The following is a 56,862-nucleotide window of genomic DNA, read 5'->3' as shown; positions in this document are numbered from 1 at the left end:
GCTCCGTGGTGTAGTCCCGGATCCAGAGGTCGGAGTCGCCGATCTTGATGCCGCCCACCTTCGGGAAGCCGGCGGGGCCGTCGGTGCCCTCGCCGGCCTGGTTGACCGCCCACCGGTGCGACCAGATGGCCGACTCCGGCGCGCCGGCCTCCTCGCCCTCGCCGGCGTGGATCGCCTGGAAGTGGTCGATGTAGCCGTCGGCCTCGTCGAAGACGCCGTCGCCGTCCAGGTCGTAGCGGTCCCAGACGTCGAACGACTGCAGGTACTCGGTGATCTCCTCCGCCGTCTTGCCCTGGGCGACCTGGTCCGCGTACCAGGCGTCGGCGGAGTCCTGGATGAACCGCGTCATGTCCTTCTGGGACTCGCCCAGGTCCTCGCCCGTCTCCGGGTCCTTCGCGTTGGAGCCGTAGCTCGCCCCGTTGTGGGGCACCGTCACCCAGTCGGACACGTCGCCCTGCAGGTCGAACCTGCCGGAGGACATCTCGTCGTAGACGCCGGCGAACGACTCGCCGTTCTGGTCCTCCAGCCCGGTGAAGAACATCTCCTCGAAGTGCCGCTGGGAGAAGTCCTCCTCCCAGTACGTGGAGTTGTCGCTGCGCGTGGGCTCCGGGATCTCGTTGTGCACCGGCCCGTCGGGCGCGTCGGGGTAGCGGGTGTCCGGCTCGTCGCCGAACTCGACCAGGAACGTCAGCAGCTGCGCCGTCTGCTCGGTCTCGTACTCGACCCACTGGTTCTTGCCGACCTTGACGGACTTCGACGTGTTGTCGCCGGTGCCCCGGGTCGTGACCTGCGCGTCGCCCATGGCGACGCGGTCGACGGCCTCCTGCTTCAGCGCGGTGCGCTTCTCAGCCAGCGGGTCCGGGCGCAGGTCCTCCTTGACGTGCGCCGCGGGGTCGTTCGGTGGGGCGTCGGCCGCGGGCGCCGAGGACGCCGAGGCGGCGATGCCGGGCGCGAGGACGGCAGCGGTCAACAGTGCTCCCGCTACGCCGAACGCGCTGGTAGTGCGTGCTCTCACGGTTTTTCCTCCAGGGGTGTCGGAGCGACCCGGCCCTCGTGGCCGGGCACCGTCGTGCCCGGTGCGCGTCGGTGCGTCCGGGCAAACTGTGGCGGGGCACACATAACCACTTCCAGGTTTCACCCGCGCGACGAACAGGCGACGCGCCGGGTGCCGGGAGGCGCGGCTCAGCCCGCGGCGTCGTACGCCTCCCGCACCCAGGCGGCGACCTGGTCGTCCAGCTCGTCCGGGTCGTGCACCTCGACGTGGTGCGTCCACGCGCTCGACGTCGGGTGCGCGACCTGCTTCACGCGGGGGGAGCGGTCCTCCCGGTCGAGGACGAACGAGACGACGGCGGGCACGTCGACGTGGTCGCGCAGGCCCGCCCACGGGGGCCAGACGAACGCGAACCCGCGGCGACGGCGGAACGCGACCTGCGTCTTCGTGGTGCGCGTCTCGACGTCGTCCCCCGTGACCTCGGCGACGAGGTCCGCGAACGCCCGGCAGACCGCCAGGCCCGCGGGGGAGTGGGCGAACAGCTCCTCGGGGGTGGAGGGCGTGGCGGGGGTCGGCACGGGCGTTCTCCTCTCGGGGCGGTCAGCGCACGAAGAACGGGGAGCCGGAGCCGGCGGCCAGCCAGCCGAGGGCGTGGCCGACGCGCTCGGCCGAGGACGGCGCCAGGTCGGGCGGCACGTCGTCGGGCGCGAACCACGCGACGTCGGTGGACTCGTCGTCGGCGACGTGCGCCCTCGCGGCGGACTCCGGGCTCGCGGCCCGGCACAGGAAGCACAGGTCGAGGTACTGCGACCGGTCCCCGTTCGGGTACTCGACGGGCGAGGTGACGGTCACGGCCACGAGCGCGTCGACGACGACGTCGACGCCCGTCTCCTCGAGCACCTCGCGCGCCAGCCCGACGGCGGGGTCCTCGCCCGGTTCGAGGATGCCGGACACCACCGCCCACAAGCCGTTGTCGGCGCGGCGGCCGAGCAGCAGGCGGCCGTCGTCGTCGAGCACGACGGCGGACACACCCGGCAGCCACAGCAGGTCGTGGCCGACGTGGGAGCGCAGGGCGGCGACGAAGCCGGGGACGGGCATGCGTCGACACTACGAGGGTCCGCCCGATGCCGCCGGACCGGATGCTGGACGGGAGTGGACGGATGCGGGGAGCGGGACGTACCGTCGTGGCCGTGAACATCCGTTGGTATTGGCGCTTTACGCCGGCTCCGGTAGGAGCTCGGCGGGCTGACGCCTGACCGACACCCACTCCGGAGCCAGCACAGGGCCTGGGACGCTGCATGCGTCCGGGCCCTTCGTCGTCAGACGGGCCGCTCCGGTCGGGCATGGACCACGGTTCGACGACGACGCCGAGCCTCCACCCGACCGCCCCGCCGCCGACACCCTCCAGGAGCCACCGATGACCACCGCCGCCACCCCCCGTACCGCGCCGTCCGAACCCGCCCGGCCGCATACTGACCTGATGGCAGAGACCTCCGACCTGCGCGTCCGTGCGCTCGACCCGTTGCCCGCCCCCGGCGCGATGCGGGCCGAGCTGCCGCTCGGCACCCCGCGCAGCGACCTCGTCACGACCTCCCGCCGCGAGGTGCGCGACGTCTTGCGCGGCGAGGACGACCGCCTGCTCGTCATCGTCGGCCCCTGCTCGGTGCACGACCCGGCGGCCGCGCTCGACTACGCCCGCCGCCTGGCCCCGGTCGCGCGGGAGCTGTCGGACGACCTGGTCGTCGTGATGCGGGTGTACTTCGAGAAGCCGCGCACCACGGTGGGCTGGAAGGGTCTCATCAACGACCCGCACCTGGACGGCTCGCACGACGTGCACCACGGGCTCCGCCTGGCCCGCGAGGTGCTGCTGGGCGTGCTCGACGCGGGCGTGCCCGCCGCGTGCGAGTTCCTCGAGCCCACCAGCCCGCAGTACATCGCCGACGCCGTGACCTGGGGCGCGATCGGCGCGCGCAACGCGGAGTCGCAGGTGCACCGGCAGCTCGCGTCCGGCCTGTCCATGCCCGTGGGCTTCAAGAACGCGACCGACGGCGACATCCAGATCGCGGTCGACGGCTGCATCACCGCGGCGAGCGAGCACACCTTCTTCGGGGCGGACGCCGAGGGGCGCGCGGCCGCCGTCGAGACGACCGGCAACCCGGACTGCCACGTCATCCTGCGCGGCGGGCGTGGTGGCCCGAACTACTCCGAGAAGGACGTGGCGGACGCCCTGGCGGTGGCGCGCACGTCCGGGCTCGGCGGGGCCGTGGAGGCGGGCGTCGTGGTGGACGCGTCGCACGGCAACTCCGGCAAGGACCATGTGCGCCAGGCCGAGGTGGTGCGCGAGCTCGCCGCGCGCCTGGCCGACGGCGACCGGGACGTCACCGGGCTGATGATGGAGAGCTTCCTCGTCGCCGGGGCGCAGAAGCCCGGCCCGCTCGACGGGCTCGTCTACGGGCAGTCCGTCACCGACAAGTGCCTCGACTGGGACACCACGGCCGACCTCCTCGGCACCCTCGCCGCCGCCGTCCGCGCCCGCCGCGAGGCCTGAAGCCCGCGAGCGTCGTACTTCGTCGTCCTCCCGGCTCCGGAAGGCGACGAAGTACGACGCTCGTCAAGCCAACCGGAAGACGGCGCCGGGCGGCAGCGGGTTCGGCCGCCAGCCGGCGGCGCGGAGCAGGTCGGCCACCTCGAGCCCGACACGACCGAGCCACGCGTCGCGCCCGGTGAACCGGCGGACGACCGTGCGGCGGGTGACGATCCGGTTCTGCCGGTCCCTGTCGCCGTAGACCGCGGTGGGGGTCGAGTGCACGTCCCTGCCGTCGACCTCGACCAGCAGGGCAGCGCCGTCGGGCAGGCGCCACGCCAGGTCGACGCGGGCGAACGCTCGGCCGTCGCGGCCGGCCACCGCGAGCTGCAGCGTGTCGGGCGGGAAGCCGACGGCGGTGCACGACAGGCGCGCCCAGGTCTCGGCCGGCGACTCGGACCGGCCGTCGGCCTCGGCCCACCAGTCGTGAGTGCGATCGACGCCACGGTGCGTGCGGGCCCGGTCGTGGGCCTCGGAGAGCTCGTCGAGGCCGAGGTCGCGCCGGTGGAGCGCCGAGTCCATGAGCGCGACGGCATGACGGCGGTCGAGTCCGGGCACCGCCTGGGCGAGCGCGTCCGGGACGGTCGCGCACGCGAGCCCGTCGACGTCGACCCACCGCTCGAGGGGGGTCCGTCTCAGTCGGACGGGTGGGTTGTCCCTCCTCGACGTCCCGTCGGGGAACGTGACTTCCGGCCGCACGACCTGCGGTGCCCCCTGGACGCCGTGCAGCACGAGGGCGCACGTCCCGGTGGCGACCGCGCCAGGGTGGGCGAGCAGTCCGAGGACGGCGGCGCGGCGCCGCCGGTGGTCGAGAGGATGACGGCCCGTCGACAGCTGACCCGTGTCGTAGACGGCGCGGGCCACCCTCTCCCAGTCCTTCCGCCGGACGTGGATCGCGACCTGCGCGGGGGTGACGCCGTGCTCCCGGCACTGGCTCGCCGACACGAGCCCCTCTTGTCGTGCGGCGGCATGCAGCAGCCCCGCGGGGACGGGAGGGGGCAGCCGGGGCACCGTCCGAGCCCACCAGACGGACGGGAGGGAACTGCGCCGTCATCCACAGGCGCCGGTGCGCCCGACCGCGGTGCGCGCTCGAGCGATGCACCTGGTCGTTCTCCCGCCGCCGGAAGACGATGGACTCCATCGTTCGCGGGGAGTGACGGGCGGCACACGCGCCGCGCCCATCCGGACCGGCTCCCGCGTCGAACCCTTGTCGTCCCGGACCGTCCGGGACCGGACACGCGAGGAGCCGATGGCGATCGATCCGGCCGGGCCCATACGGCAGACTGACCGGGTGCCGCCCGCCATGCCGACCCCGGGGTCCGCCGACTCGGCCCTCGTGGCGTGCGTCGGCGCGGACCCCTCGGTCTTCGGGCCGGTCTACGACGCGCTCGCCCCTGTCGCGTACGGGACGTCGCTCGGCGTGCTCCGGGACCCGGACCATGCCGCGGAGGTGACCCAGGAGGTGATGGTCGAGGTGTGGCAGACCGCAGCCCGGTTCGACCCGGCGCGCGCCTCCGCGCGCACCTGGGTCGCGACGCTCGCCCGCCGGCGGGCGGTGGACCGCGTCCGCGCGGAGCAGTCCCGGCGGGACCGGGACCAGCGCGACCTCGACGCCTCGACCGGAGGCCCCGCCCACGACGTCGTCGCCGAGGACGTCGAGCGGCGGCTCGAGGGCGCGGCCGTGCGCCGCTGCCTCGACTCGCTCACGACGACCCAGCGCGAGGCGGTGGTCGAGGCGTACTACGGCGGCCGCACCTACCGCGAGGTCGCGGAGCGTCTCGGCGCGGCGCTGCCTACCGTCAAGAGCCGGATCCGGGACGGCCTCGGCCGCCTGCGCGACTGCCTGGGGGTGGCCCGTGGCTGACGACGACATGACGCGCGACGCCTGGGACCTGCTCCCCGCCTACGCGCTCGACGCGGTCGACGACCTCGAGCGCCGGGCGGTGGAACGGCTCCTCGCGTCCGACGCCGACGCCCGGCGCGCCCTCGACGAGTACCGGGACGTCGTGGCGGCGTTCGCGGTGGAGGCGGACCCGCCCGCGCAGATGCGCGACGCCGTGCTGGCCCGCCTGGCCGGCACGCCGCAGCTCGCGCCACCTCCGCAGGCTGCCCGGCAGACCGGGGGTGCCCCCGCGCCGGCACCGTCGGCGGACCGGCCGCGCCGGCGCCGATGGGGGCTGGTCGCCGCCGCGGCGGCCGCGGTGGTCGCGGTCGCCGTGCCGACCACGATCGCCGTCCAGGAGCACCGCGAGGCGGTCCGGTGGGAGGCGCAGGCGGACCGCGTGGCCCAGATGCTCGCCGACCCGGAGGCGCGCCTCGTCACGGCGCCGGTCGAGGGTGGCGGCGAGGCGACCGCCCTGGTCTCGGGCGACGACGTCCTGGTGTCCGCGGAGGGGATGCCCGATGCCGGGGAGGGGCACGACTGGCAGCTGTGGGTCGTGGCCGACGACGCTCCCGTGTCGGCCGGTCTGATGCCGGCGGCGACCGGCGGCGTGTCGCGCGCGCTCGTCGAGGGCGGCGCCGGGCACGTCGTGGCGGTGACGCTGGAGCCGGCGGGCGGCTCGGATCAGCCGACCACCGATCCCGTGCTGGCGATCGAGTCCTGACCCGGCGCGCCGGCCCGTCTCGACGTCCACCGCACGCCGATCCGCGCACGCCGAGGGCCGCCGCACCCCCTGCGTGCGGCGGCCCTACGAGCTCCGTGGGCGGACGACCGGTTCCCCGGTGCGTCGTCACATCGGCGGCATCAGCACCGAGTCGACGAGGTAGACGGTCGCGTTCTGCGTCATGACGCCACCGCAGACGACGTTCGCGTCGTTGACCTTCATCTCGTCGCCCTCGCCGGTCACCTCGACGGTGTCGCCCTGGACGGTCTCGTGCTCGCCGGCGATGTCCTCCGGCAGGATCTGGCCCGGCACCACGTGGTACGTGAGCACCGTGGTCAGCAGGTCGGCGTCGGTGGAGAGGGTGTCGAGCGTCTCCTTGTCCACCTTGCCGAACGCGTCGTCGACCGGGGCGAAGACGGTGAACTCGTCGCCGTTGAGCGTGTCGACCAGGTTGACGTCGGGGTTGAGCTCGCCGCTCACGGCCTGCGTGAGGGTCGTCAGCATCGGGTTGTTCGAGGCGGCCACGGCGACAGGGTCGGTCGACATGCCGGTGATGGAGCCGGCGCCGTCGGGCACCTGCTCGGCGTAGTCCTCGCAGCCCGGGCCGACGAGGTTCGCGGCCGGGTCGGCGGACATGTCGTCGCTCATGTCGTCCGACGGCTCGTCGGTCGCCATGGGCGACTCCTCCGTCATCGTCTCCTCGGAGGAGGACCCGGCGTCGGAACCGGAGTCGGACGAACAGGCGGCGAGCCCCAGCAGGGCCAGGGTGGCGAAGCCGGCGGCGGCGGTGCGGGTGCGGGTGCGGACGTTCATCGGTCTCTCTCCTTGCGTCGTCGCCCCTCCGGTCCCGGGGCGCTCGACCAGGGTTCGGAGTGGGCGCCCCACCGGATGGGTGTCGGGCGAGATCCCATCCGGCGGGCTCTCCGTTCCGAACGACGGGCATGGAGACTCTGGTCCTGATCGGCCTGCTCGGTGGCCTCATCACCGGCATCTCGCCGTGCATCCTGCCCATGCTGCCGGTGATCTTCTTCGCCGGCGGGGTGCAGGGCGCGCGCGACCCGGTGCTGCGGTTCGACGGGCCGACGGCGGTGCGCACGGGTGCGGGCGGGCAGGTCGAGAAGGGCGTCGCGCCGGTGGCCGGGGGAGCCGCCGTCGACCTGGCGGACCGTCCCGCCGGCCGCCGCGCGCGGTCGTGGCGCCCCTACCTCGTGATCGCCGGGCTGGTGCTGAGCTTCAGCGTCATGACGTTGCTGGGCTCGCTCGTCCTGGGCGCGCTGGGGCTGCCGCAGGACCTGCTGCGCTGGGTCGGGATCGTGCTGCTCGCGGCCCTCGGCGTCGGCATGGTCGTGCCGCGGTTCGAGGAGGTGCTGGAGCGGCCGTTCCTCCGGCTGGCCTCGCTCGGCTCCCGCCGGACCAAGGGCCGGGACAGGGGCGCGTTCCTGCTGGGCCTGGGGCTCGGGGTGCTCTACGTGCCGTGCGCGGGGCCCGTCCTGGCGGCGATCACCGTCGCCGGCGCGACGGGCGAGATCGGGCCGGGGACGGTCGTCCTCACGGTGTCGTTCGCCGTCGGGGCGGCCGTCCCGCTGCTCGTCTTCGCGCTCGCGGGCCGCCGGGTCGCCGAGCGGGTCGCGGCCTTCAGGCGCCACCAGCGCGGGATCCGCGTGACCGGGGGCGTCGTCGTCATCCTGCTCGCGGCGGCGCTGGCGCTGAACCTGCCCCAGCAGCTGCAGCGAGCCCTGCCCGACTACACGGGCGCGCTGCAGCAGCAGGTCGACGAGAACGCGTCGGTGCAGGACGCGCTCGACCTGGGCGGGATCGTCACCGACGCCAACCGGGAGCTGTCGAACTGCGCCAACGGGTCGACCGAGCTGGCCGACTGCGGCACCGCTCCGCCGCTCACCGGCATCACCCGGTGGCTCAACACCCCGGACGGCAGCGCCCTGGACCTCGCTGACCTGCGCGGCAAGGTCGTGCTGATCGACTTCTGGACGTACTCCTGCATCAACTGCCAGCGCGCCCTCCCGCACGTCACGGCCTGGTACGACGCGTACGAGGACGCCGGGCTCGAGGTGATCGGCGTGCACACGCCGGAGTTCGCGTTCGAGCGGGAGACCCGCAACGTCGTCGCCGGGGCGCGCGACCTCGGTGTGGACTACCCGATCGCGCAGGACAACTCCTACTCCACGTGGACGACGTACCGGAACCGCTACTGGCCGGCCGAGTACCTGATCGACGCGGAGGGGACCGTCCGGTACATCAAGCACGGCGAGGGCGGCTACGACGTCACCGAGCAGCACGTCCGCGACCTGCTGCGCGCCGCCGACCCCGCCGTCGAGCTCCCGCCTCCCACGGACGTCGTCGACACGACGCCGGGCGGGGAGACGACGCCCGAGACCTACCTCGCGCTGAACAAGGTGTTCAACTACTCCGGCACCCCGGAGTACGGGTCGGGCCGGGAGGCGTACGCGCACCCGGGGCGGCAGCCGCGGGACACGTTCTCGCTCGGCGGGGTCTGGGACGCCGACTTCCAGGGGGCGACGGCGGCCTCCGACGACGCCACGGTGCGGCTGGCGTACCGGTCGACCGACGTCTTCGCGGTGCTCGGGGGAGAGGGCACCGTGACCGCGCGGGTGCTCGCCCCCGACGGCGGCGTGCGCGAGGAGCACGAGGTCGACGTCAGCGGGAACCCGACCCTGTACGACGTGCTGCGCGGGGACGGTCCGACGGACGGCACCGTGGAGCTCGAGGTGCCGCAGGGCGTCTCGGTCTACACGTTCACCTTCGGCTGACGGTCGGCAGCGCGCGCGAGCGTCTCCGTCGGTCGGGAATCACCCGCGGAACCCTGACCGACAGGGACGCTCACGGCGTGCTGGGGGCCTATGCTCGCCGCGTGCGCGACGACGGGCGTCCTGGGGAGTGGCGGGTTCGACGCTCGAGCGTGCTGATCGCCGGGGTCCTGGTCCTCCTGGCCGCCGCCCTTGCCGGGTGGTGGGGGTTGTCGGCGAGCGCCGAGGTGCAGTCGGGCTCGTTCCAGTCGGGAAGCACGGGCCACCCGGACGAGTGCGCGTTCCCCGACGACGACTTCTGGGCGCTCTTCGCCCGGGACGAGGAGGTCGTCGCCATGCTGACGGTCCGCAGCGACTCCCGGTGGCCGGTCGAGGTGACGAGCCTGCGGCCGGAGGCCTTCCGGTTCGACCGTCGCGTCGTCGGGCCCGAGGACGGCTTCACGTTCCACGACCCGTCCGACGGGCCGCCGCCCGAGGCGGAGACCGCGGAGCGGGTCGTCATCCCGCCCGGGAGCGAGGCCGCGCTGTGGATCGTCTCGCCGCTGGACGACGTCCTTGCCGGGGCGGACGGCCGCGTCGGCGTGAGCCAGGCGCCGGTGCGGATCCGGTCGCTCGGGATCGCGCGAGACACGACGATCGACTTCGACCGGAGCCTCTGGATCAGCGGGCTCGACAGCGACTCCGCCGAGTTCCAGCACCAGGTCGAGGGGCTCTGCGCGAGCTGACGGTGCGGGCCGCCCTCACGACCAGCCCTCGGCCCTCTGCACCCACGGGCCGACGCGCACCTCGGCGCCGTCGAGCACGTCCAGCCCGGCGGTGTCGCCGGTGTCCGGGGACGTCGGTGTCAGCGGCACGGGGTCCGCGCCGGGGACCGGGACGACGGCGACGGTGGTCGTGACGTCCGGGTCGTTCGTGGTCGACATGGCCCGCCACTGCACGGTGGCCAGCGACCGCTCGCCGGCGGGCACGACGACGCGGCCCGGCACGACGCCGGGTGCCGACGGCTCGAGGGTCACGTCGGGCTGCGCCTCGCCGTCCGCGTTCCGGAACTCGAGCCCGGGCACCCCCTCGAGCGCGCACGGCCCCCCGGACACGTTCTCGGCCTGCACGGCCAGGTACCGGCTGCCGGCCGCGGCGTCCGGCGTGCCGAGCGACAGGCGCAGGTCGTCGCCCGTGCACGCGGGGGCGTCGTCGTCGGGCCAGGGTGCGACGTCGGCCGGCAGGGGCACGGTGTGCTCCTGCGGCGCGGGCGGCTCGGACCCCGCCACCCAGCCGGCGAGGCTCGTGGCGTAGCCGGGCTCCCACAGGGTGTAGGCGAGGGGCACGTCGTCGGCCGTCCGCCGGGGGTCGTCCAGCCAGCGGGTCAGGGCGTCCGTCTCGGGCGACGTCGAGGGCACGGCCAGGTGGACCTGGAGGGCCAGGACCACGCCGCCGGACACGACCACGCCCTCCGGGACCTGCGCACCCACGGACACGGACGCGACGCCCGGCCGGGCTGCCGCCTCGACCGCGAGCTGCGCCACCGGCGCGTCGGGCACCCGCCCGGACGTGTCGTACTGCACGGTGCCGTCGGCCGTGCGCAGCGACGCGGCGATCTCCTGCTCGGCGGCGGTCTGCGCGAGCCGGACGAGCCCGTCCCTGTCGGGCGCGTCGGCGCTGGGGCCGCTGACCCGCGTCGCGCCCGCCCGCCACAGCACGAAGGCGTCGGCGACGGCGGTCGCGTCACCGTCCTCGGTCACCGAGGCCGTCAGGGGGTACACCTCGACGCCGTGCACGGTCCGCGGGGCGCCGGCGTGGACCGTCGTGGTGCGGGACAGCGTGCGCACCCCGTCGACCTGCGCCGCCGCGAGAGCGTCGTCCGCCTGGGCGGCGGCTGCGCTCGCGGCCTCGGGGACGAGACCGTCGTCGAGCTCGACGCCGACGCTCGCGCGCGCGACGTCGCCGTCCTTCGCGTCGCGCAGCGTCACCTCGTAGCCCGTCACCTCCGCGGAGACGACGCCGGGGACGTCGGAGGCCTGCCGGACGGCCGCCCGCAGCTCGTCCGGGACGGGGTCCCACGGGCGCCAGAGGACGACGAGAGCCGTGAGCGCCGCCGCCACGGTCAGTGCGGCCACCAGCGCGAACGCGCGTCGTCGGGTCACGACGGGAGCGTGCCAGACGCGCGGAGGGGGCGAGCGGCGGACCTGGGCGTGCTCTGTGCAGATGCTGCGCCCTTCCGGATGAGAACCCCCTCATGGTCGCCTCATCCGTGACTCAGGCAACCTCCGCAGGGTTGCCAGGGTGCGACAGATATCAGCAGTCGAACCCGATCGTCCGGCCCCGCGCCGGGTCGCGTTCTACTCCCACGACACGCAGGGTCTCGGCCATGTGCGCCGGACGTCGCTCCTGGCGCGCGCGGTGGTGGAGGCCGACCCGGACACCGACGTCCTCCTCCTCTCCGGGGCCCGGGAGGCGACGAGCCTGCCCCTGCCGGAGCGCACGGAGGTCGTGACGCTGCCTCGCGTCGGCAAGCACCCCGAGCACGGGTACGGCCCGCGCACCTGGAGCGGCACGCTGGAGGACGTCGTCCACGTCCGCGCGGGCGTGCTCGACGGGGCGCTCGCGGCCTTCCGGCCCGACGTGCTGGTGGTGGACAAGGTGCCGCTCGGTGTCGGCGGCGAGCTGCTGCCCGCGCTGCGGCGGTTGCGTGCCCAGGGCGGCACCGCGTGCGTGCTGGGCCTGCGCGACGTGCTCGACACCCCGGAGGTCGCCGTCCGCGAGTGGCGTGAGCAGCGCAGCACGTCCGTGATCGAGCAGTTCTTCGACGAGGTCTGGGTGTACGGCGACGCGCACGTCTACGACCCGCTCACCGAGTACGCGCTGCCCGGCCACGTCGCCGCCCGCACCGTGTTCACGGGGTACCTCGGTCGCGGTCGCACCACGGCGGCCCCGGCCCCGCGGACCGACCCTGCTGAGCCCTACGTCCTCTGCCTGGTCGGCGGCGGCCAGGACGGCGCGGCGCTCGCGGAGGCATTCGCCGCCGCGACGCTGCCCGCCGGTCACCGGGGCGTGCTCGTCACCGGGCCGTACCTGCCCGAGGCGACGCGTGACCAGCTGCACGACCTGGCCGCCCGCCGCGACGACCTCGAGGTGCACGCCTTCGTGCGCGACGTCGTCCCCCTCGTCGAGGGTGCCGCGGCCGTCGTGACCATGGGCGGCTACAACTCCGTGTGCGAGCTGCTGGCGTCCGGTCGCCCCGGCCTCGTCGTGCCGCGCACCCACCCGCGCGCCGAGCAGCTCGTCCGGGCCTGCCGGCTCGCCGACCTGGGGCTGCTCGACGTCCTCGTCGGCACGATCACCCCCGAGCGGGTCGGCGCCTGGCTCGCCCGCACCGCCGCGGGCGGCGGCGTGCTCCGCCGCGCCGAGGCCGACGTCGACCTGGACGGGCTGTCCCGCGTCCCGGCCCTCGTCGACCGGCTCGTGGCCGTCGCCCGCGAGACCACGACCGTCCCGACCCCGTCGCGGGTCCAGCAGGAGGAGGAGCACCGTGCCACGGCCTGACATCACCCTGACGACGAGCTCGACAAGCGCATGCCCGCGCGTCGGCTACGTGACCAAGATGTACCCGCGCTTCTCGGAGACGTTCATCGTCAACGAGGTCCGTGGTCTGGAGCGCCGCGGCGTGGAGATCGAGATCTTCTCCCTGCGCGCGCCGGTCGACACCCGGTTCCACGCGGCCCTCGCGGACGTCGCCGCACCGGTGCGGTACGTGCCGCGGGCCACGCGGACGGCGGACGCCTGGTCGGCGCTCGCGTCCGCGCACGAGCGGCTGGACCTGCGGGCGCTGCCCGCCGCGACGCTCGCGGATCTGCTCGCCGCCGACCCGGAGGACGCCGTGCAGGCGCTGTGGGTGGCCACGGCTGCGCACGACGCCGGACTGACGCACCTGCACGCGCACTTCGGGTCCGTCGCGACGACGGTCGCGCGCCTCGCCGCGGCCGTGCTCGGCATCGGGTTCACGTTCACCGCGCACGCGAAGGACATCTTCCACGAGTCGGTGGACCCCGCCGACCTGCGGGTCAAGCTCGCCGACGCGCGCGCCGTCGTCACCGTGAGCGACCACAACCTGCGCTACCTGCACGACACGTACGGCCCCGACGCGGACGCCGTCGTGCGCGTGTACAACGGCCTCGACCTCGACGAGTACGCCCGCGCTGCGGCGCCGCGGCTGCCCGGGCGGGTGTGCGCGGTCGGGCGCCTCGTGGAGAAGAAGGGCTTCGGCGACCTGCTCGACGCGCTCGCCCTCCTCGTGGCGGACGGCCGCGACGTGCATCTCGACCTCGTCGGGTCCGGGCCGCAGGAGGCCGACCTGCGCGGGCGCGCCGCCGCGCTGGGCCTCCTGCGGGACGGCGCGGAGCGCGTGACGTTCCACGGCCCGCTGCCGCAGGACCGGGTGCGCGACGTCGTGGCGCGGGCCGCCGTCTTCGCCGCCCCGTGCGTGCTCGGCGCCGACGGCAACCGCGACGGCCTGCCCACCGTGCTGCTGGAGGCCATGGCCCTCGGCACGCCCGTGGTCTCCACGCCCGTGACCGGGATCCCCGAGGCGGTGCGCGACGGCGCGACCGGCCGGCTCGTGCCGCCCGGCGACGTCCCCGCCCTCGCCGCCGCGGTCGGGGCGCTGCTCGACGACGAGCAGGACGCGGCGCGGCTCGCCGACGGTGCCCGCGCCCTGATCGAGGCGGAGTTCGACGTCGTCGGCACCTCCCGGCGGCTGCTGGACGTGCTGGAGAGCGCGGCGGCCCCCGCCGCGGAGGGGAGGGCGGCATGAGGGTCGCGTACGTGAGCTCCGACCCGGGCGTCCCGGTGTTCGGGCGCAAGGGGTCGTCCGTGCACGTGCAGGCGGTGCTGCGCGAGCTGGTGCGCGCGGGCGCCGAGGTGCACGTCGTCACCACCCGACCCGGCGCCGACACCCCCGACGACCTCGCGGACGTCGTCGTGCACCGCATCCTTGTGGCGCCCACCGGCTCGACGGCGGCGCGCGAGGTCGCGTTGCGGGAGGCCGATGCACAGGTGGGCGGGATCCTCTCGGGGATCGCCGCCGGCGAGAGCTTCGACCTCGTCTACGAGCGCTACTCCCTCTGGGGGTCCGCCGCCACGGCGTGGGCGCGCGAGGCGGACGTGCCGAGCGTGCTCGAGGTGAACGCGCCCCTCGTCGCCGAGCAGCGCACCCACCGCGAGCTGGTCGACGAGGCCGGCGCGGAGCGCTGCGCCCGTGCGGCGATCGGTGCGGCGACCGCGGTCGTCGCCGTGAGTGGTCCGGTCGCGGCCTGGGCGGCCGAGCGCGCCGGGGCACACCCGCAGAAGGTGCACGTGCTGGCCAACGGGGTGGACACCACCCGGATCACCCCGGTACCGGAGGGGGTCGGGGGCCGCCGCGCCCTGCCGGACTCTTCGCGCGGACGCGTTCACGGGCGCCAGGGCGCCCTCCACTTCGGGAGGGATACGTCCGCGCGAAGAGCCCGGCAGGGCGCGACGGCGTTCACCGTGCTCTTCGTCGGCACCCTCAAGCCGTGGCACGGGCTGGACGTGCTGGTCGATGCGTTCGCCGGGCTGCGTGCCCGCGTGCCCGACGCGCGGCTGCTGCTGGTCGGCGACGGCCCCGAGCGGGAGGCGGTGCTCGCGAGGGCGGACGCCCTCGGGACGGCGGACGCCGTGGAGCACGCGGGTGCCGTCGCGCCGTCGGAGGTGCCGGCGTTGCTGCACCGCGCGGACGTCGCCGTCGCCCCGTACCCGCCGCTGGAGCACTTCTACTTCTCGCCGCTGAAGGTCTACGAGTACCTCGCCGCGGGGCTGCCCGTCGTCGCCAGCGCCGTCGGGGAGCTGCCGGACGCCCTCGAGCACGGTGGCGCGGGCGTGCTCGTCCCGCCCGGCGACGCGGCCGCGCTCGCCGACGCCCTCGTCGGCCTCGCGCACGACCCGGACCGCCGCGCCGCGCTCGGCGCCAGGGCCCGCGCCGTCGCCGTGGAGCGGCACGACTGGTCCGTCGTCGTACGGCGCGCGCTGGGCTTCGCGGGCGTCCCGCTGGTCGAGGCGGTGCCGTCGGCCGAGCCCGTCGAGGCCACGGACCGGGTCGCGACCGGCCCTGCCACCGGGGGAGGCCGCCGTGGCTGACACCCGAGCCGGCGCCGGGGGCGTCGGCGCCGCGAACCGGTACAAGCCCCGCTCGATGCGGGACGCGGGCCGCTCGTTCCGCCGCTTCTGGCCGCACCTGCGACACCACGTGCGGCCCGAGCGCCGGCTGTTCGTGCTGGGCAGCCTGGCGATGCTCGCCGAGGTGGGCATGCGGCTGCTGGAGCCGTGGCCGCTGAAGTACGTGGTGGACGGCATCGTCGCGGCCACGGGCTCGACGGCGGCCGGCCCCGTGCCGGCGAACCTGCCCGCGGTGATCCTGCTCGCCGCGGGCTCGCTGCTCGTGATCGTGCTGCTGCGCGCGGCCGCGGCGTACGCGTCGACGGTGTGCTTCTCGCTGGCGGGCAACCGCGTGCTCACGGGGGTGCGCGCCGACGTCTTCGAGCACCTGCAGCGCCTGTCCCTGCGGTTCCACGACGGGTCGACGACCGGCGACCTCGTCACGCGGCTCACCAGCGACGTCACCCGCCTCAAGGAGGTGTCGGTGACCGCGATGCTGCCGATGATCGGCAACGTCGTGACGCTCGTCGGCATGGTGGTCGTGGTCGCGGTGCTCGACCCGCTGCTGGCGCTGGTCATGGTGGTGGTGCTGCCCGTCTTCCTGCTCACCAGCTCGCGGCTGTCACGCCGCATCCGCCACGTCTCGCGCGACCAGCGCAAGGCCGAGGGCCAGCTCGCGTCGCTCGCCACGGAGACGCTCGGCGCCGTGAAGGTCGTCCAGGCGTACGCGCTCGAGGACCGGATGGGCGGGCGCTTCGAGCGCTCCAACTCGTCGTCGCTGCGCGAGGGCGTGCGCGCCAAGCGCCTGTCCGCCGGGCTCGAGCGTTCCACGGACGTCCTCGTGGGCGTCGCCACCGCCGTCGTGCTGTTCGTCGGCGCGCAGCGCGTGCTCGACGGCGCGCTGACCCCGGGCGAGCTCACCGTGTTCCTCACCTACCTCAAGGCCGCGTTCAAGCCGATGCGCGACATCGCCAAGTACACCGGCCGCATCGCGCAGGCCGGCGCGTCGGGGGAGCGCGTCGTCGAGGTGCTGGAGAGCCGGCCCGAGGTGACCGACGCGAGCTGGGCGCGGCCGATCGGCCGGGCGAGGGGCGACGTGCGGTTCGAGGGCGTGTGGTTCTCCTACGTGCCGGGCCACCCGGTGCTGCGGGGCCTCGACCTGACCGTGCGGCCGGGCGAGCGGGTCGCCGTCGTGGGGGCGTCGGGGGCCGGCAAGTCGAGCCTGGTCTCCCTGATCTCGCGCCTGCGGGACCCGGACGAGGGCGCGGTGCGGCTCGACGGCCACGACCTGCGCAACCTCACGCTGGAGAGCGTGCGCCGGTCGGTCGCCGTGGTGCTGCAGGAGAGCGTGCTGTTCCACGGCACCGTCCGCGAGAACATCACCGCGGCCGTGCCCGACGCCACCGACGCGCAGGTGGAGCGCGCCGCCCGCGTCGCCGGGGCGCACGACTTCGTCACCGCCCTGCCCGACGGCTACGACACCGTCGTGGGGGAGCGGGGCGGCACGCTGTCGGGCGGCCAGCGGCAGCGCGTCGCCATCGCGCGCGCCGCGATGCTCGACGCCCCCGTGGTCGTGCTCGACGAGGCGCTCACGGGCCTGGACGAGCAGACCGAGCACGAGGTCGTCGACGCGCTCGGCCGCCTCACGCGCGGTCGCACCACGTTCGTGATCACGCACGACCTGGACGCCGCCCGCGGCTGCGAGCGGGTGGTGCGGCTCGACGGCGGCCGCGTCGTCGCGTCCGGCCCGCCCGAGGTCGTGCTCGGCGACGGCGCCGACCTGCCGCCCGTCCCGCTCGTCGGCGACGCCGGAGACCCGAAGGAGGTGGCGTCCCGTGGCGCCTGACCTGGCGTTCGACCGTGCCCGACCCGGCGCGGCCGCGCCCACGACCGTGCGGGACGTCGCCGCGGGCGACCCCGCGATCCCCGCGCTGGCGGACGTCCTCGACCTCGAGCGGCTGACGGCTCTCCTCGCCGCCACCACCGGCACGCCGGGAGAGGTCTCGCGCCCGTACCTGCGGCACAAGCCGGGCACCAGCGTCGTCCTGTCGTGCCGGTGGACGCCGCGGGGGCCCGACGGCGCGCCCGGCACGTCGCGCGACCTGCTGGTGCGCGGGTACGCCGACGGGGCCCGGAGCAAGCTGGACAAGGGGCTCGACCCGCGACGGCCGCACGAGGTGCTGCTCCTCGACCGCGACGCCGGGCTGGTCGTCACGGACTGGACCGCCGATCGGCAGCTCCCCGCGGCTCGGGACGTGGCCGCCGTCGCGGCGGCCACGGTCGGCGGAACGGACGCCCCTGGGGCCCGGTGGCGGCTGCTGCGCCACAACCCCGAGCGGCGCGCGGTCGTGCACGCCGCCGGGCCGGACGGCGAGGTGGTGGTGCGGCTGGTGCGGCCCGCCGCCGTGGCGCGCGCCGCCGCGGGGTACGCGCTGCTGGGCGCGGTCTCGGACGGAGGCACGGGCACGTCCCCCGTGCGGGCGCCGCGACTGCGGGCCGTCGACGCCGACCGCGGGGTGCTCGTCACGGACTGGGTGCCGGGAGACCCGCTCGACCGGCTCGACGACGACGACGCGCTCGACGACGCCGCGTTCCGCGAGGTGGGCGCGCTGGCCGCCGCCCTGCACGGGGCGCCGCTCGTCGGGGACGCCGCACCAGTGCGCCCGTCCGGCACCGTCCCCGTGCACGGCGACCTCTCGCTGGACCAGGTGGTGCGGGCGATGGACGGCGAGCTCTGGCTCGTCGACGGCGACGCCGCCCGCTGGGGCCGGCCGGCGGACGACCTCGGGTCGTTCGCGGCGGCGCTCGTGCGGGCGCACGACGACCCCGAGGCCGCTGCGGTGCGGCTCGCGGCGGTCCTCGACGGGTACGCGGAGCACGGCGACGCCGTCGACGTGCCGGAGCTGCGCGCTGCCGTCGCGGAGCACCTGCGGCGCCGGGCCACCGAGCCGTTCCGGCGCCTGGAGGCAGGTTGGGCCGGGACGTCCCGCGCGCTCGCGGTCCTGGCCGACGAGGTCGCCGACGGCTGGGGCGGCGCGCTGGGCGACGCGCTCGCGGGTGCCGGGCGGAGCGGCGGATCTCGCCGCACCGCGGTCCGTCGCGGTGTGTCGCGGAGCGGCGGACCGACGACGTCTCGACCGTGGCGACCCGCCGCCGCGCCCGCCGCCGTGCCGGCCCCCCGCATCCGCACGGCGCCCGTCGCCGCGGCCCTGGCCGACGCGTTCGCGGCGCAGGGGCACGTGCTGCGCGCCGTCCTGCCACGGTCGGCCGACCGGCTGCTCGTGGTCGGCGCCGCCCGCGACGGTGCCGTCCTGGCCGGGCGCTGGGACGCCGCGCCGGCCGCCCGGGCCGACCGCCGTGCCGGCGCCCGCACCGGCGGCGCCGGGCACGCCGTGCGGCCGGGGGCGGTGCCGACCGCGGGCGGCGGCCTCGTCCTGCAGCCCGGCGGGGCGGACCCTCGCCTCCCGGGCCTGGCCGACCGGGTGCGGCGGGGCGCTGTGCTCGTCGCGCACCGTGCCGGGCGCCGGGGCGTCGTGCGCGACCCCGCCGGCACCTACACCAAGGTGACCCGACCGGGCCGCGAGCCCGGCGACGTCGTCGTCCCGCCCGCGGCGTTCGCCACCCCGGTCGTCGTCGGACGGGGGGAGGGGTGGGTCACGACCACCGCCCTGCCCGGCCGCACCCTGCACGTGCTGCTGAGGGACGCGAGCACGCCCGCGGGTGTGCTCGACGCGGCGGGCCGGGCCGTGGGGCGCGGGCTGCGACGGCTGCAGGACGCACCCGCTCCGGCCCGTGTCACGCAGCACGACGCCGCGGCGGAGACCGCGGTCGTGGCCCGCTTCTGGGGGCTGGCCGTCGCCCACGGGGCGACGACGACGGCGGACGCCGACGCCGTCGTCCGGCGGGTGCGCGATGCGCTCGAGGGCGCCCCCGTCCGCCGCCCGGTGCTCACCCACCGGGACCTGCACGACAAGCAGCTGCTGGTCGACGGCTACGGCGGCGACGGCGTGCGCGTGGGCCTGCTCGACCTGGACCTCGCGGCCGTCGCGCACCCCGCGCTCGACCTGGCGAACCTGCTCGTGCACCTCGAGCTCCGCGTCCACCAGGGCGTGTGCCCGCCGGCGCGCGCCGCCCGCGTGGCCCGCGCCGTCATCGACGGCTACGGCACCGGGCCCGACCGCGACGGCATCGTGCCCGACGGTCCGGGCCCGGACGCGCTGCGCGCCTGGGCCGTCGCCGCGCGCGCCCGGCTGGCCGCGGTGTACGCCTTCCGACCCGCGCCCCGGGACGTCCCCGGCGCGCTCCTGGCCGGCCTGGACCGGCTTCCGACGTTCGACGACCCCACCCTGCTCACCCACCTGGAGGACCGATGACGCACCGCCACGACACGACCCCGCCCGACGTCACGACGCACGACGCGCCGGAGCCCATCCGCGTCACCGTCGTCGGCACCGGCTACCTGGGTGCCACGCACGCCGCGTGCCTGGCAGAGCTGGGCTACGACGTCCTGGGCCTGGACTCCGACCCGGCCAAGATCGCCGACCTCGCGGCGGGGCGGCTGCCGTTCTACGAGCCGGGGCTCGCGGAGCTGGTCGAGCGGCACACCGCCTCCGGCCGGCTGCGGTTCACGACCGACCCCGCGGAGGCGGCGGCGTTCGGCGACCTGCACTTCGTGTGTGTCGGGACGCCGCAACGCCGGGACTCGATGGCTGCCGACACGAGCCACGTGGAGGCCGCCGTGGCCGCGCTGGTGCCGCACCTGCGCGGCGACGCCCTGCTCGTCGGCAAGTCGACCGTCCCCGTCGGCACCGCCGCCGGGCTGCAGCAGCTCGCCGACGAGCTCGCCCCCGCGGGCGTGGAGGTGGGCGTCGCCTGGAACCCGGAGTTCCTGCGGGAGGGCCGCGCCGTCGACGACACGCTGCGCCCCGACCGGGTCGTCGTCGGCGTCACCGACCCGCGGCACGAGAAGGCGCTGCGCGAGCTGTACGCACCGGTCGTCGATGCGGGCGTGCCGTTCCTCGTCACCGACCTGGCCACGTCCGAGCTGGTCAAGGTGGCCGCGAACGCGTTCCTCGCCACGAAGATCTCGTTCGCCAACGCGATCGCCGAGCTGTGCGACGCGGCCGGCGGCGACGTCGTCGCGCTCACCGACGCGATCGGGCACGACGCGCGCATCGGCCACCAGTTCCTCAGCGCCGGGCTCGGGTTCGGCGGCGGCTGCCTGCCCAAGGACATCCGCGCGCTCATGGCGCGCGCCGGCGAGCTCGGCGTCGACGAGGCGCTGACCTTCCTGCGCGAGGTGGACGCCATCAACATGCGGCGCCGGTCGCGCACCGTCGCGCTGGCGGTCCAGGAGTGCGGCGGCAGCGTGCTCGGGCGTCGCATCGCCGTGCTGGGCGCGGCGTTCAAGCCCGGCACCGACGACGTGCGCGACTCGCCGGCCCTCAACGTCGCCGCCCAGCTGCAGCTGCAGGGCGCGCACGTGCGGGTGCACGACCCGCGCGCGAACGCCACCGCGGCACGCATGTTCCCCACGCTCGGCTACGCGGACACCGTGGAGGACGCCGTCACCGGCGCCGACCTGGTGCTGCACCTCACCGAGTGGGAGGAGTTCCGCGCCCTCGACCCGGCGCTGCTGGCGCCCGCGCGGCGCGTCGTCGTGGACGGCCGGAACGCGCTCGACGCCGATCGGTGGGCGGCCGCGGGCTGGCGCGTGCGCGCCCTCGGCCGCCCCGCCGTCGGCCCGCTCGCGACGGTCAGCCCGTGAACGCCTCGAGCTCGGCGCGCGGCACCTGGCGGCGGGAGCGGATCAGCTCCTCCACGTCGTCCATGCGGTCCCACACGTTGACGGCCATGCCGGCCTGCACCTCGCCGTCGCGGAGCCAGAACGCGACGAGCTCCCGGTCGTCCGTCGACCCGCTGACCACCAGGTCGGCGCCCCCGGCGCGCAGGTCGACGAAGCCCTTGTACTCCATCCCGACGTCGTACTGGTCGCTGAAGAAGTAGGGCAGGACGTCATAGGTGGCGTCGTCGCCGAGCATCGCGCGGCCGGCGTGCGTGCCCGTGTCCTGCGCCACGGCCCAGTGCTCCACACGCAGCGGGCGGCCGTAGTGCGGCGACGGGACGGACGCGATGTCGCCGGCGGCGAAGACGTCGGGGGCGGACGTGCGCAGCGTGCCGTCCACCGCGATGCCGCCGCCGAGGTCGCGGGAACGCATCTCGATCCCCGCGGCCGACGCGATGCCGACGTTGGGCGTCACGCCCACGCCCATCACCACGAGGTCGGCCTCCAGGTGCGTGCCGTCGGCCAGCTCGACGCCCTTGACCCGGCCCGACTCCCCGGTGAACTCGACGACGTCACCACGGTGCCGGGCGACGCCCCGATCCTCGTGCAGCCGCCCGTACAGGGAGCCGAGCTCCGGCCCGAGCGTCGGCTCCAACGGGTGCTCGGTCTGGCCGACGAGGCACACGTCCAGGCCGAGCATCCGCGCGGACGCCGCGACCTCGGTGCCGATCCAGCCGTCCCCGACGACGACGACCTTGCCCTCACCCTCGAGCGACGCGGGCAGGAGGATGCCGGCGAGGAGGTCGGCGTCGTCGACCGTCCGCAGGGTGTGCACGCCGATGAGGCTGCGGCCCGGCACCTGGAGCGCCCGGGGCGTGGAGCCGGTCGCGAGCAGCAGCCGGGAGTAGCCGAGCGTGGAGCCGTCGGCGAACGTGACCTCGTGGTCGCCGGGGGCGAGGTCCACGACCGTGGTGAGCGTGCGCAGGTCGATGGCATGGTCGTCCCACCAGCCGGCCCTGAGCGGGTAGATCACGTCGGGCTCCGCCTGGCCGCGCAGGTAGGCCTTCGACAGCGGCGGACGCTCGTAGGGGCGGTGCCCCTCGGAGGTGACGACGACGACGTCGACGTCGTCGTCCTGTTCCCGCACGGCTTCCACGGCCCTGGCGGCCGCCAGGCCCCCTCCGACGACAAGGACAGGTGCGGTGGACGGCGCGGGCATGGTGGACTCCTGACCAGCGGGGACGAGGGCTGCCGTGGCCGACGGTGCCACAGTTCCCCGTTGCTGGCGACCGTCTCGCCGTCGTCCGCCCGATGATTTCTCCGCGCCGTGCTGGTCTGACCCCGAAACGACTCGCGAGAGGCAGACGCCATGCGCAGACTCACCTTCGCCATGAACGTGAGCGTGGACGGCTACGTCGCCGCGCCCGGGGACGACCTCGGGTGGGGCGTCCCCAGCGACGAGCTGTTCCAGTTCTGGTCCGACCGGGTCGGCGCGACAGGCCTGGCGCTGTACGGACGCAGGCTGTGGGAGAACATGAGCTCCCACTGGCCGACCGCCGATCAACAGCCCGGCGCCACCCCGGCGCACATCGAGTTCGCCCGACGCTGGCGGGACGTGCCGAAGGTGGTGTTCTCCTCGACGAGCAGCACGGTCGACTGGAACGCGCGCGTGTTCACCGGCGACGCGGTCGCCGAGATCACCCGGCTCAAGGCCGAGGACGGCGAACCCCTGGACATCGGCGGCGCCACACTCGCCGGGGCTGCCGTCCGGGCCGGGCTGGTCGACGAGTACACGCTGGTCACGGCACCGACCTTGGTGGGCAGTGGCAAGCCGTTCTTCCCGGCCCTGGACCGCTGGGTGAACCTGGACCTGGTGGAGACCCGGACGTTCCCCGGTGGCGTGCTCCTGACCCGGTACGAGACCAGGCGCTGACCGGCCACGACGCGACCGGGAGCATCGGACTTCGCCCGTCCTGCCTGACTTGACGTTACGTCGGTACGATGTCGCGGATGGGTACCCAGAAGGAGATCGCGCGCCGCGCCGGAGTCTCGGTTTCCGTGGTGTCCGCTGTCGTCAACGGCACCGAGCACACGCGGATGAGCGACGACACGCGTGCTCGGGTCGAGGCCGTCATCGAGGAGCTGGGGTACGTCCCGAACAATGCCGCACGGGCTCTGCGCCGTCAGCGCTCCGGGACGATCGCCGTCGTCGTCGAGAAGCTCGAGAACCCGATCTACCGCGACATGTTTCACGGTATCTACGACGCCGCGGAGTCGCACGGGTGGGCGGTCGTGCTGGGCGACGCGCGCTGGATGCGCTCCGGCAGCCACTTCCTCGCGCACCTCCTGGGGCAGGGTTCGATCGACGGCATCATCTTGCGGAGCGAGGGCCTCATCGACGACGAGGTGCTGGCCCACCTGCGAGCCCGACCGACCCCGGTGATCCTGATCGAGGGACGCCACGGCCTGGACGGGCGATGGCTCGCGATCGACGATGCCGCGGCGGGCCGGGTGGCGACGCAGCACCTGCTCGGCCTCGGTCACCGGGACATCGAGTACGTGGGCGGCGAGCGGTGGGTCCCGTCGCTGGAGCGACACCGGGGCTACGCCGACGCGATGCTCGACGCCGGCCTCGAGGCGCGCGACGCCATCCCGACCGGTTACGGGTCCCAGTCGGGCGCTGCGGCTCTCCGGGAGGTCATCGACTCCGGCCGCCGGCCGACGGCGCTCGTGGTCGACAACGTGCTCTCGGGCATCGGCATCCACGCGGCGGCTCACGAGGCAGGTATCTCGATCCCGGGCGACCTGTCCGTGATCGCGATCCACGACGCGGACATCGCCGGTGACGTCCGCCCCGCGCTCACGACCGTGCGCATGCCGATGGCCGAGCTCGGCGCGCGCGCCGTCGAGTCGATCGCGGCGATCCTGGAAGGCTCGCCGACACGGTTCGGCCTCGTCGACGAGCCGGCACCGGTGCTGATCACGCGCGAGAGCACGGCGCCGTTGCAGGTTTCGCCGCGCCCCTGGTAGCGCACCCGACGCATTCGTCCCCGTCATGACGAGGTGACGAACCATTGACGTGACGATGCGTCACTCGCTACCGTGACGCAACGAAACGTCAGCGACGTCCAGCGAGGGGCGCCGCGGGATCGCGGTGAAGACGCCGCGCTACGGAAGGACAACGTTGACCTCCACGACCAGCCCGCCCCGCTCCGTGCTCCTGCGCTCGTCCTGGGCGAACGCGAACATCGGCGACGTCGCCCACTCGCCCGGCCTCATCACTGCCCTGCTCGACTCCGAGCCAGATGCCCGCATCACGCTGTGGCCGATGCGCCTCGGCGAGCGCGAGGAGGCGATGATCCGCCGGGCGGTCCCGACCGTCACGATCGTGCGGGGCGGGTTGGACGAGGCCGGTGTGCCGACGACGCTGGAGCTCGCCACGGTGTGGGACTCCGCGGACGTCCTCGTGCACGGCTCGGCGGCGAGCGCCTCGCTCGTGCCGGAGCTGGCAGCATGGCGCGAGCAGAGCGACCGCCCGTACGGCTACGCCGGCGTCACGGTCGACCCGCTGTTCCCGCGCGCATGGGGCTCGCTCGAGCGGTTGCGCGTCATGACGCGGGCGCTTCCGGCGACGTTCCTCGAGGACGACGCCCGCGCGATCATCGACGACGCCGAGTTCCTGTTCGCACGGGACTCGATCAGCCTCGAGTTCCTGCGTGCCCAGGGGGCCGGCCCCCAGGTGCTGGAGTTCGGTCCCGACGGCACGTTCGCCTATCGCTACCGCGACGACACCGCGGGCGACGTCGTCCTGGGATCGCTGGGGCTGGCGGCGGGGGAGTTCGGGTGCTTCGTGCCCCGGCTGCGCTACACGCCGTACCCCGACATCTACGGCACGGAACGCACCCGGGAGTTCGACCGCCTGTACGCGATCAACGCCGGCACCGTCGGGTTCGACCTCGACACCCTGACGGCCGCGATCGCCACCTGGGTCCGCTCGACGGGCCAGCCGGCCGTCGTCGTGCCGGAGATGAGCTACGCGGTGGAGCTGGCACGCGACGAGCTGCTGCCGCGCATCCCGGCCGACGTCCGGGACCGGGTCCTGGTCCTCGACCGGTACTGGACGCTCGAGGAGGCGAGCTCCGTGTACGCCCGCGCCCGCGCCGTCGTGAGCATGGAGTGCCACTCGCCGATCCTCGCGTCCGTCCATGGCACGCCGACGATCTACGTGCGTCAGCCCACCGAGACCATCAAGGGGCAGATGCACGCCGATCTCGGAGGGGCGGACGTCGTCGTGGAGGTCGAGCCGGGCGGCCCGGACGGCGCGGCCGCGGCCGTCGAGGCGCTGCTGTCGGACGAGGCGGCGTCCCGAGCGACGTCGTCGGCCATGAACGCCGCTGCCGTCGGCCGCCTGAAGGAGGTGGCCCGCACCGTCCTGTTCGGCGAGGGGGCATCCGAGTACACGTCACGGGCCCAGGAGGCAGACCTTGTCCCAGCTCGTTGACCGGCCGCGACGGACGTCCGCGCAGAAGGACCCGTCGCCGGGCGCGACCACTCGCCCGCCGCGACTCTCCCGCCAGACCCTCGCCCGATGGCGGCGCGACCGGCTCCTGCTGCTGCTGGCCGCCCCGGGCCTGGTGGTGGTGCTGCTGTTCCACTACGTCCCGCTGCTGGGCAACGTCGTCGCGTTCAAGGAATATCTCCCGTTCCTGACGATCGCCGAGAGCCCCTGGGTCGGCTGGGAGAACTTCCGGGTGATCTTCTCCGGCGACCCGCTGTTCGTGAACGCGTTGACGAACACGTTGATCATCACGCTGATCCAGGTCCTGTTTGTGTTCCCGTTGCCGCTCGCGCTGGCCCTGCTCCTGAACGAGGTCATCTCCGAGCGGCTCAAGCGGACCGTGCAGTCGATCCTCTACCTGCCGCACTTCCTGTCCTGGGTGATCGTGGTCGCGCTGTTCCAGCAGATCCTCGGGAACGCGGGGATGGTGAACACGTTCCTTCGAGGGCACGACCTGCCGACCTTCTCCATCATCGGCGTGCCGGAGCTGTTCGAGGTCCTGATCTCCAGCCAGGTGATCTGGAAGGACACCGGGTGGGGCACGATCATCTTCCTGGCAGCCATCTCCCGGGTCGACACCTCGCTGTACGAGGCGGCCGCGATGGACGGAGCCGGCGCCGCGCGGCGGCTGTGGCACGTGACGCTCCCGGCGATCCGCTCGGTGTTCGTCCTGCTGCTGATCCTTCGGCTCGGGGACGCCCTCACCGTCGGCTTCGAGCAGATCATCCTGCAGCAGGGCGCGGTCGGCGTGACGGCGAGCGAGGTGCTCGACACCTACGTCTACAACCACGGAATCGTCGGCGGCAACTGGGGCCAGGCTGCCGCCGTCGGCCTGACGAAGGGCGTCATCTCGGTGCTCCTGGTACTCGGCGCAAACAAGCTCGCGCACAGGTTCGGCGAGCGGGGGGTGTATCACAAGTGACCACGACCTCTCCCTTGGGGCTCGCGAACAGACCGCGGAAGGCGCGGCCCTCGACGCCGGGCGGCCGTCCGGCCTGGATGGGGCGACCCCACCCGGTGATCACGGCCTTGCGCGGCCTGATCCTGGCGATCGGCTGTGCCGCCGTCATCCTCCCCTTCCTGGCCGTCGTCTCGACCTCGCTCGCGACGCAGGAGGAGGTGACCGCCAACGGCGGCTTCGTGCTGCTCGTCCGCGACCCGACGTTCGCCTCCTACCAGGCGATCCTGTCCGGCGGCGTGGTCACCCGCGCACTGGTGATCAGCATCCTCGTGACGGCCGTCGGCACGCTGCTGTCGTTGGCGTGCACGGTCGCGCTCGCGTACTCGCTGTCACGGCCCGGGTCGCTCGGCTCGCACCCGATCCTGCTGGCGGTGCTCTTCACGATGCTGTTCAGCCCCGGCATGATCCCGATGTACCTCGTGGTCAAGCAGCTCGGTCTGCTCGACAACCTGCTCGCGCTGATCCTCCCGGTGCTCATCAACGCCTTCAACGTCATCGTCATGCGGGAGTTCTTCCTCGATATCCCAGGCGAGCTCCTGGAGAGCGCCCGCGTCGACGGCGCGAACGACCTGACGATCCTCGCGCGCATCGTGCTGCCCCTGTCCAGGGCCGTGATCGCCGTCGTCGGGCTGTTCTACGCCGTCGGCTACTGGAACGCGTTCTTCAACGGCCTGCTGTACATCAGCTCGCCGGAGAAATGGCCGCTGCAGCTCGTCCTGCGGACCTACGTGGTCAACGAGACGCCGATGGGTGTCGACGAGATCTCCGCAGGGTCCGAGAGCCTGCCGCCGCAGCTGTCCATCCAGATGGCGGTCCTCGTCCTCTCGATCATCCCCATCCTGCTCGTCTACCCGTTCCTCCAGAAGCACTTCACCAAGGGCCTCATGATCGGCGCCGTCAAGGGCTGATCACCGGTTCCGTCTCCCCGTCCTCGATGTTGCGGAAGGTTCCTCATGACTGGCACTGTCTCTCGTCGTCGTTTCCTGGGCATCACCGGCACCCTGGGGGCGATGGGCCTGGTGGCGGCCTGCTCACCCACGCCGGGTGGCTCGCCGCCTCGTCCGGCAGCCACCGGTGGCGGTGGTGCTGCGCTGCTGCCGACGTACCAGCCCTTCGACACGTTCCCGCCCGACCTCACCTCGGGCAACCCGGGCGTGTCCCCGGGCTACTTCACCTATCCGGACCCGCCCACGGCGGTGACCAGCAGGGTTCCGGCATCCGGCGGTCCGATCCGGGCGCTGACCTTCACCTATGACCCTGTCGCCCCCGAGATGAGCAACAACGCGCTGTGGCAGAGCATCAACGAGGCGCTGGGTACCGACCTGGACCTGGAGTACACCCCCGCGGCGGAGTACGACGCCCGGTTCGCGACCACGATCGCCGGCAACGACCTGCCCGACGTGGTGGCGGTCAAGGGCCAGCAGCAGCAGATGCCGAAGATGCTGGCGGCGAAGTTCTCCGACCTCACCGAGCTCCTCTCGGGTGACGCCGTGCTGGACTACCCCCACCTCGCCGCACTGCCGACGCCCTCCTGGCGGAGCACGGTCTATGACGGCCGGATCTGGGGCGTGCCGGTTCCGCGCTCGCTGATCGGCACCGTGCTGTACACCCGCGCGGACATCCTCGAGCGAGCGGGGCTGTCCTTGCAGCCGGGGTCGCTCGAGGAGTTCACCGAGATGGCGAAGGCGCTGACGGACGAACGCGAGGGCCGCTGGGCCTTCGGTCAGACGCCCCTGACCGTGCTGCTCGAGACGAACGGCGTCGCGAACACCTGGTCGGTCGACGACGCCGGCGTCTTCACCTTCAACGGCAGGCTGCCGGGATACGAGCAGGCGCTGGCGGACGCGGTCGCCCTCAACGACCTGGGTGTCGTGCACCCCGACGGCAACGCCGCCCAGAACACCCAGCGCAACGAGTGGATGATGGCGGGCACGACCGCGTTCCAGATCGGCAACTACGCAGGATGGCCCAAGTTCTATCTGCAGGGGGCCGGCATCGACGGGTTCCGCCTCACGGGCATGCTCTCTCCCGCACGGGAGGAGGGCGGGACGATGGTGCGCACCGCCGGCCCGGCGGCCTCGCACTTCTCGGCCGTCGCCGCGCAGGACGACCCGGAGCGTCTCGCCGAGATCCTGCGGGTGCTCGACTGGCTGGCCGCGCCGTTCGGCAGCACCGAGTACATCACCCGCCGGTTCGGCAAGGAGGGCGAGACCTTCACCCTCGACGGCCCGGACCCGGTGCTCACGCCCGAGGGCGTCAACCAGGCGACGTTGCCCGTGCGGTACATCACCGAGAACTCTCCGGTGATCTTCGAGTCGCAGAACGAACGGGCCGTACGGGACCAGTTCGACCACCAGGAGGCCGGTCTGGAGCTCACCGTGCCCAACCCGACGGAGGGGCTCTACTCCGAGGCCGCCGCCAGCGAGGGGGCGAGCGCACTGCAGGCGCTGACCGCGACCGAGCAGGAGATCCTCCTCGGGAACCAGCCGGTCGCCGACTGGGCAGCCGCGGTCGAGTCCTACATGTCCGCCGTCGGCAACAAGATCAAGGCCGAGTACGAGGAGGCCTGGGCTCAGCTCGACGGCTGAGGCGACGACGCTCGCGCCGCCGTCGAGGCACTGGTCGAACACCTTCACCGAAGAGGAGTCACGGAGATGGAACGGAGCTTGTCCCGGCGGAGATTCCGCCGTCGTGCCCATGCGATGTCCGCCGCTGCAGTCGCGCTCGCGGTGGTGGCGACGGGTCTGTCGCCGGTGACAGCCGCCGCGTCGGACATGTCGGATCTCGGCGAGCTGCTCGACTTGGCGCGTCCGGAGCTCGCCGACGTCGCGGCGGAGCTCGCGGCCGGCGACGAGGCGGGCGCCGCCGAGGAGCTCAAGGCGTACTACTCGGGTCGCACGGGCGTCGAGTACCCGACAGCGGGAGACGGGGGAGCGCACGACGCCACCGCCGACGAGCTCGCGGCCGGGATCTTCCGGTTCGGCGCCGAAACCCGTGACTTCTACGACGACGCCGCGCAGAGGATCGATGTCGACTGGCAGGACCTCTGGGGTGGGACGGAGAGCGCCCCGGGCAGCGCGCAGGTCCTCATGAGCGACCTCACGTTTATGTCGACGCTGACGAACGCCTACCTGAAGGAGAGCGACCCGGGGAAGCGCGCAGCCTATGCGAGGGCGTGGATGGACATCTCGCTGGACTTCTTCGCGGACAACCCCAGCTGGCCGCAGGTTCGCAACCTGTCGGCCGGCAAGCGGCTGGCCCAGCTCGTCAGCGCGTTCTCCGTGTTCCGGACGGAGCCGACCACCGAGGCCGGCGACCTGGTGGCGTACCTGTCCGGCGTGCACGAGACGACCGACCTCCTCACGCAGGTGCTGCAGATACATGTCGGGAACAACTGGTACATGTCGATGGCTCGATCGATCTACTCCGCGGCGGTGTACCTGCCCGAGTTCAGGTCGTCCCTCGGCTGGGAGTCGTTCGCGGTGCGGTCCGTCGAGCGGTTCCTGCGCGCGTACATGCAGAGCGACGGCGTGTACCGCGAGCCGACGTTCAACTACCAGGCCTACGTGGCGGACCTGATCAACACCATGATCCGCGTCGCCGATGCCAACGGGCGGAACCTTCCCGACGCGATCATCCAATCGGCGGACTGGATCGCGGACGTGCTGTTCGCGACGCGGAAGCCGGATCTCGAGGCCGCGCTGATCGGCGACACACCGAACGTCGACGCGGGCAGGAACGCCATCCGGGCGGCCGGTGAGCGCCACTCGTGGTCCGACTTCACCTGGGTCGCCTCCGGGCGCACGGAGGGCACGCCCCCGACGCTGGGGTCCACCCTGTATCCGATCAGCTTCGCCGTTCAGCGCTCGGGGTGGGACGCCGACGCGCAGTACATGCTGATCAACAACCACAACTCCAGCTACACCGCCTCGCACCGGCATCCGGACGACCTCAGCCTGGTGATGTCGGCGTACGGCCGTCCGCTGATCGTCGACTCCGGGGTGGGCGACTACAGCGCGACCCCGACGAACGACTGGATGCGCAGGACGACCGAGGCGCACAACACGATCGAGGTCGACGGAAAGGCGCAGGCCGCCGGAGTCACGCGCGCGATGTCGCTCTGGCGGTCGAGCGCGGGTCTCGACGTCTATCGCGGTCAGGCGATGGGCTACCGGCCGGTCGCGCACGACCGGGTCGTCTACTTCGTCAAGCCCGGCTTCTGGGTGGTCTCCGACGACCTCACCGGTGACACCGCCGGGCACGACTACCGGCAGCTGTGGCACTTCCCTGGCGATCCGGTCACCGTCGACCAGGCCACGGGCGTCGCCACGGTCGGGTTCGACGCCGTCCCCGGCGCCACGTCGACGGCCGGGGTGCAGCTCGTTCCCGTGGCCCCGGCCGGCGTCGACGTTACGGCCAGCGTCCACGAGGACGGCGCCGTGCGCGTGGGCGAGGAGGTGCGCACGGACGTCGACTTCCTGTCGTACGACTGGTCCGCCACCGGTGACACGGGGCTCGACACCGTCGTCTTTCCCGGCGAGGCCGGCCGAGCGCCTGCTGTGACGTCGACGCGCATCGAGCTGCCCGGGGTGGATCACTCCGTGGCGACCGCGATGGAGATCGACCTGCCGGACGCGACCGGCCGCTTCTACCTCTCGCGAGAGGCGACGCCGTCGTCGCGGGAGTTCGGGGTCGCCGCGACCGACGCCGAGACCGCGTACCTCGAGCGTTCCACGGGCGGCGGGCTCTCGCGGTACGCGCTGACCCGGGGGACGTCGTTGGTGGACGACGGGGACACGGTCGTCGACGCGTCCGGAACGGTGTCCGACGTCAGCGTGGAGCTGCGGGGCGCGACCGCCCGGATCTCGCTCGGCGACCCGTTCACCGGCACGCTCACGATCCGCGCTCCGAAGGCGAAGGCGGTGAAGGTGAACGGCACGCCGACCGCCTTCACTCGTGCCGGTGACCTCGTCACCGTGTCGGTCGAGCCGGCCTTCGCGCCCACGCCGGTGCTCGACGAGGAGTTCGAGGACGCGAGCCTGGGCCGCAGCGTCTACGGCTTCTACGGTGGGCTCGAGGGCTGGACGCCGGTGCTGGGCGCCTGGGCGCTCGGCGGTGACCCGTCGAACGGCACGCTGGCGCAGACCTCGAGCGCGGACGTGCAGTCGTTCGCCATGCTGCAGAGCGTGCCGGACGACGTGATCGTGTCCGCGGACATCGATCCCGGGAAGGCGCACCAGATCACCGCCCGGACCGGCCTGGCGTTCCGCTACCACGATTCCCGCAACTACTACCGGGCCAACGTCCTCAACTCGTCGACCGGTGCGACGCTGCAGCTCGTGAAGGTCTACAACGGGACGTCGACGCTCCTTGCGGAGACCGAGCTGGAGCTGAACGCCAACGCAGCGCACACGCTGACCGTCTCCGCGGTCGGGCGCGAGCTGGTCGCCGCCGTCGGCGACACGTCGATCTCCGCCACCGACAGCCAGCTGCCGACCGGCGGGGTCGCGGTCTACACGCACCGGCGGGCCGCGACCTTCGACGACATCACCGTCACAGAGGCACTCGATCAGACGAGTTGGCGCGCCATCCGGGGCCAGGCCTCCGTGAGCTCCGGTCGACTGACCCTCACGCCCGTTGACGCCCGCGCGCACGTGCTCGCCGAATCGACGCTGCCGGCCCGGTTCTCCGAACAGTGCGACTTCGTCGCGGAGACCACGGTCACGATCCACGGCGTCGGCAACGCGGGTGTCTCGTTGCGCGACACCACGGACTCCTATGGGTATCGCGTCCACGTCGGCAGGACGAACCAGGGAACCTCGTACGCGAGCATCGTCCGCGAGGCCGACCGGTCGGGCCCGGTCACGGTGGACACGGTCGCCCTCAGCGACCCCCTCGACGGTCCCGTCCGGCTGGGCGCGGCCGTTCAGGGCGACCGCATCACCGCGACGCTGAACGGGGTACAGATCCTGGAGGGCCGCGACACCGTCGTGCGAAGCGGGGGCGTCGGGCTCACCGCAACCACGCAGAGCACGTTCGACGACCTCACGGTCGCCCGGTCCTGCGAGCGCGGGCGCACCCGTCCCCAGGTTCCCGGCGGCGGGAACGGCTCGAGCCACGGGCCCTCGGACTGACCGGCGACGCAGAACCGTCAACTCCACAGGAGCATGGATGACCTCACGTGACACCGCTGTCGACCTGCCCTCTCCGACAACGCCCGCGGACATCGCGGCGCTCCTCAGACCGAACCACCCGCGCCTCATGGTCGACGACGCGGCGCTCGCCGGGATCGCCTACCGCATCACGAGCCACGACCTCACCGCAGAGCTGTACGACGAGCTCCTGGCGCACGCGGACGCGCTGCTCGCCATGCCGGTCTCCCGGTACGAGCTGCCGGACGGGCGCACGCTGCTTGTCGTGACCCGGGAGGTCCAGCGTCGCCTCTACGTGCTGGCTATGGCGTACCGGCTCGCGGAGGACGAGCGGTACGCGGGACGCGCCGCCGAGGAGATGGCGGCCGTCGCCGCGTTCCCGGACTGGAACCCGGAGAGCTTCCTGTCCGTCGCGGAGCTCCTGCACGCCTTCGCGGTGGGCTACGACTGGCTGCACGAGTACCTCGACGACGCGCAGCGCCAGGTCGTGCGGGACGCGATCGTCACGCTCGGGCTCGAGCCCGCGATCGCGCAGCACGAGTCCGGCGCGAGGTGGACCACGAGCTCGAACAACTGGAACATCGTCTGCAACGGCGGCACGATCATGGCGGCGCTCGCCATCGGCGACGAGGTGCCGGAGGTCGCGAACGAGGCCATGCATCACGCGATCGGCTCGCTCCCCGTGGCGCTCGCGGAGTACGGGCCTGACGGCGGGTTCCCCGAGGGTGTCACGTACTGGGGCTACGCGACGCGGTTCCTGGTCCCGACGATGGCATCGCTCGAGACAGCCATCGGTGACGACTTCGGCATCGCGGAGACCTCGGGGCTCGACCGCACGGTCGACTTCGCGATCTACATGACCGGCCCTGCCGGCCAGCAGTTCAACTACTCCGACGCCTCGATCAGCGGGCACCCCGGGGGTACTGCCGCGCACTGGCTCGCCGCGCACTACGGCGAGCCCGTGCACGCATGGTGGGCCGAGCAGGGAGCCCCACGGCCGTCGCGCCCGCTTCCCCCGTTGCACCTGATGTGGCAGGGGCTGATCGACGCCGTGCCCCCGGACGAGGCCGACCTGCCTCTGGACCGCGAGTTCCGCGCAGTCTCCGCCTTCCTGTCGCGCAGCGCGTGGAACAGGCCGACCGCGAACTTCTTCGGGTTCAAGGCGGGGGACAACGCGGCCAGCCACGGTGACCTCGACCTGGGCACGTTCGTGATCGACGCGCTCGGTGTTCGCTGGGCCACGGAGCTCGGGTCGGAGAGCTACGCCCTGCCTGGGTACTGGTCGGCCGGCCCGGACGGGCGGCGCTGGACTTACTACCGCAAGCGTCCCGAGGGGCAGAACACCCTCGTCATCAATCCCGACGCGACGCCCGGCCAGGCCGTCGACGCGAAGGGAGACCTGGTGGCGACCGGGTCCGGCCCTGCCGCGAGCTTCGCCGTCGCCGACCTGTCGGAGGCCTACGCGGCCCAGGGAGTGACGAGCTGGCGCCGCGGGGTGGCGCTGATCGACGGCCGGAGCCGGTTCGTCGTCCAGGACGAGTTCACCGCGTCCGCTCCGGTCGAGGCGTGGTGGTTCATGCACACGACGGCCGCCGTCGACGTGGAGGCGAACGGCCGGTCGGCCATGCTCTCGCTCGACGGTCGGCAGCTGCGTGCCGCCCTGCTGGACGCGCCGGACGGCGCCCGGTTCTCGGTGATGGACGCCGTGCCGCTGCCGACGTCGCCGAACCCGGACGGCCAGACGCCGAACACCGGCGTCAGCAAGCTCGTCGTCACGGGCCCCCAGGCGTCGCAGTTCCGGCTGAGCGTGCTGCTCGAGCCATTGCCCTCGGGCGTCCCCGGGCCGGAGCCCGCCGTGACGGACCTCGCGGACTGGGCTGTGGCGCCCCCAGCCGATGACGTCTGACCGCCGCCCGTCGCCAATGACGGCGGCTTTCCCGGGGGAGGGGGCCGGGGGCGGCCAGGACGATCGATGTCAGGAACCTGGGACCTCTTCGTAGGTTGATCCGTCGACCCGCGGCAGGCCCCCAGGACCGGACGTAGCGCATGCAAGAGGCCCCCTGCCCAGCGTTTCCGCTGTTCAGAGGGCCTCTCGGCTGGTCGGGGTGACAGGATTTGAACCTGCGACCTCTTCGTCCCGAACGAAGCGCGCTACCAAGCTGCGCCACACCCCGAAGGACTTGCCCCCACGCACGGAGAACACCGTTCTCCTGTGGAAGCCTGCCTAGAATAGCCGACGATCCGGCCTGGACGAAAACGAGATCCGTCTACCGGGCGGTGAACGTGAGCAAGGTCGCCTCGGGGCGGCACGCGAAGCGCACGGGCGCGTACGGAGACGTGCCCGCGCCCGCGGAGACGTGGAGCCACGTGGAGCCGTTCCCGCCGGTCTCGTCCGGCCGTGGGCCTGGCCAGCCGTGCAGGCCGCTGGCCCGCCGGCGGTCGATGTCGCAGTTGGTGACGAGCGCGCCGTACCCCGGCAGTCGCAGCTGCCCGCCGTGCGTGTGGCCGGCGAGGACGACGTCCGCGCCGTCGGCGTGCATCCGGTCCAGCACGCGCCGGTACGGGGCGTGCGTGACGCCCAGGTGCAGCACCGCGTCGGTGTCCGGGCCCGGCGACGAGGGGGGGAACTCGTCGCGGTCCAGGTGCGGGTCGTCGACGCCCACCAGCGACAGCAGGCGGCCGTCCGCCTCGACCGTGTCGCGACGGTTGGTGAGGTCCCGCCAGCCGGCGGCGACCATCGCGCCGGCGAGCTCGTCGGACGGCAGCTCGGCCGGCCGCGTGTGCACGACGCGGGTGTCGCGGCGCAGGTAGCGCGCCGGGTTCTTCGGCACGGGCGCGTAGTAGTCGTTCGAGCCCATGACGAACGCGCCGGGCGCCGTCGTGAGCAGGGGGGTGAGCGCGTGCAGAAGCGGACCGAGCGCGTCGTGGTGGGCCAGATTGTCACCCGTGTTCACCACCAGGTGCGGCTCCAGCGCGGCCAGCGACCGTACCCACGCGATCTTGCGGCCCTGCGACGGCGTGAGGTGCAGGTCGGACACGTGCAGCACGCGCAGGTCCGGCTCACCTGCCGGCAGCACGGGCACCGTGATCCGGCGCACCGTGAAGAGCTTGGTCTCCAGGTGGGCGTAGCCGAGGCCCGCGAGGCCGACCGCGGCGACGCCGCCCGCCACCTGCCATCCGGCGGTCAGTTGTCGCCCCACGCGTCGCCGAGCGCGTCCCAGTCGCCGTTCGTCACGGCGTCCCAGGCAGCCTCGGCGTCGTTGCGGCCGTTGCCGTTGCCGCCGCGGTCGTTGCCCTCGTCGCCCTTGCCCTCGTCGCCGCCGTTGTCCCCGTCACCCTCGTCGGACGAGTCGTCGCCGCCGTCGTCCGGCGTGGACGGCTGGATCGCCCCGACACCGACCAGGTCCGGGTCGGCGTTGCCGAAGTCCTCGACGGGCATGCCGTCGACGGCCTGGTCCATGTACTGCTTCCAGGCCGGTGCGGCGATCGTCGAGCCGTAGAGGATGCGGTGGTACTGGCCGTTCACCACGTTGCCGCTGGTGTGGTCCTCGTTCGGCTTGTCGGCGTTGCCCACCCACACGGACGTGGACAGGTTCGGCGTGAACCCGGTGAACCACGTCTGCGCGGACAGCTGCGACGTCCCCGTCTTGCCCGCCACCGGGCGGCCGTCGGAGAGACCACCGAGGGCGCGCGCGGTACCCGTGCCGGAGAACACCTTCTCCATGGCGTACACGACGGTGTTGGCGACGTTCTCCGGGAGCGCGTCCTTGTCGCAGTTCGCGTCCGGGACGTCGTAGTCCTTGCCGCCCGGGCCGGTGACGCTCGTGATGGCGATCGGCGAGCAGTAGGTGCCGCCGGAGGCGAGCGTCGCGTAGGCCGCGGCCTGGTACAGCGGCGTCGACTCCTGCGTACCGATGATCATCGGCGCCTGGATGTCGATGTCCGTCTCCTCGGGCGCCGTCACGACGCGCCCGCCGTCCTGGACTGACCGGGTGGGGCGGAAGCCCATGTCCCAGGCGGTGGTGCGCAGGTCGCACAGGTTGAGCTGGTAACCCATGGCCGCGTAGGCGGTGTTGACCGACTCGTACGTCGCCTCCAGGGCGGAGATGTAGCCGACCTCGACGCCCTCCGAGTTGGCCGGCGCCCACGGCTCCGCCGCGGCCAGGTTGCCCACGCACGGCGTCTGGAAGTTCTGCGGCCAGCGCGCCGTCTTCGTCGCGTTCACGCGCTCGCTCAGCGTGTGGCCCTCCTTGAGCCACTCCGCCAGCACGAACGGCTTGAAGTTCGAGCCCACCTGGAAACCGCCGGAGGCGCCGTGCGTCGGGTCGGCCGAGTAGTTGACGCGCGTGGTGTTCTTGCCGCCCTCCGACGGGGTGTACGGGATGTTCTGCGCCATCGCGAGAATCTTGCCCGTGCCCGGCTCCACCGAGACGATCGCCGACTGCAGGCCGCTCGCGTCCCCGGGGTTCACGGCGTCCTCGACGGACTGCGCGGCCGCCTTCTGCTTCTTCGGGTCCAGCGTGGTGTGGATCTCGAGGCCTCCGCGGTACAGCAGCTGCTGCCGCTCCGACTTCGTCTCGCCGAACACCGGGTTGTTGACGATCTCCTTGGTGACGTAGTCGCAGAAGAACGCGGAGTCGCCGGCGGCGCTGCAGCCGATCTCGGTCGGGTTCACGTCGAGAGACTTCTTGATCGACGTCGCCTTGGCCTCGTCGCGCTCCTCGGTGGAGATGTACCCGAGCTTCCACATGTTCTGCAGCACGATGTCGCGCCGCTCCTTGGCGTCCTTCGGGTTGACCGTGGGGTCGAAGCGGCTCGGCGACTTCGTGATGCCGGCGATGGTGGCGGCCTCGACGACGTTCAGCTCCGAGGCGTGCTTGTCGAAGTAGTAGCGGGCCGCCGCCTCGACGCCGTAGATGCTGCGCGAGCCGAACTGGGCGGCGTTGAGGTAGCCCTGCAGCACCTCGTCCTTGCTCATCGTCTTCTCGAGGGAGATGGCCATCTTCGCCTCGGTGAGCTTGCGGGAGATCGAGTCCTCGCTCGCCTGGATGACGGCGAACTGGTCGCCGTCCTGCAGCGCCTGGTCGATGAGCATGTTCTTCACGTACTGCTGCGTCAGCGTCGAGGCGCCCTGCGTGGCGTGGCCGGCCACGTTGTTGGCCAGCGCGCGCGTCATGCCCTGCACGTCGATGCCGCCGTGCTCGTAGAAGCGCTCGTCCTCGATGGCGATCACCGCGTGCTGCATCGACTCCGAGATCTCGTCGATCGGCACCACGACCCGGTTCTGCGCGTAGAACGTGGCGAGCAGCTTGCCGTTGGCCGCGTAGATGCGCGACTGCTGCGACATCGGCCGCGGCTCCAGCTCCGCGGGCACCTCGTCGTAGATCGCGACCGTGCTGTCCGCCGCGGCGTTGGCCCCGGCCACCATCGGGATGACCAGGCCGGCGGCGAGGACGCCGCCGACACCGGCCGCGAGGACGAACGCGAGCAGCAGCGCGACGAGCTGCGTCGCCGGCATCGTGCGCGTGATGCGGCGAGGGTCGGATTTGGCCATGCCCACCAGGGTAAGGGCTGACCCTGTCTCGGCACGGCCAGGCGGCGACGACCCGCTGTGCAGGTTCTGTGGACCGGTCGTGGGAGCGTCGGGACGTCGGCCGATGGTTACGATCGCGGCATGGCTACCACGTGGGAGTACGCGACCATCCCCCTGCTGATCCACAACACGAAGGCGATCCTCGACCAATGGGGGGCCGACGGGTGGGAGCTCGTCCAGGTCGTCCCCGGCCCCGACAGCACCAACCTGGTCGCCTACCTCAAGCGCCCCTCCGGCGGGCAGTGATGAGCACCACCGCCGGCGCCTCGCCCGAGGCCCGCCTCGCCGAGCTCGGCATCTCCCTGCCCGACGTCGCCCCGCCCGTCGCGAGCTACGTGCCCGCCGTCCGCTCCGGGAACTACGTCTACACGGCCGGCCAGCTGCCGTTCGTCGACGGGGCGCTGCCGGTGACGGGCAAGGTGGGGGAGGGCGACGGCCTCGTCGCCCCCGACACCGCCGCCGACCTGGCGCGCACCTGCGCGCTCAACGCCCTCGCGGCGGTGCGCTCGCTCGTGGGGACCCTCGACGGCGCCCGGGTCGTGAAGGTGACGGGCTTCGTCGCCTCGGATCCGTCGTTCACCGGTCAGCCCGGCGTCATCAACGGCGCGTCGAACGTGCTCGGTGAGATCTTCGGCGACGCGGGCGTGCATGCGCGTTCTGCCGTCGGGGTTGCGGCGCTTCCCCTGGACGCGCCTGTCGAGGTCGAGCTGATCGTGGAGCTCACTTCCTGACCGAGGTGCTCTCGTCGCTGGTCCCGCGGGTGGGGACGAGGTCCGTCGCAGGACCTCGTCCCCACCCGCAGCCGCGTCCCCACCCGCAGCCGCGTCCCCACCCGCAGCCGCGTCACCGCCCGTTCCGCCGGGCGCCGTCGCGCACCAGGACGCCGGTCGCGACGGCGCCCGCCACGCACACGCCGGTGGCGGCCCACAGCGTGAGGTGCCAGACGTCGGTGAGGTGGGCGGCGAGGGTGTCGGCACCCGCCGCCGGGACGTTGCCCGTCACCACCCGTCCGGCGAGCTCCGATGAACCCAGCCGGGCGGAGAGGAGCCCGACGAGCGCAGCGCCGAAGAGGGCCAGGACGAGCGCGTTGGCGGCCGCTCGCACCGTGTTGAGCATCCCGGCCGCCATGCCCACGTGGTCCTCGTCGATCTGGTCCATGGCCTGCGCATCGATGGTCCCGGACGCGAGTCCGACGCCCGCGCCGACGGCCAGGAGCGGGCCGGCGAGCGTTGCGAGGCCGACGTCGGGTGCGAGGACGGTGAGCCATGCGTTGCCCGCGGCCAGCAGCAGGAGCGCGCCGGTGACGAGCGCCCCCGGGCTCGCGCCGCGGTTGATCGCGGCGGCGGCGAGCGGCGGCAGGCCCACCATCGGGATGGTCGGCAGCAGCATCACCGCGCCGGCCGCGGTAGCGCTGTACCCGGCGGGGGACTGGAGGTAGCTGGGCAGGAAGGACAGCACTCCGCCGAACCCCAGCGCCATCGTGCCCGCCGCGAGCAGCCAGCCCATGAACCGGCGACGGCGCAGCAGCCGAAGCTCCAGCACGGGGTGCGGCACCCGCCTCTCGACGGCGACGGCGAGGCCGATCCCGAGGACGCCGACGGCGGCGGCGCCGAGGACGAGGGGGTCCGTCCAGCCGCGACCGGGTCCCTGGGAGACGGCGAGCAGGGTGCCCGCGAGGCCGGACGCGATCAGCGCGGCCCCGGCCCAGTCGACGCGCGGCCGGGTCGCGGCGCGGCTCTCGGGCAGCGCCCAGGTCCCCGCCACCAGGCCGAGGCCCGCCAGAGCGAAGACGGCGAACCCGAGGCGCCAGCCGAGCGCGTCCACGAGCCATCCCGATACGGGCGGGCCCAGTGCCAGCCCCAGGCCCGCCGTCGTGCCCACCGCCGCGAACGCCCGGGTGCGGGCCCTGCCCGAGAACGTCGCGGCGACCAGGGCCCCGCCGGCCGCCATCACGCCCGCGGCCCCGGCACCGGTGAGCACCCGGGCGGCGAGCAGCACGCCGATCCCCGGTGCGAGGGCCGCGGCGAGGCTGCCGGTCGCGTAGGCCACGGCGCCGGCCCGGTACACCCTTCGCCGCCCGACGGCGTCGGCCAGCGACCCGGAGATCAGCATGAGCGCGGAGGCGGTGAGGAAGTATGCCGTCACCACCCACTGCGCGGCCGCGCCACCGGTGCCCAGGCCGGCGGCGATCCGGGGGATCGCGACGCTCGCGCCCGACATCGACATCGGCAGGGCGAGGAAGCCCGCGAGCACGACCAGCAGCGTCGCGCGCGCGGACGTCGCCCGGCGGGCGCCCGGTGCCGGCCGCGAGGCGGCCGGGGCCATCAGCGCGCGCCCGCCAGGGCGCGCACCGGAGCCAGGGCCCGGCTCCACGTCACGAGCTCGTCGAGCAGCTGGGCGAGGTCGTCGGTGTGCCGTCCGGCCGGCGAGAACAGCCCGGTGACCGTGGGGTCCGTGACGTCCAGGCCGGTGTAGTCGAAGTCGGTGTAGGTGTTGAGCACGACCTGGGTGCGCACGTCGGCGAGCTTGAGCTCGGCCGCGGTCTGGCGCAGCTGTTCGACGGCACGGACGCCGCCGTTGACGCCGTAGCTGACGAAGCCGGCGGCCTTGTCGTTCCACTCGTAGAAGAGGTAGTCGACGGCGTTCTTCAGCACGCCGGGGACGCCGTGGTTGTACTCCGGCGTCACGAAGACGTACCCGTCGAAGCCGGCGACCGCCTCGGACCACCGGCGGGTGTGATCGTGGGCGACGAGTCCCCACGCCGCGGGCGCGGGTTCGTCGAGCACCGGGAGCCCGAACGCTGCGAGGTCGAGCGCTTCGAACGTCGCGTCGACGGGGCCGACCCGGCGCGCGGTCTCGAGGGTCCAGTCGGCCACCGCCTTGCCGCGTCGGTGCGTCCGGGTGCTTGCCGTGAGGATGGCGATGCGGGTCATCTCATGCTCCTGACTCATCGGTAAAGTACAACGAGCACTTTACATGCTAGTCTCGGCCACGCCAGCGAGCGGCAGGAGGAGAGCCATGGGCGACGACGGCGACCGGCCCGCGAGCGGGCGGCTGCGTGCGGACAAGCGGGCGGCGATCGTCGCAGGGGCGCTCGAGGTGTTCGCGTCCGACGGGTACGTCCGCGCCAGCATCGGCGCGATCGCCGAGGCCTCCGGGGTGTCGACCCGGACGATCTACAAGCACTTCGCCGACAAGTCGGCGCTGTTCGACGCCGTCGTCGCGGCCTCGGCCGGCCGCGTCGCCGAGGCGGAGGTCGAGCTGGTGAAACGACACCTCGACGGAGTCGCGGGCGCCGCGGAGATCGAGCCGGCGCTGGTCGGCTTCGCCGTCGCGTGGCTGCGGGGGAGTGCGGAGTCCGCGGCCCACCGGGCCCTCATCGGCCAGGTGCGGGCCGAGGCGGCGCACCTCGGGCCGGACGTCGTCGCGGCGTGGTGGGAGGCGGGGCCCGTGCGGGTGCAACGCGCCCTGGCCGACCGGCTCGCGCAGTGGTCCGACGCGGGCTGGCTGCGGATCGACGACGCCGATCGCGCCGCCGTCCACCTCGGCAGGCTCGTCTCGGCGACGCCCGGCCCGCCGGGGGCGGCGCTGCCCGAACGCGACACGTGGATCGTGGCCGGCGTGGGCGTCTTCGTGCGTGGCTACCGCCCCTGACCGTCAGCCGTCCGGCCGGACGTCGCAGCCCGTGGACCCGGCGGCACCCGAGTCATGGCCCGGGCGCGAACCGCGGGGTGAGGGGGCGACGGGAAGGGGCGCCCTTCGCCCAGGTCGTAGCGTTCCGGAAGCCGGGCGCCCCAGAGGCGCATGAACGCGACCGGGCGAAGAGCGCCCCTTCCGTCTGCGGCGGCACGGCGCCGCGGGCCCACGCGGTCAGCGCGCCCGGCGCTCCAGGCGGTCGATGTCGAGCAGGACGACGGCGCGACCCTCGCGGCGGACCCAGCCGCGGGTGGCGAAGTCGGCCAGCGCCTTGTTGACGGTCTCGCGGGAGGCGCCGACGAGCTGGGCGAGCTCCTCCTGCGTGAGGTCGTGCGCCACGCGGATGCCGTCGTCGTTGGGCTCGCCGAAGCGGGCGGAGAGGTCGAGGAGGGCCTTGGCGACGCGGCCGGGGACATCGGAGAAGACGAGGTCGGCCAGGGTCTCGTTGGTGCGGCGCAGGCGACGGGCCAGGGCGCCGAGCAGCGTGGTGGCGACACTGGGGTGCGCGGCGATCCACTGCACGAGGGCCTGGTGGCGCAGCTCGTAGACGAGCGCGTCGGACACGGACGAGGCCGTCGCGGTGCGGGGTCCCGGGTCGAACAGCGAGAGCTCGCCGAACATCTCGCCGGGGCCGAGGATCGACAGCAGGTTCTCCCGGCCGTCGCTCGACCGACGGCCGAGCTTGATCTTCCCCTGCGCGATGACGTAGAGCCGGTCGCCGGGCTCGCCCTCGCGGAAGAGGACGTCTCCGCGGGTCAGCTCGACCGGGATCATGGACTCGAAGAGCGCCTTCGTCTCCTCGGATTCCATGTCCGCGAAGAGAGGGGCGGAGAGCACGACGGTGTCGTCCACAGGATTCCTCACGTGGTTCGGGGGCGGCCTCCCCGGGTGGGGTGCGGTCGTCCGGGGGTTGTCAAGTGGGTGTGTTCCGGTTCTCAGTCTGCCTCACCTCACCAAATCGCGGCACGACGAAGCGCCGGGAGGCGGTGTCGGCGGGCGTCGCTAGGCTCGCCACGTGCCGACGACGCCAGCCTCCGCGACCTCAGCCGACGCGACGCCCACCGGGGAGTCGCACGTCGCGCTGGTGCGCCGCGCGCGCCGCATCGACCGCGAGCTCGCGGTCACGTACCCGGACGCCCGCGCGGAGCTGGACTTCACGACGCCGCTCGAACTGCTGGTCGCCACCGTGCTGTCGGCGCAGACCACGGACGTGCGGGTCAACGCCACGACCCCGGCGATCTTCGCCCGGTACCCGGACGCCGCCGCGTACGCGGGCGCCGACCCGGCCGAGATGGAGGAGCTGTTCAAGCCGCTCGGCTTCTTCCGCGCCAAGACGCGCTCGATCATCGGGCTGGGGCAGGCGCTCGTCGAACGGTTCGACGGCGAGGTCCCGGCTCGCCTGGAGGACCTGGTGACGCTGCCGGGCGTGGGCCGCAAGACGGCGAACGTGGTGCTGGGCAACGCGTTCGGCGTCCCGGGGATCACGGTGGACACGCACTTCGGCCGCCTCGCGCGCCGCTTCGGCTGGACCGACCAGGAGGACCCGGTCAAGGTCGAGCACGAGGTCGGGGCGCTTTTCCCGAAGAAGGACTGGACGATGCTCAGCCATCACCTGGTGTGGCACGGGCGGCGCCGGTGCCATGCGCGGCGGCCGGCCTGCGGGGCGTGCCCGGTGGCGCGGTGGTGCCCGTCGTTCGGGATCGGCGAGACGGACCCGGTCGCGGCCGCGAAGCTCGTGAAGCCGGGGCCGCGGGGCTGACGTCGGTGGCGGTCTCGACAGGCTCGACCGGCGGGGTGGTCGCGGCTCAGCCGGCGAGGGCGTGGTCGAGCCAGTCGACGAGCAGCTTGCCGACCTCGTCGGGCGCCTCCTCGGGTAGGAAGTGCCCGGCGCCGTCGACGGTCTCGTAGCGGAAGTCGCGGGCGAGCGCCGCACCGTCGACGGGGGCGTTCCGCGGGTCGAGGAAGCCGTCCAGCGTGCCGTGCACCTGCAGCACGGGCACGTCGACCGGCTGGCGCAGCGCCGCGAGGTAGCGGCGCCCGTCGGGCCGCGGCGTCGAGCGCACCATCCAGCGCAGCGACTCCATCACGGTGTGGGCCGCGAACGGGATCCGCATCACGGTGCGGTAGAGCTCGAAGGCGTCCGTGCCGAGCGGCCGCGCCGCGCCGTCGCGCAGCACGCGCGCCACCTGGTCGCCGCCCGTGAGGCGACGCTCGGGCAGCGTGGGCAGCTGGTAGGCGGCGAGCTGGCGGCGGGCCAGCGGGGTGAGCAGCTGCCGGCCCGACACGTGCAGCCGGCCCGGATGCGGCGCCGAGACGGCGGCCACGGCCGCGGTCACCGCCGGCTGCAGCCGCGCCATCGACCACGCGGTCATGCCGCCCGTGCCGTGCCCGACGACGACCGCCCGGTCGTGGCCGAGCGAACGCACCACGCCTGCAACGTCCTGGGTGCCGGTCGGGACGTCGTAGCCGGACGGCGGCTTGTCGGAGGCGCCGACGCCGCGCAGGTCCATCGCCGCCACCCGGTACCCGGCGTCCGCGAGCTGACCGATCTGGTGCCGCCACGCCCACCAGAACTGGGGGAAGCCGTGCAGCAGGACGACGAGCGGGCTGCGGCCGCCGTTCGTCCGGTCGGGACCGGCCAGCGCCACGTGGAAGCGGGCACCGTTGGCGGGCACGAGCTCGTGCCGCCAGGGCCCCTCGACCAGGGCGCTGGAGAAATCGCTGGAGTCCGACATCGCGGTCACCGGTCGAACCTACCCGCTGCGAAGAGCCGTGGCCTGTGCGGGGGCGGCGTCAGCGGGCCGGGGCCGTGCGCCCGGCCGTGCCCTTGCCCTCCGCCGTCGCGCCGCCCGGCTCCTCGCCCTCGACCGGCCGCGGCTCCTTCGGCGGGTCGAACCGGTAGCCCACGTTGCGGACGGTGCCGATGAGCTGCTCGTGCTCGGGGCCGAGCTTGGCGCGCAGGCGCCGCACGTGCACGTCCACGGTGCGGGTGCCCCCGTAGTAGTCGTAGCCCCACACCTCCTGCAGCAGCTGCGCGCGGGTGAACACGCGGCCGGGGTGCTGCACCAGGTACTTGAGGAGCTCGAACTCCTTGTAGGTGAGGTCGATGGGACGCCCGCGCAGCCGCGCGGTGTAGCCGCCCGCGTCGATCGCGAGGTCGCCGGCGGCGATCTCCTGCGGGCCGTCGTCGACGGGGCCGCGCGCGGACTTCTCCACGACGAGCCGCAGCCGCGCCTCGACCTCGGCGGGCGACGCCGTCTCGAGCAGCAGGTCGGCGGCACCCCACTCGTGCGTGACGACGGTGAGGCCGCCCTCGGTGAGCACGAGCACGAGGGGCACGGTGAGTCCGGTGGCGTGCAGCAGCCGGCACGTGGTGCGGGCGGCGACGAGGTCGCGGCGCGCGTCCAGCAGCACGACGTCGGAGTCCGGGGCGTCGACCAGGGCCGAAGGCTCCATGGGCAGCACCCGGACCCGGTGGTTCAGCAGGCCCAGTGCGGGCAGTACCTCGACGGATCCGCCTGACGCGGGCGTGAGGATCAGCAGCTCGGCCACCGGCACCTCCTCCCGGTCGTCGGACGGTCCGTTCGACAGCGTCCGACAGGTGCGTCCGCCAACGTACCGCGGCTGCGGTGTTGGTCACACCGCACCCGTCCCGGTCTACCGACCAGTCCCCGCAGTGTGCCCCGAACCGTGTTGCGGGCGCGTTTCCGTTCGTTGACCGGACTGTGTCGGGGGTGTCCTGGAGGTGCTCGGGACGTTGCCGGCGGGGGGTCGGTCGCGCCGCACGGTCTGCCACACTCGTCGTCGTGACCGTGACCACCCGTGCCGTCTGGACGGCCGTCCTCTCCGCCGTCGTCGCGGCCGCCGCGGCCCTCGACGCCTACGGCGACCTGCCCCTGACGGCGGTGGCCGGGGCCCTCGTGCTGCTCCTCGCGACCGGATGGGCGCCGCTGCTGCGGCTCCCGGCGCAGGGCGGGACGACCGTGGTCGTGGCGCTCGCGGGGCTCGGGGCGGTCGCGGTGGCGTGGGCGACCGAGGGCGAGCCGGTGCTGCGCAACGTGCCGCTGGTCCTCGCGATGGCGCTGGTGCTGGCCTTCGTCGCGGAGATGCTGCGCCGCGGCGGGCGGCCCCGGCTCGTGGAGTCCGTGAGCGGCACGGTGACCGGCGCGGTCGTGGCCGTGTGCTGCTCGGGCTGGGTGGCCGCGGGCCGTTCCGAGGCGGGGGCGTCGCTGGTCGTCGTGAGCGCCCTCGGCCTCGCGGTGGCGGCGGCGGTGTCCGCGACGCCCGTCGCGCGCGGCTGGGTGGGATCGCTCGTGGGCGTGGCGCTGGGCGCCGTCGTGGCGGGCGGGGCGGCGACGCTCCTGCCGTCGATCGACCCGGTGAGCGGCCTGGTCGCCGGCGCCGTGACCGGCCTGGTGGTCGCCGTGCTGCGCCTGCTGTTCGAGCGTCAGCCCGCGCTGACGAGCCGCCGGGCGGTGCTGGCCGCCGTCACGGCGCCGGTCGCCGTCGGCGGCATCCTCGTGTTCGTCGTCGGGCGCCTGGTCCTCGCGTAAGCCCCGACGGGCCGGGCCGTGACCCGGCTCAGATCGCCGGTGCGGGCTCCGGGGCGGCCTGCCGGATAGCCTCGCCCGCGAGCTCGATGCGCACCGTCTTGGCGACGAGCACGCCGCCCGCCTCGAGGGCGACGTTCCAGGTGAGGCCGTACTTCTCCCGCTCGAAGTCCGCCACGGCGTTGAAGCCGAAGATGTCGTTGCCGAACGGGTCCTGCCGTGCGCCGCCGAACTCCGCGTTCAGCGCGATCGGGTGGGTCACGCCGCGGATCGTGAGGTTGCCGTGCAGCAGGAACTTCGCGGACGTGCGCATCGCCTGCTGCGGAGCGGGGGTGCGACCGGGCGCGCGGCCCTTCAGCCGCGCCCAGGAGAACATCGGGTCCTCCTGGGTGGTGCGCCACTCGATCCCGGTGCTGCGGAACTCGATCGTCGGGTGGTTCTCGACGTCGAGGAAGTCGGGGCTGCGCAGGTGGGCGTCGCGGTCCGGGTTGTGCGTGGTGATCGTCGCCGTCTCGAGCGTCGCGGACACCGACGACCGCAGGGGGTCCTCGGCGACGTGGATGGCCGCCGTGCCCACCGGGAACTCACCGCGCACGGGGCTGACCATCATGTGCATCGCGAGGAAGCCCAGGCGCTTGTGCGCCTCGTCGAGCAGGTACGTCCCCGCTGCCGGGATGACGAGGTCGTTCCAGGTCCGGGTGGGCGAGGTCATGGGGCGGTTCTCCGGGATCAGGACGTCGGTGGGCCGGCGCCCGCCGGGGGCGGGGGCGGCCTCGTGGAGTGCGCTCCGCGGCCTCGGCGCAGGGGCGGGGCGGGGCGGCGCGGTGCTTCAAACTTCAATCTACGACACCGGACGCGCCCGGCGGGAGGGTCTGCGGGCACCAGGTGGCGCGCCTCACACGCGCCGGCCCGACGGTCAGTAGACGAGCGCCTGCGCGCCGGGCCGCAGCACCTCCTCGGCGAAGACGGCGGCGCCGGCGATGCGGATGCCGGGGAGCACGTCGTCGGGACCGATCCCGCGGCGGGCGGCGCACTGCGTGCAGAGGGTGACCGAGCCGGCGGCGAGGACGGCGGCCAGCAGGTCGGTGGCGGGCGCCGCGTGCTCGAGGGCGAGCTCCGCGACGCGGCCGGGAACCGCGAACCACGCGGACTCCCCGGTGAGCCACAGGCTCACCTCCGCGCCCGCGGCGACGGCCGCCGCCGCGACGGTGAGGGCCTGGTTCGCGGCCTCCGCTCGCTCGGTCCCGGACGTGGTCTTGATCACGAGCGAGCGCGCGGGCGTCGCAGCGGTGGGGGTGCTCATGGGCGGCGACCTTACTCACACCGGACACTCCCGGCGCACCCCCGCGCTGACCGACGCCGGGGCGGCTGGGTAGGATCGCGGCATGTCGATCCATGCTCTCGAGGCAGTGTTCACCGGTCTGCTGGTCGTCGTGTCGATCACGATCGTCTGGTTCGCCGGATACGTCGTCTACAAGCTGTTCCAGGGCCAGCGCTGATGCCCTTCGCCTTCCCCGAGGGCCTCGCGCCCGAGACCTACCCGCTCGCGTGGCTCGTGGGCCGCTGGCGGGGCGAGGGCGTGATCGAGTACACCGGCATCGACGAGACGCCGTTCGTGCACGACCTCGTCTTCGACCACGACGGCGGCCCCTACCTGCGCTTCGAGTCCACGCTGCGCGTGCGCTCCGCCGCCGCTGCCGACGGTGAGGGGGCGGGCGACGACGAGCCCGACACGGTCTGGTCGACGGAGACCGGCTACTGGCGCGTGTCCAGCGACCGCCCGGAGGGGCTCGAGGACGACCGGCACGCGCTCGAGGTGCTCGTGACCGACGCGTCGGGCCGGCTGTCCCTGTTCCTGGGCGTGGTCGGCAACGGCCGCGTCGACCTCGCCACCGACTTCGTGGCCCGCACGTCGACCGCCGCCGAGGTCACCGCCGCGAAGCGGCTGTACGGCCTGGTCGAGGGGCGGCTCATGTGGGTCGAGGAGCTCGCCGCGTTCGGGCACCCGCTCGGCTCCTACGCCTCCGCACAGCTGGACCGGGTCGAGGCCGACTGATGGCCGCCTCCCCGCTCCTGTCCCGGCACGGTGCCGTCGCGGCCACGGGCGCCGACGAGGGCGTCGCCTGGCACTACGGCGACCCGGTGGCCGAGCAGCGCGCCCTCGCGCGCGGCGGTGCCGTCGTCGACCAGTCGCACCTGGGCGTCGTGCGCGTCGCCGGGCCCGACCGGCTGACCTGGTTGCACTCGATCACCTCGCAGGACGTGCAGGCACTGGGGCCGCGCACCTCCACCGAGCTGTTCGTCCTGTCCCCGCAGGGCCACGTCGAGCACGCCGCGGGCGTCGTCGACGACGGCGAGGCCACGTGGCTGGTCACCGAGGGGGACCACGCCGCGCCCCTCGCCGCCTGGCTCGAGCGCATGAAGTTCATGATGCGGGTCGAGATCGAGGACCTCTCGGACGAGTACGCGGCGCTCGGCGAGCCTGTCGCGGCGGAGGGTGCCGAGGGCGAGCCCGTGACCTGGTGGGACACCTGGCCGCGCGTCGCCCAGGGCGGCACCCGGTACGGCCCGCCGGAGAACGAGCACCCCGGGGCCGACCGTCCCTGGAGGCTGGTCCTCGTGCCGCGCGCCGACCTGGAGCGTGCCGTCGCCGAGCGCGAGGCGGCCGGGTGGCGGCTCGCCGGCACCTGGGCCACCGAGGCGCTGCGCGTCGAGGCGTGGCGGCCGCGGCTCGCCCACGAGGTCGACCACCGCAGCGTGCCGCACGAGCTCGACTGGCTGCGCACCGCCGTCCACCTGCACAAGGGCTGCTACCGCGGGCAGGAGACGATCGCGCGGGTGCACAACCTGGGCCGCCCGCCGCGTCGTCTCGTGCTGCTGCACCTCGACGGCTCCCAGCACGTGGTCCCCGAGGCGGGGGCCGAGGTGCGGCTGGGCGGTGCCGAGGGGCGCGCCGTCGGGGCCGTGACCACGGTCGCGCGGCACCACGAGCTCGGGCCGGTGGCGCTCGCTGTCGTCAAGCGCTCGGTGCCCGAGGACGCCGAGCTCACCGTGGTGGGCGAGGTCGGCGGCCAGGAGCTGCACGTCGCGGCGGCGCAGGAGGTGGTGGTCCCCGGCGACGGGGTCTCCGCGGACCGGCCCGAGGCGCACGGGCCTCTCGCACGCGGGCTCACCCCGCGGGGACCGGACGCGCCCCAGAGCCTGCTGTGAGCGGGTGCCCGTGAGCGACGAGCCGGCGGCCCGTCCTGCGGGCGGCATCCCCGTGTCCCGTCGCGCGGGCGACGTCGCGCGGGCGGCGCTGCGCACCCTGCCCCGCCGCATCCGTGTGCGGCAGGGCATCTCGCGGGTCCGCGTCTCCTTCTGGCCGGTCGTGCAGGCCGCGCTGGCCGCGGGCGTCGCCTATGGGCTCGCCACGGTCGTGCTCGGGCACACGCAGCCGTTCTTCGCCGCCATCGCGGCGTGGGTGTGCCTGGGGTTCAGCTTCGACCGCGAGCTGCGCAAGGTGGCCGAGGTCGCCACCGGCGTCGCGCTCGGCGTCGCGCTGGGCGACCTCATGGTGCACGTCATCGGGTCGGGCTGGTGGCAGATCGCCGTCGTCATGGGCGTCTCGGCGCTCATCGCCCGGTTCGTCGACCGGGGGCCCCTCCTGACGATCCAGGCGGGCGTCCAGGCGGGCGTCGTCGTCGGCCTGCCCGCGTCGGTGGCGGCCAACGGGGCGTTCGGGCGCTGGACGGACGCGCTGGTCGGGGGCGGCGTCGCGCTGCTGGTCGCCCTGCTCACCCCCGGGGACCCGCGCCGTCGCATCCGCGCGCTGGCGCAGGAGGCGACGCGGGAGCTGGCGCTGACCCTGGAGTCCGTGGCGCGCGGCCTGCGCGACGGCGACCCCGACGAGCTGGCCGCCGCGCTGGTGCGGGGCCGCGCCGCCGAGAAGGTGCTCGAGGACTGGCACGACGTCGCGACGAAGTCGGACGAGATCGCGCGGGTGAGCGTCAACCGGGTGCTGCGCGCGGAGATCACCCGGCTGGCCGCCCAGGCCGTGCTCGTCGACCGGGCCATGCGCACCGTGCGGGTCCTCGCGCGCCGCACCCCCGCGACGCTCCGGTCGCTCGGCATGCTGGAGGACGACGGCGACCACCGGGTGGCGGCCGTCTCGCTCTCCGGCAACCTCCCGCCCCCGCCCACCGTCGATCCCGTGGCCGACCCGGTGGCGGACCTCGTCGTCCGGCTGGCGCACGGCGTGCGCCTCCTCGCCGCGGCCCTCGGCACGGGGACCGGGATGGCGCAGGCGCGCGACGCGCTGCTCGAGGTCGCCCGGGACACCGACCCGCGCACCCTCGGCGCGGGGCACTGGCAGGTGCAGTCGCTGGTGCTGCTGCTGCGCTCGCCCGTCGTCGACCTCCTCGAGGCTGCCGGTCTGCCGCCCGAGGAGGCGCGCGACGCCCTCCCCGAGATGTGACACCGAGGTAGTCCGAACCGTGCCGAGGTAGTTCGGGCTCAGCGCGTCTCGACGACGTCCGTGTCGTCGGCGAGCAGCGCGTGCGTCAGGTGCTCCACGAGCTCGTCGACCTCGGGCTCGTCCCCGCCCGGCCACTCGGCGACGTACTGGCGCAGCCGCTGCCGTTCCGACTCCCTGATCGCCTCCGCCGCGACGTCGCCGTCCGGCGTGGCCAGCACGGCGTCGCCGTCCACCTCGACGAGGCCCCGCGCCTCGAGCGCCTCCGCGACCCGGCGCACCGTCTCGGGGGACACCTCCGTGCGCTCGGCCATGAGCTGGACGGACCGCTTCCGCTTGAGCGAGACCCGCGTGACCATCCAGGCCTCCTCGGCCGAGAGTTCGTTGTCGCGCTCGATCAGCTCGTAGACCCGCAGCGGGTCGAGCTTGCCCACCCGGCGCCACAGGATCAGCCGCAGCTCGTCGAGCGACGTGCGGGCGGACCCCAGCCCGAACGACTCGCCGGCCGCCTGCCCCGCGCTGCCCGGCCCGTCCCCGCGGGTGGCGCTGCGCAGCTCGACCTCGGGCAACAGCCAGCTGAGCGCGAACGCGAGCACGGCCACGGGCACGGCCCAGAGGAAGACGACGTGCAGCGCGCCGGCGTACGCGTCGAGGAACCAGTCCTGCACCTCGGGCGGGCACTGCGCGAGCGTCTGCGTGGTGGCGGCCAGCGCGTCGGGTGCGCACGGCCCCTGCGCGGTCGACGGGACGGCGGTGACCAGCTCGCCCGCGAGCCGGTTGGCGAAGATCGTGCCGAAGACGGCGACGCCGACGGACGAGCCGATGGTGCGGAAGTACGTGGCGCCCGACGTCGCGGTGCCGAGGTCCTTGTAGCTGACGGCGTTCTGCACGGCGATGACGAGCACCTGGGTGACCATGCCCAGGCCGGCGCCGAGGACGAACATGCTCAGGCCCGCCTGCAGCGTCGTCGTGTCACGACCCATGAGCGACAGCAGGTAGAGCCCGCACGACGTGATCGCCGTCCCCAGGATCGGATAGATCTTGTACCGCCCGGTGCGGGAGATGAGCTGCCCGGACCCGATGGACGTGAGCAGCATGCCGAGCATCATCGGCGTCATCTCGAGCCCGGACTCGGTGGGCGTGGACCCCTTGACCGTCTGCAGGTACAGCGGGAGGTAGGTGATCGCGCCGAACATGGCGAAGCCGACGACGAAGCCGACGGCGGCGGCGACGGAGAACACCTTGCTGCGGAACAGGTGCAGGGGCAGCACCGGTTCGGGGGCGCGCTGCTCGACGACGACGAAGCCGATCAGGGACGCGACGGCGAGCGCGACCATCCCGTAGACCGGCCACGACTGCCACTCCCAGGTGGTGCCGCCGAGGCTGGTGACCAGCACGATCGACGTCGAGACGAGGCCGAGCAGGATGATGCCGGCGTAGTCGATGCGGGGCTTCTTGCCGGCCTCGATGTGGGGGAGCACGGCCGCGACGACCAGCAGCGCGACGATCCCGATGGGGATGTTGATGTAGAAGACCCAGCGCCAGTCCAGGTTGTCCACGAAGAAGCCGCCGAGCAGCGGCCCGGCGACGGACGAGACGCCGAAGACGGCGCCGAAGAAACCCTGGTACTTGCCGCGCTCCCGGGGCGGGACGACGTCGCCGATGATCGCCTGCGACAGCACCATGAGCCCGCCGCCGCCCACGCCCTGCACGGCACGCCACGCGATGAGCTGGCCCATGGTCTGGGAGGTGCCGGCCAGGATCGACCCGACGAGGAAGATCAGGATGCAGGCGATGAACAGGGCCTTGCGGCCGTAGAGGTCGCCGAGCTTGCCCCACAGCACCGTGGTGGCCGTGCTGGCGAGCATGTACGCCGTCACGACCCACGACAGGTGCTCCGCGCCGCCGAGGTCGGAGACGATGGTGGGCAGCGCCGTCGCGACGATCGTCTGGTCGAGGGCGGCGAGCAGCATCGCGAGCATGAGCCCGCCGAAGATGGCCAGCACGCGGCGCTGAGGCAGCGCCTCCGGCTCGGCGGGCGGTGCGCTCGGTGCGGAAGCCATCGGCAGCCCTTCCTGTCACGGGCGGGCGGCGCCGTCGTCGGTGGTTGAGCCTGTCGGAACCCGTCCCGCTTGGCAGGCTCGCACGGTCTCCGGCAGACGGCGCGGCGAACTACCTCGGCGGGATCCGAACTACCTCGGCGGGCTCAGGTTGTCGGTGCCCGTCCAGAACCCGTTGTCGTCGAGTAGTTGATGAGATACAGTACCTGTCGTGATGCAGCGTGCTGAGACTTCGACGGCGGACGACGCGTTCTCCGCCGACCTGCTGCGTGGCCACACCGACACGATCGTGCTCGCGACGCTCCGTCGCGGGGACCGCTACGGCTTCGAGATCTACAAGACGATCCGCGACGCCACGGGCGGTGCGCACGAGATCAAGGAAGCCACGCTCTACGCGACGTACCGCCGTCTGACCAAGGACGGCCTGGTCGAGGCCTATTGGGGCGACGAGTCCCAGGGCGGGCGCCGCAAGTACTACCGGATCACGGACGCCGGGCGTGCCGTGTACCGGAGCAACGTCGACGCGTGGGTCGCCACCCGCGACGTCATCGACTCCCTCCTCCGTACCGACGGCTCCAGCACAGACAAGGACACCCCCCGATGACCACCGTCCACCGCCTCCTCGACGAGGCGTTCGCCGGCGTCGAGCCGAGCCTTGAGGTCCAGGACCTCAAGGAGGAGATCCGGGCGAACCTCGAGGCCCGGGCCGCCGAGCTGCAGGCCGGCGGTGCCGCCCCGGACGAGGCCGCCCGGCGCGCTTTCGACGAGCTGGGCGACCTGAGCGGGCTGGTCGCGGACGCCGCCGGCGCGCCCCACGAGCCGGACGCCCCGCGGTCGGGCCGTGCGCCCCGGTCGGTGTCGCCGGCCGGCTACGCGACGACGGCGCAGGCGATGCTCGCCCACAAGGTGCGCCCGAAGCCGGGCTTCGTGCTCGGCGTCGTGATCGCGGCGCTGGTGCTCGCCGGTCTGCTCGCCGTCGCGGCCCTCGACGCGGCGGGCGTCCTTGCCCTGCCCGACCTCGCGGTCGCCGGGATCCTGCTGACGGCGGCCAGCGCGGCCGGCTTCGTGGTGGGGCTTTCGCTCTCGCAGGAGACGACGACGAACCACCCGCTGCCGTCCCGCCGAGCCGGCGGCTACTACCTGGCCACCGGGCTCGCCGTGTTCGGGCTGCTGCTCGCACTCTTCACGGTCCTCGGCACGTTCCCCTCGTGGGTATACGCCTTCGCGGGGGTCGCGGTCGTGCCGGGCGCGATCCTGTTCGTCGGGCTCGGCGTCACGCAGACCAACCGCAAGAAGGCGTGGTTCCGTGAGGTCGCCCGGGAGCATGGTGCGGTCGGCGACCGGTTCGAACGGGACCCCGACGCGGCTGCCCGGTTCGGCATCTTCACGTCCGTGATCTGGATGACCTCGTTCGTCGTCTTCGCCGTCCTGGGCTTCACGGTCGGGTGGTCGTGGTCGTGGCTCGCCCTCGTCGCCGGCTGGATCGTCTTCATGCTCCTGCTGGCGAAGATGCTCTTCGGCGAGCGGAAGGACGAGGAGAAGCCCTCAGCGCAGCAGTGAGCACGAGAACGGTCCCGGGCGACTGCCATCGCCCGGGACCGGTGGCTCGGGTCCGGTGCACGACCGCACCTCGAGACGCACTCCCACCCTAGGGCGTGCGCCGGACCCTCCGATTTCCCCTGGAGGAGACATGTCCGCACACCCGACCACGTCCGACGTCGCGATCGACGTCGCCGGCCTGACCAAGACCTACGGCTCCGGCCGCGGTCCCGGCCGCGCCGCCCGCTCCGTGCGGGCGCTCGACGGCCTCGACCTGGCCGCCGCGCAAGGCAGCGTGCTCGGCCTGCTCGGCCCCAACGGCGCCGGGAAGTCCACCACAGTGAAGATCCTCGCGACGCTCTCCGCGCCGGACGGCGGGACCGCGCGCGTCGCGGGCCACGACGTCGTGCGGGAACCGGCGGCCGTCCGCCGGGCGATCGGCTACGTGGCGCAGCGCCCCGTGACCGACCCCATGGGCACGGGGCGCGAGAACCTCGTGCTGGCCGGCCGGCTCCAGGGCCTGCGGGCCGGCGAGGCCCGGGGGCGCGCCGACGAGCTGCTCGAGCGCTTCGGCGTCGCGCACGCCGCCGACCGCCTGGTGAAGACCTGGTCCGGCGGGATGGCGCGCAAGCTCGACGTCGCCGTCGGACTCGTGCACCGGCCGCAGGTGCTGTTCCTCGACGAGCCCACCACGGGCCTCGACCCCGAGGCGCGCGCCGCGGTGTGGGCCGAGATCGAGCGCATGGCGGCCGGCGACGGCATGACGATCCTGCTCACGACGCACTACCTGGAGGAGGCCGACCGCCTCGCCGACCAGGTCGCCATCGTGGACGCCGGCCGGGTCGTCACCGCGGGCACGCCCGACGCGCTGAAGGACGAGCTGCGCGGCGACGGCGTCACCGTCGATCTCGACGACGGCGCCACCGCGGCGGCCGCCGTCCCGGTGGCGGGTCGCGTGCCCGGCGTCGTCGACGTCGCGGCCGACGGAAGCGTGCTGCGGGCGCGCGCCGACGCCGGGGCCACCGCGCTCCCGGCGCTGCTCGCGGCGCTCGACGCCGCGGGGATCGGCGTGCGGGCGGCGGGGCTGTCCCGGCCCACGCTCGACGACGTCTACCTGCGGCACACGGGCCGCAGCCTGGAGGCGGCCCACCGGGCCGCGGGCACGAGCGCCGGGACCGCCGGCACCGAGGCCACGGAGGTGGCGGCATGAGCACCCTGACGACCGACCCGACGACCACCCTCCGCGCGCCGCGCCGTACGGGCGCGCTGACGCAGGCGGCCCTCCTGACGGGGCGCCAGGCCCGCCAGGGCATGCGCGTCCCCGTGTTCATGGTGATGAACCTGCTGCAGCCGATGATCTGGCTCCTGCTGTTCGGGCAGCTCTTCCGGTCCGTCATCGAGATCCCGGGGTTCGCGGGTGGCGCCGAGGTCAGCTACCTCGAGTACCTCACCCCGGGCGTCGTCATGATGACGGCGATGGGCGGCGCCGCCTGGGCCGGCACCACGTTCGTGCAGGACATGGACCGCGGCGTCATGGACCGCTTCCTCGCCTCGCCGACGAGCCGCGGCGCGCTGCTGTCCGCCTCGATGGCCTGGTACGCGCTGCTCGCGTGCGCCCAGGCCCTGGTGGTCGTGGGCGTGGCGTGGCTCGACGGCGCGCGGTTCCCCGGCGGCGTCCCCGGCGTGCTCGTCATGCTGGTCGCCGTGGCGCTGCTGAGCTGCCTGTTCGCCGCGCTCTCCGGCGCCGTCGCGCTGCTCACGCGGCAGCAGGAGGCGCTCATCGGCGTCTCGCAGCTGCTGACGATCCCGCTGATGTTCCTGTCGTCGGCCGTGATGGACCCGGCACTCGCGCCCGGCTGGATCGCCACGGCAGCGCGGTTCAACCCGTTCGACTGGGCGGTGGTCGTGGCGCGCGACGCCCTGCAGGGCTTCGCCGACCCGGGCGCCGTGTGGCTGCACCTGGGCCTGCTCGCCGCCGCGGTCGCCGTCATGGGCGGGCTGGCGTCGCTGGCGTTCCGCGCCTACCGCCGCGCCATCTGACGCCCGTGCCGAGGTAGTTCGGGAATCGCCGAGGTAGTCCGAATCCTGCCGAGGTAGTTCGTGACGCGGTGTCACGAACTACCTCGGCGATTCGCGGACCACCTCGGCGGGCGGTGTCTGTTCGGCGCAGGGCCGGGACGGTACGGTCGTCGGTCATGGAGGTCTCCGTCAGCGCGCTGCGCGCCGAGCTGAAGTCGTGGATCGAGAAGGCACGGGCGGGCGAGGAGGTCGTCATCACCGACCGCGGGGTACCCGTCGCCCGCCTGTCGGGGGTGCAGACGGCGGACCTCGTCGCCGGGCTGGTGCGCGACGGCCTGCTCACGCCCGCCGAGACGGAGCG

The 56,862-nt window shown here is 73.7% G+C and carries 49 protein-coding genes and 1 tRNA gene (2 of these 50 only partly in view); 32 read left to right on the top strand and 18 right to left on the bottom strand.

The features are described 5' to 3' along the window. From B5Y66_RS03660 to B5Y66_RS03650, 3 genes are all read right to left on the bottom strand, one after another. Positions 1-970, bottom strand: partial view of an immune inhibitor A domain-containing protein gene (locus tag B5Y66_RS03660; protein WP_245806900.1) — the start only. The gene continues 1,337 nt to the left of window position 1, outside the view; 970 of the gene's 2,307 nt are visible here — the first part of the coding sequence; its start codon is at positions 968-970; its stop codon lies off the left edge, out of view. 212 nt (positions 971-1,182) lie between these two features. Further along, positions 1,183-1,569, bottom strand: coding sequence for a DUF5655 domain-containing protein (locus B5Y66_RS03655; RefSeq protein WP_079571065.1), 387 nt, complete (start codon positions 1,567-1,569; stop codon positions 1,183-1,185). A gap of 22 nt (positions 1,570-1,591) precedes the next feature. Next, positions 1,592-2,089 (bottom strand): NUDIX hydrolase, encoded by a 498-nt coding sequence (locus B5Y66_RS03650; protein ID WP_079571063.1) that lies wholly within the window; start codon positions 2,087-2,089, stop codon positions 1,592-1,594. Between the two features lie 382 nt (positions 2,090-2,471). Between B5Y66_RS03650 and B5Y66_RS03645 the strand changes: the two genes are divergently transcribed. After that, positions 2,472-3,539, top strand: coding sequence for a 3-deoxy-7-phosphoheptulonate synthase (locus tag B5Y66_RS03645; RefSeq protein WP_245806899.1), 1,068 nt, complete (start codon positions 2,472-2,474; stop codon positions 3,537-3,539). Positions 3,540-3,602: 63 nt separating this feature from the next. On the opposite strand, the gene B5Y66_RS03640 is transcribed toward B5Y66_RS03645, so the two are convergent. Continuing rightward, positions 3,603-4,586, bottom strand: coding sequence for a type IV toxin-antitoxin system AbiEi family antitoxin domain-containing protein (locus B5Y66_RS03640; RefSeq protein WP_139820698.1), 984 nt, complete (start codon positions 4,584-4,586; stop codon positions 3,603-3,605). A gap of 280 nt (positions 4,587-4,866) precedes the next feature. Between B5Y66_RS03640 and B5Y66_RS03635 the strand changes: the two genes are divergently transcribed. Both B5Y66_RS03635 and B5Y66_RS03630 read left to right on the top strand, forming a co-directional pair. Beyond that, the gene (locus B5Y66_RS03635) at positions 4,867-5,439 is read left to right on the top strand and encodes a sigma-70 family RNA polymerase sigma factor (protein ID WP_245806898.1); all 573 of its coding nucleotides are present in this window, start codon (positions 4,867-4,869) and stop codon (positions 5,437-5,439) included. Continuing rightward, complete coding sequence (locus tag B5Y66_RS03630) at positions 5,432-6,181, top strand: anti-sigma factor (RefSeq protein WP_139820696.1); 750 nt, start codon at positions 5,432-5,434, stop codon at positions 6,179-6,181. The genes B5Y66_RS03635 and B5Y66_RS03630 overlap by 8 nt, the downstream gene beginning before the upstream one ends. A 126-nt stretch (positions 6,182-6,307) precedes the next feature. On the opposite strand, the gene B5Y66_RS03625 is transcribed toward B5Y66_RS03630, so the two are convergent. After that, entirely contained in the window at positions 6,308-6,994 is a 687-nt protein-coding gene (locus B5Y66_RS03625; RefSeq protein WP_079571053.1) for a fasciclin domain-containing protein, read from the bottom strand. A 128-nt stretch (positions 6,995-7,122) separates the two neighbouring features. Between B5Y66_RS03625 and B5Y66_RS03620 the strand changes: the two genes are divergently transcribed. Continuing rightward, on the top strand, positions 7,123-8,970 hold the full coding sequence (locus B5Y66_RS03620) for a cytochrome c biogenesis protein DipZ (protein WP_079571051.1): 1,848 nt from the start codon (positions 7,123-7,125) through the stop codon (positions 8,968-8,970). A 101-nt stretch (positions 8,971-9,071) separates the two neighbouring features. Beyond that, positions 9,072-9,692 carry a hypothetical protein gene (locus B5Y66_RS03615; protein ID WP_139820695.1) on the top strand — a complete coding sequence of 207 codons (621 nt, stop codon included), beginning with the start codon at positions 9,072-9,074 and terminating at the stop codon, positions 9,690-9,692. A gap of 15 nt (positions 9,693-9,707) precedes the next feature. Here the strand turns inward: B5Y66_RS03615 and B5Y66_RS03610 are convergent, their stop codons facing one another. Next, positions 9,708-11,108, bottom strand: coding sequence for a DUF4232 domain-containing protein (locus B5Y66_RS03610; protein WP_139820694.1), 1,401 nt, complete (start codon positions 11,106-11,108; stop codon positions 9,708-9,710). Positions 11,109-11,334: 226 nt separating this feature from the next. Here B5Y66_RS03610 and B5Y66_RS03605 point away from each other — a divergent pair, with 226 nt between their 5' ends. From B5Y66_RS03605 to B5Y66_RS03580, 6 genes are read left to right on the top strand one after another with little or no spacing between them, the layout of a single operon-like run. Continuing rightward, positions 11,335-12,507, top strand: coding sequence for a glycosyltransferase family protein (locus B5Y66_RS03605; RefSeq protein WP_079571041.1), 1,173 nt, complete (start codon positions 11,335-11,337; stop codon positions 12,505-12,507). After that, positions 12,494-13,774: a glycosyltransferase gene (locus tag B5Y66_RS03600; RefSeq protein ID WP_217700708.1), complete on the top strand. Its 1,281-nt coding sequence runs from the start codon at positions 12,494-12,496 to the stop codon at positions 13,772-13,774. Before B5Y66_RS03605 ends, B5Y66_RS03600 begins: the two co-directional genes overlap by 14 nt. Further along, a complete protein-coding gene (locus tag B5Y66_RS03595; RefSeq protein ID WP_079571036.1) occupies positions 13,771-15,117 on the top strand; it encodes a glycosyltransferase family 4 protein in 1,347 nt (448 codons plus the stop codon). Before B5Y66_RS03600 ends, B5Y66_RS03595 begins: the two co-directional genes overlap by 4 nt. Next, on the top strand, positions 15,110-16,981 hold the full coding sequence (locus B5Y66_RS03590) for an ABC transporter ATP-binding protein (RefSeq protein ID WP_245806897.1): 1,872 nt from the start codon (positions 15,110-15,112) through the stop codon (positions 16,979-16,981). The genes B5Y66_RS03595 and B5Y66_RS03590 overlap by 8 nt, the downstream gene beginning before the upstream one ends. Then, on the top strand, positions 16,971-19,508 hold the full coding sequence (locus tag B5Y66_RS03585; RefSeq protein WP_079571033.1) for a phosphotransferase: 2,538 nt from the start codon (positions 16,971-16,973) through the stop codon (positions 19,506-19,508). The genes B5Y66_RS03590 and B5Y66_RS03585 overlap by 11 nt, the downstream gene beginning before the upstream one ends. After that, entirely contained in the window at positions 19,505-20,902 is a 1,398-nt protein-coding gene (locus B5Y66_RS03580) for a UDP-glucose dehydrogenase family protein (RefSeq protein ID WP_176168764.1), read from the top strand. The genes B5Y66_RS03585 and B5Y66_RS03580 overlap by 4 nt, the downstream gene beginning before the upstream one ends. Here the strand turns inward: B5Y66_RS03580 and B5Y66_RS03575 are convergent. Further along, positions 20,892-22,139, bottom strand: coding sequence for an NAD(P)/FAD-dependent oxidoreductase (locus tag B5Y66_RS03575; RefSeq protein WP_079571029.1), 1,248 nt, complete (start codon positions 22,137-22,139; stop codon positions 20,892-20,894). The genes B5Y66_RS03580 and B5Y66_RS03575 overlap by 11 nt on opposite strands. Before the next feature lie 150 nt (positions 22,140-22,289). Here B5Y66_RS03575 and B5Y66_RS03570 point away from each other — a divergent pair, with 150 nt between their 5' ends. The 8 genes from B5Y66_RS03570 to B5Y66_RS03535 all read left to right on the top strand — a co-directional run bounded on the left by B5Y66_RS03570 (position 22,290) and on the right by B5Y66_RS03535 (position 34,497). After that, positions 22,290-22,853 (top strand): dihydrofolate reductase family protein, encoded by a 564-nt coding sequence (locus tag B5Y66_RS03570; protein ID WP_079571026.1) that lies wholly within the window; start codon positions 22,290-22,292, stop codon positions 22,851-22,853. 77 nt (positions 22,854-22,930) lie between these two features. Beyond that, positions 22,931-23,950: a LacI family DNA-binding transcriptional regulator gene (locus B5Y66_RS03565; RefSeq protein ID WP_176168763.1), complete on the top strand. Its 1,020-nt coding sequence runs from the start codon at positions 22,931-22,933 to the stop codon at positions 23,948-23,950. A 154-nt stretch (positions 23,951-24,104) separates the two neighbouring features. After that, positions 24,105-25,421, top strand: coding sequence for a polysaccharide pyruvyl transferase family protein (locus tag B5Y66_RS03560; RefSeq protein ID WP_139820692.1), 1,317 nt, complete (start codon positions 24,105-24,107; stop codon positions 25,419-25,421). Beyond that, a complete protein-coding gene (locus tag B5Y66_RS03555; protein WP_079571016.1) occupies positions 25,405-26,400 on the top strand; it encodes an ABC transporter permease in 996 nt (331 codons plus the stop codon). The genes B5Y66_RS03560 and B5Y66_RS03555 overlap by 17 nt, the downstream gene beginning before the upstream one ends. A gap of 107 nt (positions 26,401-26,507) precedes the next feature. Further along, on the top strand, positions 26,508-27,347 hold the full coding sequence (locus B5Y66_RS03550; RefSeq protein ID WP_245806896.1) for a carbohydrate ABC transporter permease: 840 nt from the start codon (positions 26,508-26,510) through the stop codon (positions 27,345-27,347). A 45-nt stretch (positions 27,348-27,392) separates the two neighbouring features. Continuing rightward, complete coding sequence (locus tag B5Y66_RS03545) at positions 27,393-29,027, top strand: type 2 periplasmic-binding domain-containing protein (RefSeq protein WP_079571010.1); 1,635 nt, start codon at positions 27,393-27,395, stop codon at positions 29,025-29,027. A 114-nt stretch (positions 29,028-29,141) separates the two neighbouring features. Continuing rightward, positions 29,142-32,573 (top strand): alginate lyase family protein, encoded by a 3,432-nt coding sequence (locus B5Y66_RS03540; protein ID WP_176168762.1) that lies wholly within the window; start codon positions 29,142-29,144, stop codon positions 32,571-32,573. A gap of 37 nt (positions 32,574-32,610) precedes the next feature. Further along, a complete protein-coding gene (locus B5Y66_RS03535; protein WP_139820691.1) occupies positions 32,611-34,497 on the top strand; it encodes a heparinase II/III domain-containing protein in 1,887 nt (628 codons plus the stop codon). A gap of 191 nt (positions 34,498-34,688) precedes the next feature. Here B5Y66_RS03535 and B5Y66_RS03530 read toward each other — a convergent pair. From B5Y66_RS03530 to B5Y66_RS03520, 3 genes are all read right to left on the bottom strand, one after another. Next, a tRNA-Pro gene (locus B5Y66_RS03530) sits at positions 34,689-34,765 on the bottom strand. Positions 34,766-34,858: 93 nt separating this feature from the next. Next, a complete protein-coding gene (locus B5Y66_RS03525; RefSeq protein ID WP_245806895.1) occupies positions 34,859-35,761 on the bottom strand; it encodes a metallophosphoesterase in 903 nt (300 codons plus the stop codon). A gap of 14 nt (positions 35,762-35,775) precedes the next feature. After that, positions 35,776-38,145, bottom strand: coding sequence for a transglycosylase domain-containing protein (locus tag B5Y66_RS03520; protein WP_079570999.1), 2,370 nt, complete (start codon positions 38,143-38,145; stop codon positions 35,776-35,778). Positions 38,146-38,265: 120 nt separating this feature from the next. Between B5Y66_RS03520 and B5Y66_RS03515 the strand changes: the two genes are divergently transcribed. Both B5Y66_RS03515 and B5Y66_RS03510 read left to right on the top strand, forming a co-directional pair. Then, complete coding sequence (locus B5Y66_RS03515; RefSeq protein WP_139820690.1) at positions 38,266-38,430, top strand: DUF4177 domain-containing protein; 165 nt, start codon at positions 38,266-38,268, stop codon at positions 38,428-38,430. Then, the gene (locus B5Y66_RS03510) at positions 38,430-38,915 is read left to right on the top strand and encodes a RidA family protein (protein WP_079570994.1); all 486 of its coding nucleotides are present in this window, start codon (positions 38,430-38,432) and stop codon (positions 38,913-38,915) included. Before B5Y66_RS03515 ends, B5Y66_RS03510 begins: the two co-directional genes overlap by 1 nt. Positions 38,916-39,027: 112 nt before the next feature. Here B5Y66_RS03510 and B5Y66_RS03505 read toward each other — a convergent pair whose 3' ends face one another. Both B5Y66_RS03505 and B5Y66_RS03500 read right to left on the bottom strand, forming a co-directional pair. Further along, entirely contained in the window at positions 39,028-40,509 is a 1,482-nt protein-coding gene (locus B5Y66_RS03505) for an MFS transporter (protein ID WP_079571776.1), read from the bottom strand. Continuing rightward, positions 40,509-41,117 (bottom strand): NADPH-dependent FMN reductase, encoded by a 609-nt coding sequence (locus B5Y66_RS03500; RefSeq protein WP_079570991.1) that lies wholly within the window; start codon positions 41,115-41,117, stop codon positions 40,509-40,511. Before B5Y66_RS03500 ends, B5Y66_RS03505 begins: the two co-directional genes overlap by 1 nt. Before the next feature lie 85 nt (positions 41,118-41,202). Here B5Y66_RS03500 and B5Y66_RS03495 point away from each other — a divergent pair, with 85 nt between their 5' ends. Continuing rightward, entirely contained in the window at positions 41,203-41,838 is a 636-nt protein-coding gene (locus B5Y66_RS03495; RefSeq protein WP_079570988.1) for a TetR/AcrR family transcriptional regulator, read from the top strand. 216 nt (positions 41,839-42,054) lie between these two features. Here the strand turns inward: B5Y66_RS03495 and B5Y66_RS03490 are convergent, their stop codons facing one another. Continuing rightward, positions 42,055-42,732 (bottom strand): Crp/Fnr family transcriptional regulator, encoded by a 678-nt coding sequence (locus B5Y66_RS03490; RefSeq protein ID WP_079570985.1) that lies wholly within the window; start codon positions 42,730-42,732, stop codon positions 42,055-42,057. A gap of 163 nt (positions 42,733-42,895) precedes the next feature. On the opposite strand from B5Y66_RS03490, the gene nth reads away from it, so the two are divergent. After that, positions 42,896-43,639, top strand: a complete 744-nt coding sequence (nth, locus tag B5Y66_RS03485) for an endonuclease III (RefSeq protein WP_079570981.1) — start codon at positions 42,896-42,898, stop codon at positions 43,637-43,639. Between the two features lie 46 nt (positions 43,640-43,685). Here nth and B5Y66_RS03480 read toward each other — a convergent pair whose 3' ends face one another. After that, entirely contained in the window at positions 43,686-44,615 is a 930-nt protein-coding gene (locus B5Y66_RS03480) for an alpha/beta fold hydrolase (RefSeq protein ID WP_079571774.1), read from the bottom strand. 58 nt (positions 44,616-44,673) lie between these two features. Then, on the bottom strand, positions 44,674-45,432 hold the full coding sequence (locus tag B5Y66_RS03475) for a winged helix-turn-helix transcriptional regulator (RefSeq protein ID WP_079570978.1): 759 nt from the start codon (positions 45,430-45,432) through the stop codon (positions 44,674-44,676). A gap of 254 nt (positions 45,433-45,686) precedes the next feature. Here B5Y66_RS03475 and B5Y66_RS03470 point away from each other — a divergent pair, with 254 nt between their 5' ends. After that, positions 45,687-46,433: a hypothetical protein gene (locus B5Y66_RS03470; RefSeq protein ID WP_079570975.1), complete on the top strand. Its 747-nt coding sequence runs from the start codon at positions 45,687-45,689 to the stop codon at positions 46,431-46,433. A gap of 28 nt (positions 46,434-46,461) precedes the next feature. Here B5Y66_RS03470 and B5Y66_RS03465 read toward each other — a convergent pair whose 3' ends face one another. Next, a complete protein-coding gene (locus tag B5Y66_RS03465; RefSeq protein WP_079570973.1) occupies positions 46,462-47,142 on the bottom strand; it encodes a YceI family protein in 681 nt (226 codons plus the stop codon). A 204-nt stretch (positions 47,143-47,346) separates the two neighbouring features. Further along, entirely contained in the window at positions 47,347-47,733 is a 387-nt protein-coding gene (locus B5Y66_RS03460; RefSeq protein WP_079570970.1) for a DsrE family protein, read from the bottom strand. Positions 47,734-47,928: 195 nt separating this feature from the next. Here B5Y66_RS03460 and B5Y66_RS03455 point away from each other — a divergent pair, with 195 nt between their 5' ends. Genes B5Y66_RS03455 through B5Y66_RS03445 form a run of 3 tightly spaced genes read left to right on the top strand, consistent with a single transcriptional unit; the run spans position 47,929 to position 50,886 of the window. Beyond that, a complete protein-coding gene (locus B5Y66_RS03455; protein WP_079570966.1) occupies positions 47,929-48,486 on the top strand; it encodes an FABP family protein in 558 nt (185 codons plus the stop codon). Then, positions 48,486-49,640, top strand: a complete 1,155-nt coding sequence (gene ygfZ / locus B5Y66_RS03450; protein WP_079570963.1) for a CAF17-like 4Fe-4S cluster assembly/insertion protein YgfZ — start codon at positions 48,486-48,488, stop codon at positions 49,638-49,640. Before B5Y66_RS03455 ends, ygfZ begins: the two co-directional genes overlap by 1 nt. A 10-nt stretch (positions 49,641-49,650) precedes the next feature. Next, positions 49,651-50,886, top strand: a complete 1,236-nt coding sequence (locus B5Y66_RS03445) for an FUSC family protein (protein WP_245806894.1) — start codon at positions 49,651-49,653, stop codon at positions 50,884-50,886. Between the two features lie 38 nt (positions 50,887-50,924). Here B5Y66_RS03445 and B5Y66_RS03440 read toward each other — a convergent pair whose 3' ends face one another. After that, entirely contained in the window at positions 50,925-52,946 is a 2,022-nt protein-coding gene (locus tag B5Y66_RS03440) for a DHA2 family efflux MFS transporter permease subunit (protein ID WP_079570959.1), read from the bottom strand. A 211-nt stretch (positions 52,947-53,157) separates the two neighbouring features. Here B5Y66_RS03440 and B5Y66_RS03435 point away from each other — a divergent pair, with 211 nt between their 5' ends. From B5Y66_RS03435 to B5Y66_RS03415, 5 genes are all read left to right on the top strand, one after another. After that, positions 53,158-53,547 carry a PadR family transcriptional regulator gene (locus B5Y66_RS03435; protein WP_079570956.1) on the top strand — a complete coding sequence of 130 codons (390 nt, stop codon included), beginning with the start codon at positions 53,158-53,160 and terminating at the stop codon, positions 53,545-53,547. Further along, entirely contained in the window at positions 53,544-54,503 is a 960-nt protein-coding gene (locus B5Y66_RS03430; RefSeq protein ID WP_079570954.1) for a permease prefix domain 1-containing protein, read from the top strand. Before B5Y66_RS03435 ends, B5Y66_RS03430 begins: the two co-directional genes overlap by 4 nt. Before the next feature lie 130 nt (positions 54,504-54,633). Next, positions 54,634-55,692 (top strand): ABC transporter ATP-binding protein, encoded by a 1,059-nt coding sequence (locus B5Y66_RS03425; protein WP_079570951.1) that lies wholly within the window; start codon positions 54,634-54,636, stop codon positions 55,690-55,692. Continuing rightward, positions 55,689-56,522: an ABC transporter permease gene (locus tag B5Y66_RS03420; RefSeq protein WP_079570948.1), complete on the top strand. Its 834-nt coding sequence runs from the start codon at positions 55,689-55,691 to the stop codon at positions 56,520-56,522. The genes B5Y66_RS03425 and B5Y66_RS03420 overlap by 4 nt, the downstream gene beginning before the upstream one ends. 155 nt (positions 56,523-56,677) lie before the next feature. Next, positions 56,678-56,862: the 5' portion of a type II toxin-antitoxin system Phd/YefM family antitoxin gene (locus B5Y66_RS03415; RefSeq protein ID WP_079570945.1), read on the top strand. 112 nt of this gene lie beyond the right edge of the window; only the first 185 of its 297 coding nucleotides appear in the window; the start codon lies at positions 56,678-56,680; its stop codon lies beyond the right edge, outside the window.

It is taken from the genome of Krasilnikoviella flava (assembly GCF_900167525.1).
Classification (GTDB): Bacteria; Actinomycetota; Actinomycetes; order Actinomycetales; family Cellulomonadaceae; genus Isoptericola; species Isoptericola flavus.
The sequence above is the reverse complement of the archived record's forward strand: the minus strand, read 5'-3'. Positions and strand labels throughout refer to the sequence as shown.

What these genes read in the sequence shown, in the direction of transcription:
- B5Y66_RS03500 (WP_079570991.1), bottom strand. Translation starts at nt 41,117, where the DNA reads ATGACCCGCATCGCCATCCTCACGGCAAGCACCCGGACGCACCGACGC.
- B5Y66_RS03620 (WP_079571051.1), top strand. Translation starts at nt 7,123, where the DNA reads ATGGAGACTCTGGTCCTGATCGGCCTGCTCGGTGGCCTCATCACCGGC.
- B5Y66_RS03645 (WP_245806899.1), top strand. Translation starts at nt 2,472, where the DNA reads ATGGCAGAGACCTCCGACCTGCGCGTCCGTGCGCTCGACCCGTTGCCC.
- B5Y66_RS03505 (WP_079571776.1), bottom strand. Translation starts at nt 40,509, where the DNA reads ATGGCCCCGGCCGCCTCGCGGCCGGCACCGGGCGCCCGCCGGGCGACG.
- B5Y66_RS03495 (WP_079570988.1), top strand. Translation starts at nt 41,203, where the DNA reads ATGGGCGACGACGGCGACCGGCCCGCGAGCGGGCGGCTGCGTGCGGAC.
- B5Y66_RS03455 (WP_079570966.1), top strand. Translation starts at nt 47,929, where the DNA reads ATGCCCTTCGCCTTCCCCGAGGGCCTCGCGCCCGAGACCTACCCGCTC.
- B5Y66_RS03565 (WP_176168763.1), top strand. Translation starts at nt 22,931, where the DNA reads ATGGGTACCCAGAAGGAGATCGCGCGCCGCGCCGGAGTCTCGGTTTCC.
- B5Y66_RS03440 (WP_079570959.1), bottom strand. Translation starts at nt 52,946, where the DNA reads ATGGCTTCCGCACCGAGCGCACCGCCCGCCGAGCCGGAGGCGCTGCCT.
- B5Y66_RS03580 (WP_176168764.1), top strand. Translation starts at nt 19,505, where the DNA reads ATGACGCACCGCCACGACACGACCCCGCCCGACGTCACGACGCACGAC.
- B5Y66_RS03625 (WP_079571053.1), bottom strand. Translation starts at nt 6,994, where the DNA reads ATGAACGTCCGCACCCGCACCCGCACCGCCGCCGCCGGCTTCGCCACC.
- B5Y66_RS03425 (WP_079570951.1), top strand. Translation starts at nt 54,634, where the DNA reads ATGTCCGCACACCCGACCACGTCCGACGTCGCGATCGACGTCGCCGGC.
- B5Y66_RS03515 (WP_139820690.1), top strand. Translation starts at nt 38,266, where the DNA reads ATGGCTACCACGTGGGAGTACGCGACCATCCCCCTGCTGATCCACAAC.
- B5Y66_RS03575 (WP_079571029.1), bottom strand. Translation starts at nt 22,139, where the DNA reads ATGCCCGCGCCGTCCACCGCACCTGTCCTTGTCGTCGGAGGGGGCCTG.
- B5Y66_RS03420 (WP_079570948.1), top strand. Translation starts at nt 55,689, where the DNA reads ATGAGCACCCTGACGACCGACCCGACGACCACCCTCCGCGCGCCGCGC.
- B5Y66_RS03465 (WP_079570973.1), bottom strand. Translation starts at nt 47,142, where the DNA reads ATGACCTCGCCCACCCGGACCTGGAACGACCTCGTCATCCCGGCAGCG.
- B5Y66_RS03540 (WP_176168762.1), top strand. Translation starts at nt 29,142, where the DNA reads ATGTCCGCCGCTGCAGTCGCGCTCGCGGTGGTGGCGACGGGTCTGTCG.
- B5Y66_RS03570 (WP_079571026.1), top strand. Translation starts at nt 22,290, where the DNA reads ATGCGCAGACTCACCTTCGCCATGAACGTGAGCGTGGACGGCTACGTC.
- B5Y66_RS03535 (WP_139820691.1), top strand. Translation starts at nt 32,611, where the DNA reads ATGACCTCACGTGACACCGCTGTCGACCTGCCCTCTCCGACAACGCCC.
- B5Y66_RS03545 (WP_079571010.1), top strand. Translation starts at nt 27,393, where the DNA reads ATGACTGGCACTGTCTCTCGTCGTCGTTTCCTGGGCATCACCGGCACC.
- B5Y66_RS03430 (WP_079570954.1), top strand. Translation starts at nt 53,544, where the DNA reads ATGACCACCGTCCACCGCCTCCTCGACGAGGCGTTCGCCGGCGTCGAG.
- ygfZ (WP_079570963.1), top strand. Translation starts at nt 48,486, where the DNA reads ATGGCCGCCTCCCCGCTCCTGTCCCGGCACGGTGCCGTCGCGGCCACG.
- B5Y66_RS03435 (WP_079570956.1), top strand. Translation starts at nt 53,158, where the DNA reads ATGCAGCGTGCTGAGACTTCGACGGCGGACGACGCGTTCTCCGCCGAC.
- B5Y66_RS03480 (WP_079571774.1), bottom strand. Translation starts at nt 44,615, where the DNA reads ATGTCGGACTCCAGCGATTTCTCCAGCGCCCTGGTCGAGGGGCCCTGG.
- B5Y66_RS03460 (WP_079570970.1), bottom strand. Translation starts at nt 47,733, where the DNA reads ATGAGCACCCCCACCGCTGCGACGCCCGCGCGCTCGCTCGTGATCAAG.
- B5Y66_RS03650 (WP_079571063.1), bottom strand. Translation starts at nt 2,089, where the DNA reads ATGCCCGTCCCCGGCTTCGTCGCCGCCCTGCGCTCCCACGTCGGCCAC.
- B5Y66_RS03595 (WP_079571036.1), top strand. Translation starts at nt 13,771, where the DNA reads ATGAGGGTCGCGTACGTGAGCTCCGACCCGGGCGTCCCGGTGTTCGGG.
- B5Y66_RS03520 (WP_079570999.1), bottom strand. Translation starts at nt 38,145, where the DNA reads ATGGCCAAATCCGACCCTCGCCGCATCACGCGCACGATGCCGGCGACG.
- B5Y66_RS03510 (WP_079570994.1), top strand. Translation starts at nt 38,430, where the DNA reads ATGAGCACCACCGCCGGCGCCTCGCCCGAGGCCCGCCTCGCCGAGCTC.